The organism is Kribbella sp. CA-294648, assembly GCF_050943845.1.
Taxonomy (GTDB): domain Bacteria; phylum Actinomycetota; class Actinomycetes; order Propionibacteriales; family Kribbellaceae; genus Kribbella.
This window is the reverse complement of sequence record NZ_CP191981.1, coordinates 6,453,218-6,510,888: the sequence shown is the minus strand read 5'-3', so window position 1 is coordinate 6,510,888 and position 57,671 is coordinate 6,453,218. Positions and strand designations below refer to the sequence as shown.

Here is a 57,671-nt window from a genome sequence, read left to right as displayed (position 1 = left end):
CGGCGAGGACTTCGGCGACGCACCCACGTCGTACGGCGCCGCCTGGTCGCTGCTCAGCGATCTCCGGCTGGGCGACGACATCACCGAGGACAACGCGACGGTTGCCAACGGCACCACGGGTCCGGTGACGCAGGACCGCGCGGACGACGCGGTCGCCTTCAAGCCACTCGCGACCACAGCCAAGAGCTACTCGACGACCGTCGCGCTGACCGGTGCGAGTAAATCCGGTCGCGTCTGCGGCTGGATCGACCTGGACAAGAGCGGGACCTTCCAGCCGGGGGAGCGCGTGTGCACCACGTTCTCCGCCGGCCAGAGTGCCGCGACGCTGACCTGGCCGACCCTGCCGAAACTGACCGCCGGTACGACGTACGCGCGGCTGCGGGCCGGGTACACGATCGCCCAGGTGGAGAAGGCCACTGGTGCCGCGGACGGTGGTGAGGTCGAGGACCACCCGATCGTGATCGCCCCGCCGCCTCCGCCGGTCGCGGTCGACGACACCGCGACCACGCCGTACAACACCGGCCTGACGACCGATGTGCTGGGCAACGACAAGCCCGGCGATCCGGCCAGTCCGCTGCGACCGGGTTCGCTGTGCTTGCTCTCCGGCGAGCGGTGCGTGGAGATGGTCAACGTGGTGGCCGAGGGCAAGTACGTCGCGAAGTCGGATGGCAAGGTCGACTTCGAGCCGGTGCCCGGGTTCGTCGGCCAGGGCAAACCGGTCAGCTACCGCATCGCCGACACCAACGGCACGACCGCGACCGCGAAGCTGACGATCATCGTCGCGCTGCCCGCCAAGCCGGTCGCCTCCGCCGACACGGCGATCACCCAGCAGAACGTGAGCATCGCACTCACCCCACTCGCCAACGACCGCGCGGCACCCGGCGTGACCTTGGTCGCGGATTCCGTCGTACTGCGTGACCCGGCGGACGCCGGCAAGAACGGCGCGGCCTTCAAGAAGAAGGTGGTCGTCCCGGGCGAGGGAACGTATGCGGTGAAGCCCAACGGCACGGTCGACTTCATGCCGCTGCCGCAGTTCACCGGCGTCGCGACCTCGCTGGGATACCGCGTCACCGACAGCACCCGCCAGGTCGCCGAGTCGACTCTCGCGGTCACCGTCACGCCGGTCACGCCCATGGCGGCGGGCGACTCGGTCACCACACCGTTCGACACCAACGTCCTGATCCCGGTCCTGGACAACGACCTGCCCGGTACGCCGGAAGCCCCGTTGAACCCACTGACCCTCAAGCTGGTCGATCCGGTCAGCGGCAAGCTGGTCGACGAGGTGACGGTGGCGCGACAAGGCACCTATGTCGTTGCTGACGGCAAGGTGACCTTCCAGCCGGCCCACGGCTTCCAGGGCGTCACCACTCCGCTGACCTATCAGGTGCTCGACAAGAACGGCACCCCGGCGCGGGCCCAGCTGACCGTGTCGGTCGACGCGCCCGGTCCGCCGGTGGCCAACCCGGACCAGGCGACCCTGCTGCAAGGTGGCTCGCTGTTCATCCCGGTGCTCGACAACGACCAGCCCGGACCGACGGGCTCGGCGATCGTCCCGGGCACGCTCCGGCTGATCCCACCGACCTCGGCCGGCGGCAAACCCTCGAACAGTGTGGTCGTTGCCGGGCAAGGCAAGTACACGGTGAAGCCCGACGGCCGCGTGCTGTTCGAGGCGGTCCCGGCCTTCAGCGGCAAGGCGACCGCGATCGGCTATCAAGTGGCCGACGGCAACGGCGCGCTCGGCCAGTCGACCCTGACCCTCGAGATCGCCAAGGTGCAGCCGGACGCGACGGACGACACCGCCAGGACGGCGTACGACCAGAACGTGACCGTGGACGTGCTCGCCAACGACAGTGCGGGCAACCCCGCGGTGCCGCTGGTGCCGAGCAGCGTCAAGCTGATCGACCCGAAGACGCACCAGCCGATGACGAAGGTCACGGTGGACGGGGAGGCGACCTTCACGGTGGTGGCGGACGGCGAGGTGCAGGTCGACCCGCTGCCGACGTACACCGGAGTCGTGACACCACTGGCCTACACCGTCTCGGACGTGAACGGCACGATCGCGACCGCCACCCTGACCGTCACGATCGCCAAACCGCCGCCGCCGAGCGCGAAGCCGGACACCGCGACCACCAAGCAGGATGAGCCACTCACCCTCGATCCGCTGGTCAACGACGAGTCCGGGCGGGGCACCGGGCTCGACCCGGTGAGCGTCGTCCTGATCGATCCCGCGGACGGTTCGCTGAAGAAGGCCGTCACGATCACCGGCCAGGGCACCTACCACGTGAACCCGGACGGCACGATCAGCTTCGATCCGCTGCCGGCCTTCACCGGGCCGGCGACCAGGCTGACCTATCGCGTCTCCGACTGGTTCGACCAGGACACCCGCTCGACCATCACGATCACCGTGACACCGATCGTGCCCAAGGCCGAGGACGACACCGCCACCTCGCCGTACGGCGTGACCGCGACGGTCAAGGTGCTCGCCAACGACAAGCCAGGCGATCTGAGCGCACCGCTCGTCATCGACAGCCTGCTACTCAAGGACCCGGCCGACGGGCTGTACAAGCCCGCGGGCACCATCAAGGACGAGGGCGTCTACACCGCACGGACCGGCGTTGTCGTGTTCGCCCCGGTGACCGGTTTCAGCGGGCCGGGGACGGCGCTGACCTATCAGGTTGCCGACGACAACGGAACGACCACGACCGCCACGGTGTGGATCACCGTCGGGTTGCCGCCGGTCGCGCAGGCCGACAACGCCTCGACGCTGCAGAACGTCACAGTCACCGTGAACGTGCTGTCCAACGACAGCCCTGGCACCGGCGCGAAGCTCGACCCGGCGTCGGTGGTCATCGCGGCCCAGGACGTACCCGCGACCAAGGCCTTCGGGAAGACGGTGACGGTCGCCGGGCAAGGTACCTACACCGTGCAGAAGAGCGGCGCGATCGAGTTCGACCCCTTGCCTGCTTTCCACGGCCGCGGCAAGGCGATCCAGTACAAGGTGACCGACTCGCAGCACAACACCGCCTCGTCGACGCTCGGCATCGAGGTCACCGGGGTGCAGCCGTTCACCGTCGACGACTCGGCGATCACACCGTTCAACCAGCCGATCACGCTGAACGTGCTGACCAACGACAAACCCGGCGATCCGAGTGCCCCGCTCGTGCCGGCGAGTCTGCTGCTGCAGGATCCGGCGCATCCGGCGAAGTACCTGACGACGGTCACCCAGCCGGGCGAAGGCACCTACACGGCCAAGCCGGACGGCTCGGTCACGTTCGTGCCGGTGAAGGACTACCAGGGCATGACCACGCCGGCGACGTACCGGATCAGCGACACCAACGGGACGCCGGCCGACGGCCTGCTCTTCCTGACGGTCGGCAAGGGACCGCAAGCCAAGCCCGACACCAGTACGACGAAACAGAACGTCAACGCGGTGGTGGAGCCGCTCGTCAACGATGAGCCCGGCACACACGCGGAACTGGAGAAGACGTCGGTCAAGCTCTACGACGGCAAGGCCTGGGTGAAGACAGCGACCGTCACGGGGCAGGGCACCTACAAGGTCGATGGGGTGACGGGCAAGGTCACCTTCGACCCGGTACCGACCTTCAGCGGGCCGACTTCGATCGCGTACCAGGTGACGGACACGGCCAGGAACACGGCGACCTCGACCGTCACCGTGACGGTGAACCCGATCGTGCCGGACGCGGCGAACGACACGGCATCGACCGCCTTCGACACCCCGATCACTGTGCCGGTGCTGATCAACGACAAGCCTGGCGATGCGACGGCACCGCTCGACCCGGCCAGTGTCCGGCTGGTCGACTTCGCGACCGGCGACCCGGTGATGAGCCTGCGGGTCGAAGGGCAAGGCACCTACACCGTCCAGCCCGACGGCGGGATCCGGCTGCTGCCGTGGGGCGGCTGGACGGGCCGAACGACGCCGGTGGCCTACCAGGTCAGTGATGCCAACGGAAGCACCGGTACTGCGAAGCTCGTGGTGACCGTCGGCACCAAGCCGGTGGCGCTTCCCGATCTGGCCGAGACCAAGCAGCACGTCGCGGTCACCTTTGATCCGCTCGCCAACGACAAGCCCGGCGCCGGCGCGAAACTCGACCCGGACACGCTGCTCCTGGTGGATGCCGCGGGCAACTTGGTCGACCGGGTGGCAGTCGGGGCCCAGGGCCACTATGCGGTTGCTGGGGGCAAGATCACCTTCACGCCGGTGACCGGGTTCGTGGGCAGCACGCGACCGACGGCGTACGAGGTGAAAGACAGCAATCGGAACGCGGCCCGCTCGACCGTGTCGGTGACCGTGCTGCCGGTCCGGCCCGTTGCGGCGGACGACAGCGCGAGTACGCAGTACGGGAAGGCCGTGACCGTTGCGGTGCTCGGCAACGACAAGCCCGGCGACCCGTCCGCGCCGCTGGTCCCGACGTCGGTCGTGCTGCGCGACCCGGCGGACGGGACCGACAAGACCACGGTGACCATCCCGGCCGAGGGCAGCTTTGCCGCCCGGCCGGACGGCACCGTCGAATACGCCCCGGTGAAGGGCTTCATCGGTACCACCAGATCGCTCACCTACCGGGTGACCGATGCGAACGGGACGTCGGACACGGCTCGCCTGGAGATCACCGTCGGTGCTCCCAGCGGGGCGAAGGCCATCCCCGACAGCGGTACCGGCAGCCTGGGCAACCCGGTGGTCATCAACCCACTCCTGAACGACGCCGCAACCCGGGGCGCGGCCTGGGACCCGGGCAGTCTCTGCCTGGTCACCGGGCCGGCCACTTGTGGGAAGCGGGTGGTCGTACCGGCCGTCGGTGTCTGGACGGCCGGTGCCGACGGGACGATCCGGCTCGTTCCGGAGCGGGGCTTCACCGGTACGGCGAAACAGCCGTACCGGGTCGCTGACACGAACGGCGTGACAGTGGACTCGCAGGTGAAGGTGACCATCGGGGCCCAGCCGGCGTCCCGGACAATTGCCCGTGGGACCGCGCTACCTGATACCGGAGGACCACCTGCCATGCTTCTCACCCTGGCCGGACTGCTGGTTGCCCTGGGCATCACGCTGTTGCGGGTAGCCCGCCGAAGCCGCAAGCCTTAGAGGTCCGTCACCAGCATGAGCTCGTCGCGATAGTCGTCAGCGGCGACCCGTACTGCGCGCGGATGGCGGCCGACCACCCGATAGCCGAGCTTGCCGTAGAACTCCTCCAGGCTGTTCCCGTCGCGGACGGTGAGCTGCAACTGCTCCAGCCCGAGCTCGACCGCTGACTGGCGCAGTCCGTCCATCAGCAACCGACCGGCGCCGCCACCCTGGTACTTCGGATGCACCATCACGCGCAGCACCGTGCGCCAGTGGATGTTCAGAGCGCTGCCCCGATCGACCAGCAGCCCCATGCCGACGTACCGCTCGCCGTTGTGCAGGACGCCGAGCAGGTCCTTGCCGGCGGCAACTCGGTCGAGGGCGAGATCGAGGGTCTCGGCAACCAGTTGCACCGGGGCGGGCGGGGTGAAGCCGACACTGCCGCCCGCGTCGGTGGCGGCGACCCAGGTGTCCAGTAGGTCGGCCCGCAATCCGGGATCCGAGACAGCGTCGGGCTCGATGACGACGTACTCCACGGCGACCTCCCAGATGCGACTGATTTGCAGATAGCAGTCTACGGCCGTTAGCTCCGGAGCCGTTCGGGTACGTCGATGAGGTCTGCAGAAAGGAGTCGCGATGCCGACCGTCGCCCACCGGACCGTCGAGGTCGACGGAGTGAAGATCTTCTACCGCGAGGCGGGGCCGCCGGATGCCCCGGTGCTGTTGCTGCCGCACGGCTACCCGTCATCGTCCTTCCAGTACCGCGGCCTGATGCCCGCGCTGGCCGACCAGTGGCGGCTGATCGCGCCGGACTTCCCGGGCTTCGGTTACAGCGAAGCGCCGGCGGATTTCGAGTACAGCTTCGGTGGCTATGCGGAGTTGCTCGACAAGTTTCTCAACGTCCTTGGAGTGCGGCGGTTCGTCCTTTACCTGTTCGACTACGGGTCGCAGGTCGGGTTCCAGTTGGCGATGAAGGATCCGTCGCGGATCGCCGGCCTGGTGATCCAGAACGGCGATGCTTATGAGGAGACGCTCGGGCCGAAGTACGGGCCGTTGCGGGAGTACTGGGAGTCGCCGACACCGGAGCGCCGGGTCGAGCTGGCCAAGGCGGTGAGCGCGGAGGGGTTGCGCGAGGAGGTTCTCGGCGAGGTGCCGCCGCAGACCGCCGAGAAGATCAGCCCGGATCTGTGGCAGCTGTCCTGGCCGTTGATGGAGCCGAACCGGGACATCATGGTCGGCTTCTTCCTGGAGATTCTGTCGAGCGTGCGGCTGTACCCGCAGTACCAGGCCTATCTGCGAGAGCACCAGCCGCCGACGCTGATCGTGTGGGGTCCGCAGGACGGCTACATGCCGGCGGAATCGGCGCGGGCTTATCTGAAGGACCTGCCGAAGGCCGAGCTGCATCTGCTCGAGGATGGCGGGCACTGGTTGCTGGAGAGCCACCTGGATGAGGTGGTCGAGTTGATCCGGCCGTTCCTCAGTCGGGTGGCTTGAGCGGGACGGCTGGCAGAATCGGCGCGGTGGCTACTCAGGTGATCGTGCTCAACGGCGGTTCGAGTTCCGGCAAGACGGGGATCGCGCGCTGTCTGAAGGCGGTGCTTCCGCAACCGTGGATCAGTCTCGGCGTGGACGACCTCGTCGACGCGCTGCCGCCGGGCCTGCTGGACCAGGAGTCCGGGATCGCGTTCGGCGAGCACGGTGAGGTCGAGGTCGGCGCGGGCTTCCGCGAGATCGAGGCCGCCTGGATGGCCGGTGTCGCGGCGATGGCGCGGGCCGGGGCGCGGATCATCTTCGACGACGTCTTCCTGAGTGGCGCCGGTTCGCAGGAGCGGACGCGGGCGCAGTTGGCCGGGCTCGAGGTGCTGTGGGTGGGCGTGCGTTGTGCACCGGAGATCGCGGCCGGGCGGGAGATCGCCCGTGGCGACCGGGTCGGTGGGATGGCGGCGTCGCAGGCGACGGCCGTGCACGAAGGCGTCGCCTACGACCTCGAGGTCGACACCGCCACCACCGAGTCCATCGACTGCGCCCGCACGATCGCCGCCCACGTCACCTGAAACGCGCAGTTTGTGCACCAGCTGAGTAGATCTCGCCAGCCAGAACGCTCAGGTGGTGCACAAGGTCTCGGCACCTGCGGTGCCCCGGACGTTCTGGGGTGGACTGTCAGAGTTGGCTGAGGCGGGGGATCTTGGTGAGTTTGTCGGGGTTGCGGACGACGTAGATCTGGTGGATCCGGCCGGTGTCGTCGAGTTCCATGAAGCCGACGCTGTCGACCTCGTCGCCGGCGTAGAAGACGACGGCGCTCTCGCCGTTGAGTTCGGTCAGCCTGACCTCGAAGTTGTACGCCTCCTGGCCCGGAGCAACCAGCGCCAGCAACCAGCGGGCAACCTTGTCGGCCCCCAGCAACGGCCTGAGCGCGGCCTTCTTCTTGCCGCCACCGTCACTGACCAGCTCGACGTCCGGCGCCAGCAGCGAGACCACCTGCGTGAGGTCGCCCGACCACGCGGCCGTGAGGAACTGGCTGGTCACCTCACTGTGCCGCGCCTTGTCGACGCTGTGCCTCGGCTGCCGGGCGTGTACGTGCTCGCGGGCGCGGTGAGCCAACTGCCGCACGGCGGCCTCCGACCGACCGAGAGTCGTCGCAATCTCCGCGAACGGCAGGTCGAACACCTCCCGCAGTACGAAGGCAGCGCGTTCCAGCGGCGACAGAGTCTCCAGTACGACGAGCATCGCCATCGATACCGAGTCGGCCATCTCGGCCACGGCAGCTGGGTCGTCCTCGGTCCGAGTGGAGAGGATCGGCTCGGGCAGCCACGGTCCGACGTACTGCTCGCGTCTGGCCTTCTGCTGCCGCAACCGGTTGAGCGCGAGCCGCGTGGTGATCCGGACCAGGTACGCCCGGACGTCGCGGACCTCCTCGCGATCAGCGGCCGACCACCGCAACCACGTCTCCTGGACGACGTCCTCCGCGTCGACCACACTGCCGACCACCCGGTACGCCGCCCCGACCAGTACTGCGCGATGCTCGGCGAACTCGGCAGCCAGCTCATCCTCAGACGTCACGCTGTGATTCTCCCAGTAGCCGATCCGTGCCATCGCGAGCCTCCTTCGTGTCACCCCTCCGGACACGCGGCGCCCCCTGCTTTGTGACGTGACGCCGGTCACGACGATTGCAGGTAGTAGACGCCGAAGAGCAGCAGGAGCGTCAGCGCGGTGGCCCCGAAGAAGGCGAGGAGGCCGGTGGATATGCCCCGACTGTCCTTGCTGGCCGCTCGGGCGACGGCGATTCCGCCGACGACGAGTTGCCCGGCCACGAGCGGCGCGACGACCAGGTATCCCCAGCCGACCGCGAAGTCCCAGTCGCTCCAGCAGTAGTCGTCGCACCCGGCCGGCTCCTGCCTCGACCGCGTCAGCAGCACCACGAAGTACGCGACCACCTCGATCGCCACGCAGCTGATCAACGTCACCGCACTGCGTGACCTCACAGCTGCGTCACCGCCAGCAACCCGAGGACCAGTGCGGTCAGGGCGAAGGTGATGAAGAAAGCGGTTCTGCCGGCGGCGAATGGCGTCATCCGGCGGCGGTGGTAGACCCTGGTCAGCAGGAGACCGACGATCAGCTGACCCACCAGCGCCGCGAGGCCGAACATCATGCCGAGCAGGATCAGCAGCTCCCGGTCGCTGAAGCAGAGCCCGCTGCAGTTCGGGCGAGTTTCGTCGGACGCCGCGAAGACCAGCGCCGCGTAGATGACCAGCTCGGCGCCGATCCAGGCGAGAAACACCAGGAAACCGCGCGAGGACCGGCGGACTTCGGCATGCTGGAGGTCGTGCCCGCTGGCCGGCCGGTAGGTGTCCATGGTCCGATCATGGAGGGTTGCCGGGTCCGCCGCCTGAGTGGATCTACTGATCTTCCGGGTTGGATATTCATGCGTTGTCTGACATACTCATTCACATGAGTTTGAAGGTCGCGGTGGCTGGAGCCAGTGGATATGCCGGGGGAGAGCTGCTTCGGCTGCTGTCGATGCATCCGGAAGTCGAGATCGGAGCGCTCACGGCGGGCGGCAGCGCCGGTACGACGCTGGGCGTCCACCATCCACACCTCCTGCCTCTGGCCGGGCGCACGTTGCTCGAGACCTCCGCCGAGACGCTGGCGGGTCACGACGTCGTGTTCCTGGCCCTGCCGCACGGGCAGTCCGCCGGAATCGCCGAGCAACTCGGCGAGGACGTCACCGTGATCGACTGCGGCGCGGACTTCCGGCTGGCCGAGGCGGAGGCGTGGGTGGAGTTCTACGGCGGCAAGCACGCCGGTCAGTGGCCCTACGGGCTGCCCGAGCTGCCCGGTCAACGGGAGAAGCTGCGCGGCACCAACCGGGTCGCAGTACCGGGGTGTTATCCGACTGTGTCGACCCTTGCCCTGCTCCCCGCAGTACAGGCTGGTCTTGTCGACCCGGGCCAGCTGGTGGTGGTCGCGGTGAGCGGGACGTCGGGAGCGGGCAAGGGGCCCAAGACGCATCTGATGGGTGCTGAGGTGATGGGCTCGGCAACGGCGTACGGGGTCGGTGGCGTGCATCGGCACACTCCGGAGATCGAGCAGAACCTCTCCGCGGTGACCGACCTGGGCGTTTCGGTGTCGTTCACGCCGGTGCTGGCGCCGATGGCGCGCGGCATCCTGGCAACGTGCAGTGCGCCCGTGACTGAGGGCACCACGGCTGACCAGCTGCGGGAGGCCTACGCAGCGGCGTACCAGGACGAGCCGTTCGTGCACCTGCTGCCGGAAGGGCAGTGGCCGCAGACGCAGGCGACGCTCGGTGCCAACACCGTCCAGCTGCAGGTCACGCTGGACCAGCGGATCGGCCGCGCTGTGATCGTGGCCGCGATGGACAACCTCACCAAAGGCACTGCCGGCGCCGCCGTGCAGTGCATGAACCTGGCCGCCGGTCTCGACGAGACGCTGGCCCTTCCCCTGGTAGGAGTAGCACCGTGACCGTCGCTGTCACCCCGCACCCCCAAGTCGATCGGAGCGCCGGAGTCACCGCGCCGGCCGGCTTCCGTGCGGCCGGGGTGATCGCCGGGATCAAACCGGCCGGCAAACCGGACCTCACTGTGGTCGTCAACGACGGCCCGTACCACCTCGCGGCGGGCGTCTTCACCACGAACAAGGTGAAGGCCGCTCCCGTGCTCTGGTCGCAGCAGGTGCTGACCACGGGCAAGCTGAAGGCGGTCGTCCTCAACTCGGGCGGCGCCAACGCGTGCACCGGACCTGAAGGCTTTCAGGACACCCACAAGACCGCGGAAGAGCTGGCCGCGATTCTCGGCGTCGGTGCGATCGAGGTTGGAGTCTGCTCGACCGGCCTGATCGGTGAGCGGCTGCCGATGGACAAGCTCCTGCCGGGGCTCAAGGCCGCGGTCGATGCTCTCGGCAACGCCGCTGAGCACGGCCTCGCCGCCGCGACCGCGGTGATGACGACGGACAACGTGCCGAAGCAGGCGGTCTTCAAGCACCCCGACGGTTGGAGCATCGGCGGCTTCGCCAAGGGCTCCGGCATGTGCGCGCCGAACATGGCGACGATGCTCTCCGTCATCACCACCGACGCGATCGTCGACCAGCCACACCTCGACCATGTACTACGGAACGCGGTCGGCAAGACCTTCAACCGGCTCGACGTCGATGGCGGTACGTCGACCAACGACACCGTGTTGCTGCTCAGCTCGGGCGCATCGGGTGTCGCAGTACCGGTTGACGAGTTCGAGGCCGCGCTCACCGCGCTGGCCGCGGATCTGGTCAAGCAGCTTCAGGCGGATGCCGAAGGCGTCACCAAGCACGTGAGCATCACGGTCCAGGGTGCGGCCACCGAGGCCGAGGCGGTCGCGGCCGCGAAGGTCGTTGCCGAGGACAACCTCTGCAAAACCGCCTTCTTCGCCTCCGACCCGAACTGGGGCCGGATCGCGATGGCGGTGGGCAACGCCCCGACCGCGTTCGACCCTTCGCTACTCGACATCACCCTCAACGGCGCCGCGATCTGCGTTGCCGGCGGCAAGGGCGTCGACCGCTCCGAGGCCGATCTGAGCGGTCTCGAGATCGACGTCGTCATCGACCTGCACGCCGGGTCCGCGTCGGCGACCGTGCTGACCACCGATCTGTCGCACGCCTACGTCGAAGAGAACTCGGCTTACTCCTCATGACCATTACGACGCAGGCCAGTGCGGTCGAGAAGGCCGCTGTGCTGACCGAGGCGCTGCCTTGGCTGAAGGAGTTCCACGGGAAGACGATCGTCGTCAAGTACGGCGGTAACGCGATGGTGGACGACGAGCTGAAGCAGGCCTTCGCCTCCGACATCGTGTTCTTGCGGCATTGTGGCGTCCGGGTCGTGGTCGTGCACGGTGGCGGGCCGCAGATCAGCGACATGTTGCAGCGGCTCGGGATCGACAGCGAGTTCCGCGGCGGTCTGCGGGTGACGACGCCCGAGGCGATGGACGTGGTCGGCATGGTCCTGGTGGGCAAGGTCGGTCGCGAACTCGTCGGACTGCTGAACGCGCACGGTCCGTTCGCCGTCGGCATGTCCGGTGAGGACGCCGGGCTGTTCACCGCGGAACGCCGCGGCGCGATGATCGACGGCGAGTCGGTCGACATCGGGCTGGTCGGTGACGTCGTCGACGTCCGGCCGGAAGCCGTCATCGACCTGATCGACGCCGGCCGGATCCCGGTCGTCTCGACGATCGCCCCGGACGAGGACGGGCAGGCGCACAACGTGAACGCCGACACCGCCGCGTCCGCGCTGGCGGTCGCCCTCGGCGCGGAGAAGCTCGTCGTCCTGACCGACGTCGCCGGGCTGTACCGCAACTGGCCGGACAGCGAGGAGATCATCACCCAGATCGACGCCGCCGAACTGGCCGAGCTGCTCCCGTCGCTCGCCTCCGGCATGGTGCCGAAGATGGAAGCCTGCCTCCGCGCAGTCCAGTCCGGCGTCTCCCGCGCAACCGTCATCGACGGCCGCGTCCCGCACTCACTGCTGCTAGAAATCTTCACTGACGCCGGAAGCGGAACCCAGGTGATCCCCTCATGACCGAATTGCTGACCGTCGATGGCACGCAGAGCGCGCTCGTCGAGCGGTACTCGCAGTCGTTGATGAACACCTTCGGGGCGCCCAAGCGGGTGCTGGTTCGGGGCGAGGGCGCTTACCTCTGGGATGCCGACGGCAAGAAGTATCTCGACCTGCTCGGTGGCCTCGCGGTGAACTGTCTCGGGCACGCGCATCCATTCGTGGTGTCGGCCGTCACCAGCCAGCTTGCGACGCTGGGGCACGTCTCGAACTTCTTCGCCTCCGCGCCGCAGATCGCGCTGGCCGAGAAGCTGCTGTCCCTCTTCGATGCTCCTGGCAAGGTCTTCTTCACGAACTCGGGGACCGAGGCCAACGAGGCCGCGTTCAAGATCACCCGCAAGACCGGCCGGACCAAGATCGTCTCCACCGTCGGCGCCTTCCACGGCCGCTCGATGGGCGCGCTCGCGATCACCTGGAAACCGGCGTACCGGGAGCAGTTCGCGCCGCTGCCCGGCGATGTCACCTTCGTCCCGTACGGCGATGCGCCCGCGCTGGCCGCCGCGGTCGACGACGAGACGGCGGCTGTGGTGCTCGAACCGATCCAGGGCGAGAACGGCGTCGTCGTACCGCCGGACGGCTACCTCGCAGAGGCTCGCCGGATCACCTCGGAGCATGGCGCGCTGCTGTGGATCGACGAGATCCAGACCGGCGTCGGGCGGACGGGCGACTGGTTCGCCTTCCAGGCCGCGGGGATCCAGCCCGACCTGGTCACCTTGGCCAAGGGCCTCGGCGCGGGCATCCCGATCGGCGCCTGCCTCGGCTTCGGCCCGGCAGCCGACCTGCTGCAGCCGGGCAACCACGGTACGACGTTCGGCGGCAACCCGGTCGCGGCGATCGCGGGTCTGGCCGTGCTGACCGTGATCGAGCGGGACGGCCTGCTCGCGAATGTGGATGCCATCGGCAACCACCTCGCCGCGAGCATCGAGGCGCTCGGCCACCCGTTGATCGCGGGCGTCCGTGGTCGCGGCCTGCTGCTCGCGATCCAGCTCACCCAGCCGGTGTCGGACCAGGTCGCCGCGCTGGCACTGGAAGCGGGCTTCATCGTCAACAACCCGCTCCCCGACGCGTTGCGACTGGCGCCGCCGTACATCCTCAGCAAAGCTGACGCCGACAGCTTCGTCGCCGCACTACCCGCGCTGCTAGACCAGGTGGAGGCCGCCCCGTGACCCGACACTTCCTGCGCGACGACGACCTGAGCCCGGTAGAGCAGGACGAGGTGCTGACGCTGGCTCAGCAGTTGACCATCGATCGGTACGGGCACAAGCCGCTGAGTGGCCCGCAGACCGTGGCGGTGCTCTTCGACAAGGCTTCGACGCGGACGCGGATCTCGTTCGCTGTCGGGATCGCCGAGCTCGGCGGGGTTCCGTTGATCATCGACGCGCAGAGCTCGCAGCTCGGCCGGGGTGAACCGATCGCCGACACCGCTCGGGTGCTCGACCGTCAGGTCGGCGCGATCGTCTGGCGGACGTCGGGCCAGACGCGGATCGAGGAGATGGCCGCCGCGTCGCGCGTGCCGGTGATCAACGCGCTGACCGACGAGTTCCACCCGTGCCAGATCCTCGCGGACCTGCTCACCGTCCGGCAGCACAAGGGCCGCACGGCAGGGCTCAAACTCGTCTACCTGGGCGACGGCGCCAACAACATGGCGAACTCGTACCTGCTCGGTGGCGTGACAGCCGGCATGCATGTGGTCATCGCGTCACCGGCGGAGTACCAGCCTGATGCCGCAGTACTGGCCAAGGCCGTGGAGATTGCCGCGGCCACGGGTGGTTCGGCAGCGTGGACCGCTGATCCGCTGGAGGCTGTCACGGGTGCCGATGTGCTGGCCACCGACACCTGGGTTTCGATGGGGCAGGAGGCCGAGGCCGCGCTGCGGGAGGCGCCTTTCGTACCCTATGCCGTGACCGAGCAGCTGGTGGCGAAGGCGAACGGCGACGCGATCGTGCTGCACTGCTTGCCGGCGTACCGGGGCAAGGAGATCGAGGCCGCCGTGCTCGACGGTCCGCAGTCGGTCGTCTGGGACGAGGCCGAGAACCGGCTGCACGCGCAGAAGGCATTGCTGTCGTGGCTATTGGCGAGGAACTTCAGCTCATGAGCGAGCGGAGCGAGCTCATCATCAAATACAGCGTGTGTCGTGTCTCATCCGCGCCCGGAGCGAAGCGAGGACGTGGATGAGCACTGCGGTACCGACTACCAAGACGGCGCGCCAGCAGCGCATCGTCGACCTGCTCGGGCGTCAGCCGGTCCGCTCCCAGACCGAGCTGGCCGATCTGCTCGCCGACGCCGGGCTCGTCGTCGGCCAGGCCACCTTGTCGCGTGACCTGGTGGAGATCGGCGCGGTCAAGGTCCGCGACTCGTCCGGCCAGCTGGTGTACGCGGTACCGGGTGAAGGCGGTGACCGTACGCCGCGGGCCGGTGAGGCGGCCGCCTTCGAGGCGCGACTCGGCCGGGTCGCGTCGGAGTTGCTCGTCTCGGCGGAGGGCAGCGCCAACCTGGTGATCCTGCGAACCCCGCCGGGTGCGGCCCAGTACTTCGCGTCGGCGATCGACCACGTGGGACTGGACGACGTACTCGGCACCATCGCCGGCGACGACACCGTCATGGTCGTCTCCCGGGACCCCTCCGGCGGCGAGGCCCTGGCCACCCGCTTCCTCAACCTGGCCGCCCGCAGCGAGGCCAAGTAGTTCTTACTGCTGAACTAAAGCTTTTTGAAAGGACTTGTTGTGAGCTCTGGTGAAAGCGCTGCCCTGTGGGGGAGCCGGTTTGCGGGTGGGCCGGCCGATGCGCTGGCGGCGTTGAGCAAGTCGACACATTTCGACTGGCGACTGGCGCCGTACGACATCGCCGGGTCGAAGGCGCACGCGAAGGTGCTGCACCGCGCGGGGCTGCTGACCGACGACGACCTCACCAAGATGCTCGCCGGGCTCGACGAGCTGCTGGCGGACGTGCTCTCCGGTGCGTTTGTGGCCGCTGAGAGCGACGAGGACGTGCACACGGCTCTCGAGCACGGGCTGGTGCAGCGGCTTGGTGCCGAGCTGGGTGGACGGCTGCGGGCCGGGCGGTCGCGGAACGACCAGATCGCCACGCTGTTCAAGAGCTTCCTGCGCGACCACGGCCGGATCATCAGCGCGCTGGTGCTCGACCAGGTGAACACCATCGCCGAGCAGGCCGAGAAGCATCTCGGCGTCGCGATGCCGGGCCGGACGCATCTGCAGCACGCGCAGCCGGTGTTGTTGTCGCATCACCTGATGGCGCACGCGTGGCCGCTGATCCGCGATCTCGATCGGCTGGCCGAGTGGGACGCGCGCGTCGCGGCCGATTCGCCGTACGGGTCGGGGGCGCTGGCCGGCTCCTCGCTCGGGCTGGATCCGCAGTTCGTGGCGGTCGAGCTGGGCTTCACGAACTCGTCGGCGAACTCGATCGACGGGACCGCCGCGCGGGACTTCGTGGCGGAGTTCGCCTTCATCACCGCGCAGATCGGCGTCGACCTGTCCCGGCAGGCCGAAGAGGTGATCATCTGGGCGACGAAGGAGTTCGGCTTCGTCCAGCTCGACGACGGGTACTCGACCGGGTCGAGCATCATGCCGCAGAAGAAGAATCCGGACATCGCCGAGCTCGCCCGCGGCAAGGCCGGCCGGCTGATCGGCAACCTGACCGGGCTGCTCGCCACGCTGAAGGCGCAGCCGCTCGCCTACAACCGGGACCTGCAGGAGGACAAGGAGCCGGTCTTCGACTCCGTGGACACCCTTGAGGTGCTGCTGCCCGCGTTCACCGGGATGATCCGCACCCTGGTCTTCAACACCGAGCGGCTGGAGGAGCTGGCACCGCAGGGCTTCTCGCTGGCGACTGACGTCGCCGAGTGGCTGGTGCGCCAGAAGGTGCCCTTCCGGGTGGCGCACGAGGTGGCCGGCGCGTGCGTGCAGGAGTGCGAGAAGCGCGGCATCGAGCTGTGGGACCTGTCTGACGAGGACCTCGCCGCGATCTCGCCATCCCTGACGCCTGAGGTCCGGACGGTGCTGAGCGTCGAAGGCTCAGTAGCCTCCCGCAACGGTCGCGGCGGTACCGCAGGCGAACGTGTGGCCGAGCAGTTGGCCGAGTTGCGCGGTCGTGCCGCTGCCCACGCGGAGCGCCTCGCCTAGATGCCCGTACGACGTACGCTGCTGGCCGGGCCGGTGCTGGAAGTGGCGCCCAAGTTGCTGGGGATGGTGTTGCGGCGGTCGACGCCGGAAGGGGTGGTTGCCGTACGTCTCACGGAAGTCGAGGCGTACGACGGGCCGAACGATCCGGGGTCGCACGCCTACCGGGGGCAGACTCCGCGCAATGCGGTGATGTTCGGCCCGCCCGGGCATCTCTACGTGTACTTCACCTACGGCATGCACTTCTGCATGAACATCAGCGCCGGCCCGGCCGGCCAACCGTCGGCCATCCTGCTGCGCGCCGGCGAGATCATCGAGGGCGTGGAACTGGCCCGCTCACGTCGCGCCAATGCTGTTGCCGATCGCGATCTTGCCCGTGGGCCCGCGCGGATGTGTGTTGCGCTCGGCATCGGACGGGAAGACGACGGGGTTGATCTGCTGGCGGCCGGGTCTCCCATTCAGCTGCTGTCCGGATCACGCTTCGACGGCGAACCCGCGACGGGTCCGCGCGTCGGCCTGCGGGAGGCGGCTGAGTGGGACTGGCGGTTCTGGATTCCGGGCGACCCGACGGTTTCGCCGTACCGGCCGCATGTGCCCAAGAAGCGTCGCTAGCCCGCACGGGGAGTGCGGGCCGGCGACGCAACGCAGTACGGGCTAGGGGAGCGGGCGTAGTACCGGCTAGCGGTTGGCCAGTTCGAGGACGTAGTCGAGCTGGGGGAGGCCGTGCTCGACCTCGGGGTCCGGGAACAGGCCGATGTGGTGTGCACCGGCTGCCTCCAGTGCCTCGATGTGGGCCGCGGCGTCGTCGAGCGTGCCGATCGGACCGATCTCCTGCCACCAGTCCTGCGGCATCTCGACGAGGCCCTCTGCGCCCTTGTCGGCGTGCAGCTTGACCAGGTCGTCGTAGAACGGCATCGGGCGCAGACCTGGGTGCTGCTGCTCGATCCGCTCCGCCAGCCACGGCGCTGTCCACTCGTACGCCGTCTTGCGGTCGCCCCGCACGCAGAACGCACTGAAGACAGCGACGACGAACCCCTCCGGTGAACCAGCCTGCTCGATCGACGCCCGGACATAAGACGGGCTGGCCGGCTCCGCGAGCACAACGCCACCCCCGACCCTCCCGGCAAGCGCCATCGACTTCGGCCCCTGGACACCGAGCAGGATCGGCGGCGGCTCGACCGGCGGCGCATCCAGCTGCACCTCGTCCAGTACGACGTAGTCGCCCTTCATCGTCACCTTCTCGCCGGCCAGCAGGCGGGTGACGGCTGTGGTCACCTCCTCGAGCGCAGTGAGCGGCGACTTCGGCCGGACACCCATCTGGCCCATCCACGCTTGGACACCGTGCCCGATGCCCGGCAGGAACCGGCCCGGTGCCAGCGCGTCGAGAGTGGCGAACTCCATCGCGGTCATGGCCGCAGTACGGGCGACAGCGGGCGCGATGCCGAGCCCGCAGGTGAGCCGCTCGGTGACGGCCAAGGCAGCCGACACCAGGGACGGGCCTGCGGTGTAGAAGCAGTCTTCGATCAGCCAGAGCTCGTCGGCGCCACCTGCGTCGAGCCGGCGGGCCACGTCTGTCACCAGGGCGGCGGGGAAGGTCCGGGGGAAGCACATTCCGAGGGCTGCGGAGGTCCGAGTCATATCGAGACTGTAAAGGTCGCCGGGGACAGTCCTCCCGGTGCGAGTACAGGCCCTGTGGACGGGTAGGTTTCCGACATGGCCCGTCCGCACTACTCCTCCCGGCTGGAGGACTGGTTCAACGTCGGTGTCGGGGTTCTCCTGCGTCGCCGCGGCTGGCGGGAACGGATCATCCCGCACGTCGGCTACGGCACCCGGGAGTTCACCCGGGTGCTGGCTCGCGTCGTACTGAGCCGCGACCCCCGCAACCAGCCCCGATACGACGAAGACCAGGTGGTGCGTGGCTGGCGGGTGTTTGTCACCGCGCCCGCGACCGGGGTGAAGGTGGCCGTCACTGTCTCCGGCGAGACCTTCGAGGCGACTACTGACCGCGGCGGCTTCGTGGACCTGACCGTGCCGGTGGCGCTGCCTCCTGGGTGGCACGAGATCAGCCTGGGTGTGCACGGCGAGCGGCAGGCGCGCGGGAAGGTGTACGTACCCGACCCGGACGCAGGCTTCGGTCTGGTCAGCGACATCGACGACACGGTGATGCTGACGATGCTGCCGCGACCACTGATCGCCGCCTGGAACACCTTCGTCCGTGACGAGCAAGCCCGCAGGGTCGTGCCGGGCATGGCGGAGATGTACGCCGAACTGCTGGCCGACCACCCGGGTGCGCCGATCTTCTACCTGTCGACCGGCGCCTGGAACACGGCACCCACGCTGACCAGGTTCCTGGCGCGGCACGGCTACCCGGCCGGCCCGATGCTGATGACGGACTGGGGGCCGACCAACACGGGCTGGTTCCGCAGCGGACGCGAGCACAAGAGCACTGCGCTGCGGCGGCTGGCAGTGGAGTTCCCAGAGGTCAAGTGGGTGCTGGTGGGGGACGACGGCCAGCACGACCCGCAGCTGTACGGCGACTTCGCCCAGACGCACCCGGATCACGTGCGAGCGATCGCCATCCGCCAGCTGACCCCTGCCGAGCAGGTGCTGTCCCACGGTCTGCCAGTGCCGAACCAGGACCCAGGGGCTCACGATCCGCATCGCCCGACGGCCGCAACCGTGCACGGGCCAGACGGACACGCGCTGGTCGCGCAACTGCGCGCAGTACTGTCGCGGCCTGAAGCCGGCTGACCCGGCGCCCGCGAGCCGGGGCTGGTACAGGACACTTGTCGTGATCTGACGTGACTCGAGGAGAGACCAAGTGACCGACAGCGGGACCGCAAGCCGCACCCAGGTGCTCGACGACCTGGAGAGCCGTGGCCTGATCGCGCACTCCACCGACCCGGACGCGCTCCGTGCGTCGATGGCCGCCGGACCGATCACCTCGTACGTCGGGTTCGACCCGACCGCCCCGAGTCTGCACATGGGCAACCTGTTGCAGCTGCTGACGTTGCGGCGGCTCCAGCTGGCCGGCCACAACCCGATCGGCCTGGTCGGCGGCGCCACCGGCTTGATCGGTGACCCCAAGGAGTCGGCCGAGCGGGTGCTGAACCCCAAGGACGTCGTCGAGCAGTGGGTCGAGAGGGTCCGCGGCCAGGTGGAGCGGTTCGTCGACTTCGACGCGTCGCTGCCGAACCCGGCGCGGATCGTCAACAACTACGACTGGACCAAGGACCTCAACACGCTCGACTTCCTCCGGGACATCGGCAAGCACTTCCCGGTGAACCGCATGCTCGGCCGGGAAGTGGTGAAGGCCCGCCTGGAGCAGGGGATCAGCTACACGGAGTTCAGCTACGTGCTGCTGCAGTCGCTGGACTACCTGGAGCTGTACCGGCGCCACGGGTGCACCTTGCAGACCGGCGGTAGCGACCAGTGGGGGAACCTGACCGCTGGAGTCGAGCTGATCCGCCGCTCGGACGCTGGGAAGGCCCATGCGCTGGCGACGCCGCTGGTCACGAAGGCGGACGGGACCAAGTTCGGCAAGACCGAGTCGGGGACCGTGTGGCTGGACCGGGAGCTGACTTCGCCGTACGCGTTCTACCAGTTCTGGTTCAACACCGATGACCGCGACGTGATGCAGCTGGTGCGGTTCTACACGTTCCGGACGGCTGAGGAGATCGCTGCGCTCGAGGAGGCGACCGCTGAGCGGCCGCACGCCCGGGAGGCGCAGCGACTGCTGGCGGAGGACGTGACCACGCTGGTGCACGGCGCCGAGGAGACCGAGCAGGTGAAGCTCGCGGCCAAGGCGCTGTTCGGCCAGTCGGAGCTTCAGGCCTTGCAGGGAACAACTTTGGTGGCCGCGCTGCGGGAGGCGCCGCACTACGAGCTCAAGCCGGACGAGCAGATGCCGACCATCACGGACCTGCTGGTGCTCTCGGAGCTGGTGGCGAGCAAGTCCGCTGCCCGGCGCACGATCGCCGAAGGTGGCGCCTACCTGAACAACGAGAAGGTGAGCGACCCGGAGTACGTCCCGAGCAGCGAGGACCTGCTGCCCGGAGGAGCGCTGGTACTGCGGCGCGGGAAGCGTTCGTTCGCAGGGGTTCTCGTCACGCCGGCCGGTGGTTGAGTCGTCCCACCCGCCGCCTGAGCCCTCGCACAGAGCCGGCGCCGGAGGCAAATTACAGGGCTGTGACTCTGGCCTCCGGCAATGGATTTGACGGTCACCTGCAGGCCACGTAATGTTCTTCTTGTTGGAGCGAGGCGCGGGACGCGAAAGCGGCCGGTCGCTCCGAACCCCCTGAAGCTAGCTGAGCCGCACCGTGTCGTCTGATCCGGGTCGGTAGCTCAAGCGAGGGGCGCGGATCAAGAAAATCCGGGGTTGACTCGGTGGATCTGGTCCGGTAAAGTAACGCAGGTTGCCCCGGAGTCCTGGCTGAAGAGCCACAGACGCGGTGTGCGCCCGATTCTTGAGAACTCAACAGCGTGCCGAAAGTCAATGCCGAAATTTAGCATTAACCCCGTATACGGGATCGGATGTTTCATCTGATGTCGTATCGGATTCCTTTGTAATTTTTCTGGATTCAAGTCAGTTTGATTTGTTTCTGATTGCAATGGATCGTTTTTCGTTTCATGTCTGTTATCCACCTTCGGGGTGGTTGACATATTGAATTCAACGGAGAGTTTGATCCTGGCTCAGGACGAACGCTGGCGGCGTGCTTAACACATGCAAGTCGAGCGGTAAGGCCCCTTCGGGGGTACACGAGCGGCGAACGGGTGAGTAACACGTGAGCAACCTACCCTCAACTTCGGGATAAGCCTCGGAAACGGGGTCTAATACCGGATATCACCTCGGGCTTCATGGTTTGGGGTTGAAAGTTCTGGCGGTTGGGGATGGGCTCGCGGCCTATCAGCTTGTTGGTGGGGTAATGGCCTACCAAGGCGTCGACGGGTAGCCGGCCTGAGAGGGCGACCGGCCACACTGGGACTGAGACACGGCCCAGACTCCTACGGGAGGCAGCAGTGGGGAATATTGCGCAATGGACGAAAGTCTGACGCAGCAACGCCGCGTGAGGGATGACGGCCTTCGGGTTGTAAACCTCTTTCAGCAGGGACGAAGCGAGAGTGACGGTACCTGCAGAAGAAGGACCGGCCAACTACGTGCCAGCAGCCGCGGTAATACGTAGGGTCCGAGCGTTGTCCGGAATTATTGGGCGTAAAGGGCTCGTAGGCGGTTCGTCACGTCGGGAGTGAAAACTCGGAGCTCAACTCCGAGCCTGCTTCCGATACGGGCAGACTAGAGGTAGGCAGGGGAGAGCGGAACTCCTGGTGTAGCGGTGGAATGCGCAGATATCAGGAAGAACACCGGTGGCGAAGGCGGCTCTCTGGGCCTTACCTGACGCTGAGGAGCGAAAGCGTGGGTAGCGAACAGGATTAGATACCCTGGTAGTCCACGCCGTAAACGTTGGGCGCTAGGTGTGGGGGACATTCCACGTCCTCCGTGCCGCAGCTAACGCATTAAGCGCCCCGCCTGGGGAGTACGGCCGCAAGGCTAAAACTCAAAGGAATTGACGGGGGCCCGCACAAGCGGCGGAGCATGCGGATTAATTCGATGCAACGCGAAGAACCTTACCTGGGTTTGACATATAGGGAAATCCTCCAGAGATGGGGGGTCCGTAAGGGTCCTATACAGGTGGTGCATGGCTGTCGTCAGCTCGTGTCGTGAGATGTTGGGTTAAGTCCCGCAACGAGCGCAACCCTCGTCCTATGTTGCCAGCACGTTATGGTGGGGACTCATAGGAGACTGCCGGGGTCAACTCGGAGGAAGGTGGGGATGACGTCAAGTCATCATGCCCCTTATGTCCAGGGCTTCACGCATGCTACAATGGCCGGTACAAAGGGCTGCGAAACCGCAAGGTGGAGCGAATCCCAAAAAGCCGGTCTCAGTTCGGATTGGGGTCTGCAACTCGACCCCATGAAGTCGGAGTCGCTAGTAATCGCAGATCAGCAACGCTGCGGTGAATACGTTCCCGGGCCTTGTACACACCGCCCGTCACGTCATGAAAGTCGGCAACACCCGAAGCCGGTGGCCTAACCCTTGTGGAGGGAGCCGTCGAAGGTGGGGCTGGCGATTAGGACGAAGTCGTAACAAGGTAGCCGTACCGGAAGGTGCGGCTGGATCACCTCCTTTCTAAGGAGCATTGGCAGCTGCAACCCGTAAGGGTGTAGTTGCCTACAGGTCGTTTCCAGGACGAATGTTTCTGGGCGGCCATGCTTCGGAATGTGGAACATTGACCATTAGATGAGTAAACGGAACCGAGTGGGTAAGTACTGCTGATTCTCTTCGGAGAGGACGCGTGGAACACACATAGAGTCGAGTGGATCATCGAGGCGCGCTGTTGGGTCCTGAGGAATCGGGCCATGGATCTTCGGATCCTTGGATCGGTTTTTCTGGGTCACTACTACATCAACTGCTGGATCTTTGCGGATCACAGGGTTGGTGTGGCTGTGTGGCTGGGGCCGGCTCTCACCAAACTCCTGGTGATGGGTTTTTCGAGGGTGTGTTTTCCCTTCGTTGGATCTGTCCGAGGGTAGTGGTGGACAAGGGCTGGTGTTCCTGCCCGTATTTTGAGAACTGTATAGTGGACGCGAGCATCTTCAGTATTTTGTTGTTTTTGTGACAAGCTACTAAGGGCAATCGGTGGATGTCTAGGCACCAAGAGCCGATGAAGGACGTAGGAGCCTGCGATAAGCCCCGGGGAGTTGGCAACCAAGCTGTGATCCGGGGGTGTCCGAATGGGGAAACCCAGCTGGCATTCTAAAGCCAGTTACCAGTGCCTGAACACATAGGGTTCTGGAGGGAACGCGGGGAAGTGAAACATCTCAGTACCCGCAGGAAGAGAAAACAATAGTGATTCCGTGAGTAGTGGCGAGCGAAAGCGGATGAGGCTAAACCATGTGCGTGTGATAGCCGGCGTGCGTTGCGTATATGGGGTTGTGGGAGCATTCAGATCCTAATGCCGTGGGGTCAGGGAGTTATAAATCACTGTTGAAGTCGAATTTTCTGGAAAGTTGAGCCGTAGTGGGTAAGAGCCCCGTAGGCGTAAGACAGTGACTTCCGAGTGTTTTCCCAAGTAGCACGGGACTCTTGAAATCCCGTGTGAATCTGGCGGGACCACCCGCTAAGCCTAAATACTTCTTGGTGACCGATAGCGGACTAGTACCGTGAGGGAAAGATGAAAAGTACCCCGGGAGGGGAGTGAAATAGTACCTGAAACCGGTTGCCTACAATCCGTCGGAGCGCTCACCTTGTGTGGGTGTGACGGCGTGCCTTTTGAAGAATGAGCCTGCGAGTTAGTGGTATGTGGCGAGGTTAACCCGTGTGGGGTAGCCGTAGCGAAAGCGAGTCTGAATAGGGCGACCAGAGTCGCATGCTCTAGACCCGAAGCGGAGTGATCTATCCATGGGCAGGTTGAAGCGCGGGTAAGACCGCGTGGAGGACCGAACCCACCAGGGTTGAAAACCTGGGGGATGACCTGTGGATAGGGGTGAAAGGCCAATCAAACTCCGTGATAGCTGGTTCTCCCCGAAATGCATATAGGTGCAGCGTCGCGTGTTTCTTACCGGAGGTAGAGCACTGGATGGTCTAGGGGGCTTACCGGCTTACCGAAATCAGCCAAACTCCGAATGCCGGTAAGTGAGAGCGCGGCAGTGAGACTGCGGGGGATAAGCTCCGTAGTCGAGAGGGAAACAGCCCAGATCACCAGCTAAGGCCCCTAAGCGATTGCTAAGTGGAAAAGGATGTGGAGTTGCCCAGACAACCAGGAGGTTGGCTTAGAAGCAGCCACCCTTGAAAGAGTGCGTAATAGCTCACTGGTCAAGTGATTCCGCGCCGACAATGTAGCGGGGCTCAAGCAATCCGCCGAAGCTGTGGCATTCACACTCGTACCCGGCCCACTTTGTGGGTCCAGGTGTGTGGATGGGTAGGGGAGCGTCGTGCAGCGTGTGAAGCAGCAGAGTGATCTAGTTGTGGATGCTGCACGAGTGAGAATGCAGGCATGAGTAGCGAATGACGGGTGAGAAACCCGTCCGCCGAATGATCAAGGGTTCCAGGGTCAAGCTAATCTGCCCTGGGTAAGTCGGGACCTAAGGCGAGGCCGACAGGCGTAGTCGATGGACAACGGGTTGATATTCCCGTACCGGCATTAACACGACCCGACCGAACCCGGTGATGCTAAGAACGTGAAGCTTTGAGGCCTTCGGGCTGATGAGTGGATCTTTCGACCCGAACTGGTATTAGGTGCACTAAGGAGTGACGCAGGAGGGCAGTCCATCCGCGGCGATGGTAGGCGCAAGCTGATCCGCGGGCAAGGTGGTAGGGCGAGGCATAGGCAAATCCGTGTCTCACAGAGCCTGAGAACCGAGGCGGACCCGTTCAGGGGAAGTGGATGATCCCATGCTGCCGAGAAAAACTTCGTAGTGAGTGTTAGAGCCGCCCGTACCCCAAACCGACACAGGTGATCAGGTAGAGAATACCAAGGCGATCGAGTGAACCATGGTTAAGGAACTCGGCAAAATGCCCCCGTAACTTCGGGAGAAGGGGGGCCTGATTCGTGACGAGACTTGCTCTCGGAAGCGTTGATGGCCGCAGAGACCAGGCCCAAGCGACTGTTTACTAAAAACACAGGTCCGTGCGAAGAAGTAATTCGATGTATACGGACTGACGCCTGCCCGGTGCTGGAACGTTAAGGGGACAGGTTAGCTGGCTTTGGCCGGCGAAGCTTTGAACTTAAGCGCCAGTAAACGGCGGTGGTAACTATAACCATCCTAAGGTAGCGAAATTCCTTGTCGGGTAAGTTCCGACCTGCACGAATGGCGTAACGACTTGGGCGCTGTCTCAACCATGGACTCGGCGAAATTGCATTACGAGTAAAGATGCTCGTTACGCGCAGCAGGACGGAAAGACCCCGGGACCTTTACTACAACTTGGTATTGGTGGTCGGTACAACTTGTGTAGGATAGGTGGGAGACTGTGAAACCTGGACGCCAGTTCGGGTGGAGTCATCGTTGAAATACCACTCTGGTTGTTCTGGCTGTCTAACTTCGGTCCATTATCTGGATCAGGGACAGTGCCTGGTGGGTAGTTTGACTGGGGCGGTCGCCTCCTAAAAGGTAACGGAGGCGCTCAAAGGTTCCCTCAGCCTGGTTGGCAATCAGGTGTCGAGTGTAAGTGCACAAGGGAGCTTGACTGTGAGACAGACATGTCGAGCAGGGACGAAAGTCGGAACTAGTGATCCGGCGGTGGCATGTGGGAGCACCGTCGCTCAACGGATAAAAGGTACCCCGGGGATAACAGGCTGATCTTCCCCAAGAGTCCATATCGACGGGATGGTTTGGCACCTCGATGTCGGCTCGTCGCATCCTGGGGCTGGAGTAGGTCCCAAGGGTTGGGCTGTTCGCCCATTAAAGCGGCACGCGAGCTGGGTTTAGAACGTCGTGAGACAGTTCGGTCCCTATCCGCTGCGCGCGCAGGAGACTTGAGAAGGGCTGCCCCTAGTACGAGAGGACCGGGGTGGACGAACCTCTGGTGTGCCAGTTGTTCCGCCAGGAGCACGGCTGGTTGGCTACGTTCGGGAGTGATAACCGCTGAAAGCATCTAAGCGGGAAGCACGCTTCAAGATGAGGTCTCCCACCGAGTTAATCGGGTAAGGCCCCCAGTAGACCACTGGGTTGATAGGCCAGAAGTGGAAGCGCCGCAAGGTGTGGAGCTGACTGGTACTAATAGGCCGAGGGCTTGTCTCAACACCAACACAGTTGGGGCAACAAAACTGCTGCAAGACATAATCGCGTCCACTATACGGTTCCCGAAATACGGTCAACCCCAGCTCGAACCCACACAACGTGTGTGGGGACGGTGACTTGCAGGGTGGTTGGTTGATATTTCTATAGAGTTACGGTGACCATAGCGTCGGGGAAACACCCAGTCTCCATTCCGAACCTGGAAGTTAAGCCCTTCAGCGCCGATGGTACTGCGACCGGGAGGTCGTGGGAGAGTAGGACGTCGCCGGACATTCACACTGTTAAGGGCCACCCACACCGGGTGGCCCTTAATGTTTGTGCCTGTATTTTTGTCTGAGCGCCGTTCTTCACCTCGTACGACCGATAGGAGTCACCGTGGCTACGCCACCTCGCAACCCCCGCTCTGGCCCGGGCGATCGCTCTGGCCGTGGTTCGTCCGGCGGTTCGGGTCGTGCCGGCGGCGGTGGACGCTCCGGGAACGCCGGCGGCTCCCGCTCCGGCGGTCCGAGCTCCGGCGCGCCCCGTGGCGGCAGCTCGTCCGGTGGTCCTCGCGGAGGGAGTTCCTCTGGTGCGCCTCGCGGAGGTAGTTCTTCCGGCGCTCCTCGTGGCGGGTCTTCTGGTGGTCCGCGGGGAGGTAGCTCCTCGGGTGGTCCGCGTGGCGGCTCTGGTGGTTCCTCGGGTGGTTCTTGGAGCTCATCGGGTGGCGGCCGTGGTGGCGCTCCGCGTACCGGTGGTGCTGGCGGCGGCCCTCGCACGGGTGGCAGTGGTCCTCGCGCGGGTGGTGGCGCCGGGAAGTCGGGTTACTCGCGGGACGATCGCTCGGCTCCGCGTCGTGACGACCGGTCCGCACCGCGGCGGGACGACAAGCCGCCGGCCAAGCGGAACACGCGCTGGGACGACAAGAGCGAGCCTGGCCGCGACCCGTTCCGCGGTCAGCTGCCGAGCCGTGGCGACGACCGCGGCCCGCGTCGCGACGACCGCAGCGCTCCCCGTCGGGATGATCGTGGGGGATACAACCGCGATGAGCGTGGTGGTTACAACCGCGATGACCGTTCTTCTCTAGGCTCCGACGGCCGCTCCGCACCTCGCGGCGACGACCGCAGCGCTCCGCGCCGTGACGACCGTGGCGGGTACAACCGCGATGACCGCAGTGCGCCCCGCCGCGATGACCGTGGCGGATACAGCCGTGACGAGCGGAGTGCTCCGCGTCGCGATGACCGTGCGCCGCAGCGGGATGACCGTGGTGGTTACAGCCGGGATGAGCGCAGTGCTCCGCGTCGTGATGATCGTGGTGGGTACGACCGGGGTGCGCCGCAGCGGGATGACCGCGGTGGGTACAACCGTGATGAGCGCAGCGCGCCTCGGCGTGACGATCGGGGTGCTGCGCCGCGTCGTGATGACCGTGGGGCTGCGCCTCGGCGGGATGATCGTGGGGCTCCTCGGACTGGGTATCAGGGTGGGGCTCGGACTGGGCCGCCTCGGGATGGTCGGCCTACCGGGTTCAAGGGTGGCGAGCGGACTGGGCCGCGGAGTGATGACCGGACCGGGTCTGCGCCGCGACGGGATGATCGGACCGGGTACCAGGGGCCGGCTCCTCGAGGTGACGACCGTGGACCGCGTCGCGATGACCGGTCCGGGCCCCGTCGCGAGGAGCGCGGTGGCCGGCGGGACGACCGCGAGCGCGGTGGTCGCGGGAGCGGGCGTCAGGACGAGGAGAGGGTCGGTCCGCGCAAGGACGATCCGGTCATTCCGGCCGGCATCACCGGTGCGGAGCTCGACCGTGGGGTGAAGGCCGAGCTGCGGTCGTTGCCGCGCACGCTGGCCGACCTGGTCGCGCAGCACCTGGTCGCGTCCGGGCAACTGCTGGACTCCGACCCCGAGCTCGCCTACCAGCACGCCAAGACGGCGCGACGCCTCGCGGCGCGGCTGGGCGGAGTACGGGAGGCTGTGGCTGTCACGGCTTATCTGTCGGAGCACTATGACGAGGCGTTGACGGAATTCCGTGCGGTACGGCGGATGACCGGCAACCACGAGGTGTTGCCGGCGATGGCCGACTGCGAGCGTGCGCTCGGACGGCCGGAGAAGGCGTTGGCGCTGTCGCGGGAGAAGCAGGTCGTCGGGCTCGAAGAGGGTTCGCAGATCGAGATGCTGATCGTGGCGGCCGGCGCCCGGCGCGACATGGGCCAGACGGCGGCGGCGATCCAGACGCTCGAGGTCCCGGAGCTGACCAAGCGGACTCGCGCCGAGTGGTTGCCGCGGCTGCGCTACGCGTACGCCGACGCGCTGGCCGAGGCGGGCCGGATCGAGGAAGCGCTGATCTGGTTCCACCGCGCCGCCGGCGCCGACGCGGACGGCTCGACCGGAGCCGCCGAACGCGCCGCCGAACTCGAAGGCCTCCAGTTCACCGACCTGGACGACGAGGAAGAAGAGCTGATCACCTTCGACGAAGCAGACCTCAACCTCGACCCCGAGGACGACGAGGCTGAAGACGACGAGGCCGAGGACACGGCCGACATCGAGCCCGACGCCAAGGCGGACGACAACGGCGACGTCGCGGACGACGAGGACGCTGCGGACGACGGCGACGAGGACGAAGACACCGCTGACGTCGAGGTCGGTGACGAGGTTGCTCCTGCGGACGACGACGAGGCTGACGATGTCGAAGCTGAGGACGGTAAGGCGAAGGACTGAGCTGGCTGGGCGCAGGATGCTGCGGTAGGTGAGCGTAGGGAATGAGTGGCCCGGGTGGCTGGTGGAGAGATCCGCCGGCTGCCCGGGCCGTTTGTCGTTCCGGGGCTGTGATTCAGCTGAGCATGCGGAAGAGGAGGCCTACTCGGGGTTTGGGGCCGAAGGAGGTGGCTTTTTGGGGGAGTACTACGCCGCGGACGGCTGAGCGGAGTACCTGGTCCATGCGGGGGGCTACAAGCTCTACGGCGGCCTGCTGAGGGCTGGCTAGGGCTACTGCGTCCGCTAGGGCGTGGTGGAAGGTGATCTCGTCTGCGGGGACTCCCCAGGCTGGGAGCAGCTCTCTGTGCAGCAGGGCGACGGTGGGAGTCACCTGACCCTCTGTGGACTGCAGTGTCACCCAGGAGGTGCCGTCAGTGATGGCGATGCGGTCAGGCACGCCCTCTACTCGTCCGGGGAGCACCTGCCAGCCAGGCGGCGTACGGGACAGGACTACGTCGAGCGTGAGGCCTGGGACGACGCGGTGGATCGGGTCGAGGGTCAGTGGGTGGCGGTCGTTGTCGACCAGCATCGCCAGGCCGACTTCGGTGCCGTCGCGGTCGGGTTCGCGCCGATTGCGTTCCAGGTACGCCGCGTACCGGTGGTGGCCGTCGGCGATCAGCGCCTCGTGGGTGGCGAGCTCATCGGCGATCTTGGTCAGCACGACCGGGTCGTCGATCCGCCAGATCTGGTGGTGGGCGCCGTTCTCGGTGTCGGCGACCAGCCACGGTTCGCCCGAACGGGCCTCGTCCACGGCATCGCTGACGAAGTTGCTCTCCCGGCTCCCGCCGGCGTACGCGAGCAGGATCGGCTCCAGGTCGGCGTCCGTGGCCTCCATCAGTTCCAGCCGGTCGTCGACCCAGTGCGGCATCACGTCCTCGTGCGGCAACACCACTTTGCGGGCCGGATCGAGCACCAGCGAACCGACCAGGCCGCACAGTACGGCGCCCTGCAACCGCTGCTCGTACACGTAGAGCGCAGGCTCGCGGTCCTGGATCACCACCCCGTCGCGTTGCCAGGTGGACAGCCTGTGCGCGGGCTCGTCGTACCGGCCGGGACCCAGCTCGGGATCGCGTGGAAGGATGAGCCTCACCATGTTGTGGAGATCAGAGTCAGTCAGCCGCCGGACGATGGCGGGTTCCAGTACGTCGTACGGCGGCGACGTCACCGCGCCGAGCGTTCGCACCTTGCCCGCGACGAACCGCCAGGCCCGCAGCGGCTCGAGCCGTAGCACGCTTGCGGACGCTTCTGACATGGGCGGCATCGTACGGGGGGAAGCATGACCAGGACACCGGAATCGCCCGCTCCACTGTCCGCTTGTGACGAACCGCTCGCCGGCCGGTACGACGTGGCGCTGCTCGATCTGGACGGCGTCGTGTACGTCGGCCCGGATCCGGTGCCGGACGCGCCGGAGAATCTGCGCAAGGCGGCCAAGGAGGGTCTGCGGATCGGGTACATCACCAACAACGCGAGCCGGCCGGCCTCGGTGGTCGCCGAGCACCTGGCGTCGTTCGGGCTGGACGTGATCGGCGAGGACGTCGTCACTTCCGCGCAGGCGGCGGCAAAGCTGATCGCGAAGGAGTTCCCGAAGGGTTCGCCGGTGCTCGTGGTCGGTGGCGAAGGGCTGATCGCGGCGCTCGAGGAGTACGAGCTGCGGCCGGTGCGATCCAGCGACGCGAACCCGGTGGCCGTCGTCCAGGGCTTCCACCCGGACGTGAACTGGGTGATGCTCGCGGACGGCGCGCACGCGATCAACGAGGGCGCCAAGTGGTACGCGACGAACCTCGACCTGACCATCCCGACCGCGGGCGGCAAGGCACCGGGGAACGGGACGCTGGTGCAGGCGATTCGCGCGGCGGTCGAGGTGGATCCGGTGGTGGCCGGCAAGCCTGAGCCGCCGCTGCTGGAGACGAGTATCGAGCGGCTGAAGGCCGAGCGGCCGTTGATGATCGGGGACCGGCTGGACTCCGACATCGCCGGCGCGCACGCGGTCGGGATCGCCAGCCTCTGGGTGGCGACCGGTGTGCACGATGCCCATGACTTGGCGGCTGCGCCGAAGAACGAGCGGCCGACGTACATCGGAGCCGGGCTGGGCGCGTTGCGGGAGAAGCACCCGGGCGTGACGGTCGACGGGGCGAAGCACAGCTGCAAAGGCTGGACGGCGTCGGTCGTCGACGGCGCGGTGGCCGTGACTGGCGAAGGCGAGCCGTACGACGGGCTGCGGGCGATCCTGTCGGCGACCTGGGCAGCGGTGGACTCGCCGCCCAAGCCGGTGGCGAAGAGCACGGCCAAGAGCGCTTCGCGGGGGCGGCGGCCGTTGCCGAAGCCCGCGCCGGAGCCCGGGTCGATCAAGATCGACGAGGCGCTGCACCGGGTCGGGCTGAGCAAATAGCCCGGCCGGGGAAAGCATGGGTGGACTGGTAATAAGGGCACAGCGCGATACCGTGGCTGCAACCGGGCCTGACCGCTGCGGTGGGCGGGACAGAATCGAGCACGGAGGTTTGTCATGGTGATGGATGCACTGCGTGGCTACGTACAGCTGGCGAACGGGCTGACCGAGGTGACCAAGCAGCGGGCCCAGCAGGCCGCGAAGGCGTTGCTGCAGCAGACCGGCGCCGACGCGCTGACGTCCGGGGTGACCACCAAGGTGAGCGACCTGGCCGAGGAGATCGTTGCCACCAGCAAGAGCAACCGCCAGCTGCTGCAGGCGATCGTGGCGAACGAGGTCGAGGGCGCGGTGGCGCGGCTCGGTTTCGTCCGGTCCGAGGAGGTCGGCGCGCTGAGCCGGCGCGTGGACGGGCTCGAGCGCGAGCTGGCCGACGCCCGTGACGCCCTGGCGGCTGCGACCGCGGCTGCTGCCAACGCGGCGACGGCTGCGGGCTCCGCGCCGGTGGCGGCCACGGCACCGATCGGGGATGCGCCGGCGGGCGACGCGCTGCTGGAAGGTGCGCCGGGCAAGCAGGCGGCGAAGAAGGCCGTGAAGACGCCGCCGGTCAAGAAGACGGCCGCGAAGAAGACGGTTGCGCCGAAGAGCACGGCGCAGAAGTCCGTGGCGAAGAAGACGGCCAAGAAGGCCCCGGCGAAGAAGGCGTGACGTGACCGACTACCCCGGCGAGCAGTTCCCCCCGGCAGTCGACCCCGACGTCGAGCCGGGCTACGAGCCCGAACCCGACGAACAGTCCCAGCCCGACTACGACTCCGAGCCCGAACCGGAGTCGCAGTACCGCCCGAGCAACTGGGTCAACCCGACGCTGCAAGGCCGCCCGCACACGGACCCGCTACTCGCGGGCTTCACCGTCTACGGCGACCCGACCCCGGAACCCGCCGAAGACACAGAACAAGCCTTCGAAGCATCCCTGGAAACCCACTCCTACGTAGACGACGGCCCAGAAGACTGGCCCACCGACGAGCCTGCTGCGGAGGAGCCCGCGGAACCTGTTGATGAGCCTGCGGCGGCCGAAGAGGTAGCTGCGCCTTCGGTGCCTGCTGCGGTGCCTACGCCGGGGCAGGCGTTTGGGCGGGCCGTGCCGAGGCCTGGGCAGGGGTTTGCGCGGCCGGGCGGGGAGCAGATGTCTGCGCCTGCTGTTACTGCAGCTGCTGATCCGGCGGTTGCGGCTGCTCCGCGTCCGGCTGCTGCGGCGGCTGCGCCTCAGGACGCTGCGGCTGCGGCTGTGCCGGAAGCTGGTGAAGATGGGGTGCATCCGTTGGTTGAGGAGACTATGGGGCGGTTGGAAGGGTTGCGGGAGCGGCCGGTGGGGGAGCATGCGGAGGTTTTTGCGGAGCTGCATGAGCGGTTGCAGAGTGCTTTGGTGGAGGCGGACGCCGAGCATGGCGACCGGGGTTGAATGACCGCGGGGGACCATGGCTAAAGGGGTGAAGCGGTCCCGGCTGGATGCTGAGCTGGTCCGCCGGGGGCTGGCGCGGTCGCGGGATCATGCCAGTGAGCTGGTGATGGCCGGCAAGGTGAAGGTTTCCGGGACGGTGGCGACGAAACCGGCGACGGGGGTCGGTGCGGATGCGCCGATCCTGGTCGACACGTCCGAGACGGACGATCCGGGGTACGCGTCGCGCGGTGCGCACAAGCTCATCGGTGCGCTCGAGGCGTTCACCGAAGTACAGGTGAAAGGTCGGCGGTGTCTTGACGCGGGTGCGTCCACCGGCGGCTTCACCGACGTGCTGCTCAGGAACGGTGCGGAGAGCGTGATTGCCGTCGACGTCGGCTACGGCCAGCTCGTCTGGGCGCTGCAGACCGACGACCGGGTGACCGTGATGGACCGGACCAACGTCCGCACGCTCACTCTCGACGCGATCGGCGGCGAGCCCGTCGACCTGGTTGTCAGCGACCTGAGCTTCATCTCGCTGACCCTGGTGATGCCCGCGCTGCTCGGTGTGGTGAAGCCCGACGGCGAGCTGATGCTGATGGTGAAGCCGCAGTTCGAGGTCGGCAAGGAACGGCTCGGCAAGGGTGGCGTCGTCCGCGACCCGGTACTGCGCGCCGACGCCGTCCGTGGCGTGGCCCGGAAAGCGGCCGAGCTGGGCTGGGGAGTGGCGGGGGTGGCGGCCAGTCCGCTGCCGGGTCCGTCAGGAAATGTCGAATACTTCCTGTGGATACGGCGTACTGCGCCTCCGCTCGATGAGACGATGCTCCGGACCGCCATCGAGAGCGGCCCGCAGTGAGCGGTACCGATCAGTGCTGTACCGATGTAGGAAGGGCAGGTCCCTGTGGTTGACCCGGCGTCCGAGCCCCGGCGCGTGCTGCTGGTGACGCACACCGGCCGTGACCTGGCCGTCGAGGTGGCCCGCGAGGCACACCGGCTGCTGGCCGACGCCGGACTGGTGATCCGGCTGCTCGCCATCGAGGCCGAGGCGATGAAACTCGACCCGGTCGAGATCGTCGACGACCCGGACAAGGCCGCCCAGGACGTCGAGCTGATCATCGTGCTCGGCGGCGACGGGTCGATCCTGCGCGGCGCCGAGCTGGCCCGCCCGCACGGTACGCCGGTGCTGGGAGTGAACCTCGGCCACGTCGGGTTCCTCGCCGAGGCCGAGCGGGACGACCTGGAGCGGATCGTCGATGTCGTGGTCGAGCGCAGCTACACGGTCGAGGAGCGGATGACGCTCGCGGTCGACGTGTGGCACGAGGACGAGCTGATCTTCGACACCTGGGCGCTGAACGAGGCCAGTGTGGAGAAGGCGGCCCGGGAGAAGATGCTCGAGGTGATGGTCGAGGTCGACGGCCGGCCGCTGTCGCGCTGGGGCTGTGACGGGGTGGTGGTCGCGACGCCCACCGGCAGTACGGCGTACGCGTTCTCGGCCGGTGGACCGATCGTCTGGCCGGAGGTCGAGGCGATCCTGATGGTCCCGCTCAGTGCGCACGCGTTGTTCTCCCGGCCGATCGTGGTGGCGCCGACGTCGCAGTTGTCGATCGAGCTGATCGCCGCCTGGCACGGCCGCGGGGTGCTGTGGTGTGACGGCCGGCGGATGGTCGAGGTGCCGCCGGGCGCGCGGATCCAGGTCCGGCGCGGCAAGAGGCCGGTCCGGCTGGCGAGGGCGCACGAGGCGTCCTTCACCGACCGGCTGGTGGCGAAGTTCGACCTGCCGGTCCTCGGCTGGCGCGGCCGCGCCGAACGAGACCGCAACCCAGACGCAGAGCGTGACAGCAGTTCACCAGAGGAGATGTAAAGTGCTCTCGGAGATCCGCATCACCGGACTGGGCGTGATCGAGGACGCCACGCTGGAGCTCGATCCGGGCTTCACCGCGGTCACCGGCGAGACCGGGGCCGGTAAGACGATGGTTGTGACCGGCGTGAACATGCTGCTCGGCGGTCGCGCCGACAGCGGCTTGGTCCGGCACGGTGTTCGGCGGGCCCGGGTCGAGGGGCGGGCGAGCGGAGTACCGCGGTCGATCGTGCAGCAGGCCGAGGATCGTGGCGGCGAGCTGGACGACGACGAGTTGCTGATCGCGCGAGAGTTGTCGTCGGAGGGCCGGTCGCGGGCCTTCCTGGGTGGCGCTTCGGTACCGGTGTCCGTGCTGGCCGAGGTGTCCGGCGACCTGGTCGCGATTCACGGCCAGGCCGATCAGTGGCGGTTGCTGCAGCCGGCCAGGCAGCGCGAGACGCTCGACACCTTTGCGGGCAAGCCGGTTCTGGTTCCGCTGGGCGAGTACGCGACGGCGTACAAGCGGCATCGGGAGATCGAGGCCGAGCTGACCGAGCTGACCACCCGCGAGCGCGACCGGCTCGCCGAGGCGGATCTGTTGCGGTTCGGGCTGCAGGAGATCGCCAAGGCGGAGCCTTTGCCTGGTGAGGACGTGGAGCTCGCTGCCGAGGAGGAGCGGCTCGCATACGCGGACGGCCTCCGTACTGCGGCCACCACCGCCGCCGACGCGCTCGCCTCGGAAGACCTGGAGTCGACCCGGCCTAGCGACGTGCTGGGTCTGCTCTCACTGGCCAAGCAGGCGCTGGATGCGGAGCGTGAGCACGACGCGAAGCTGGCCGAGCTGGCCGATCGCGCGAGCGAGCTCGGTTATCTCGCGGCTGACCTGGCCGGCGAGCTTTCGTCGTACGCCGCGGATGTGGACACCGATCCGGCCCGGCTGGCCGTCGTGAGCGAGCGGCGTGCGCTGCTGACCGCGCTGGTCCGCAAGCACGGTGCAGAGGAGGGTACGGTCGACGAAGTACTGGAGTGGGCGAAGCGATCCGCGGCCCGGCTGGCCGAGCTGGAAGGCAGCGACGAGCGCGTCGAGCAGCTCAACGCCGAGCTGGCGGAACTGCGCGCCCAGCTGAAGGATCTCGGAGACCAGGTCAGTACTGCGCGCCGCGAGGCGGCGGCCCGGTTGGGCGTGGCCGTGTCGGAGGAGCTGAGCGGGCTGGCGATGCCGCACGCGACGCTGACCGTGGAGGTCCACGAGACCTCGCCGGGGCCGTTCGGGGCGGACGAGATCGAGTTCTGCTTCGCGGCGAACCCGGGCAGTCCGGCGCGGCCGTTGCAGAAGGCCGCTTCGGGCGGTGAACTCTCGCGGGTGATGCTGGCGCTCGAGGTGATCCTGTCCGACACGCATCCGGTGCCGACGCTGGTGTTCGACGAGATCGACGCGGGCATCGGTGGACGGGCCGCGGTCGAGGTCGGCAAGCGGCTGGCCCGGCTGGCGGAGAAGGCGCAGGTGATCGTGGTGACGCACCTGCCGCAGGTGGCCGCGTTCGCGGACCGTCACGCGGTGGTGCTGAAGAGTGATGACGGTTCGGTCACCACCAGCGGACTGGTCGCGCTGGACGACGACGCCCGGCTGAAGGAACTGTCCCGGATGATGGCCGGGCTGGAGAACTCCGATGCCGCGCAGGCCCACGCGGAAGAACTTCTCGCTCTCGCTGCCCAGCGTCATGTGAAGACAAAGAAGAAGAAAAGCAGTGAGCTGAGTCCTGGTTCAAAAGGATGATTTGACCCGCTGTCACCGGGGCGACCGCCGAAAAGGCGGGTGGAAGGCTCTTGACATGGCAGGATGAGTAAGCGATGAAACTGCCCAGCCTGCGGAGAGCACGCCCAACTGAACTGCCCGGGATCGCCGGGGTGGTCCGGCTCGACCGGCGTACCAAGAATCTCACCAAACGGCTCAAGCCGGGGGAGATCGCGGTCATCGACCACGTCGACCTGGACCGGGTCAGCGCCGAGGCGCTGGTGGACTGCCGGATCGCCGCGGTCGTCAACGTGGCCGACTCGATCAGCGGCCGTTACCCGAACCTCGGCCCCGAGATCCTGGTCGAGGCGGGCATCCCGCTGGTCGACGGGGTCGGCCGCGAGGTCTTCTCGGTCCTGCACGAGGGCGAGCGGGTCCGCCTGCACGACGGCGTCCTGTACCGCGGTGAGGAAGTCGTCGCCAAGGGGCTCGTCCAGGACAGCCAGACCGTCGCGCAGTTGATGGACGACGCCCGTGCGGGCCTGTCGACCCAGCTCGAGGCGTTCACCGCGAACACGTTGGAGTACCTGCGCCAGGAGCGCGACCTGCTGCTGGACGGCGTCGGCGTACCGGCTGTGCACACGGCGATGGACGGCAAGCACGTGCTGATCGTCGTGCGCGGCTACGACTACCGCGAGGACCTGGTGGCCCTGCGGCCGTACATCCGCGAGTACCGGCCGGTCCTGATCGGGGTCGACGGTGGTGCGGATGCCCTGGTGGAGAACGGTTACGTGCCCGACCTGATCGTCGGCGACATGGACTCGGTCAAGGACGAGACGCTCAAGTGCGGGGCCGAAGTGGTCGTGCACGCCTACCGCAACGGTCACGCGCCAGGGTCCGAGCGGCTGGAGCGGCTCGGCGTCGACTCGATCGAGTTCCCGGCCACCGGCACCAGCGAGGACGTCGCGATGCTGCTCGCCGACTCCAAGGGTGCCTCGCTGATCGTCGCGGTCGGCACCCACAACTCGCTGGTGGAGTTCCTCGACAAGGGGCGCTCCGGGATGGCCAGCACCTTCATCACCCGGCTCCGCGTGGGGGCGAAGCTGGTGGACGCCAAGGGCGTCGGCCGGCTGTACCGCAGCCGGGTGTCGTCCTTCCAGGTGGCCGCGTTGATCGCGGCCGGCCTGTTCGCGCTCGGGGTGGCGATGGTCGCCATCGGCGCCGACGACGTGCTCTGGTCGATCCTGCGGGCGCGCTGGAACGACTTCGTCTACTGGATCCGGGAGCTGTTCACGTGATCGACTTTCGCTACCACATCGTCTCCATCGTGGCGATCTTCTTCGCCCTCGGCGCCGGTGTGGTGCTGGGTGCCGGGCCGCTGAAGGGCACCGCCAGCGACGTGGTCCAGGCGCAGGCCAACAAGGACCGGGACACCGTCGAGCAACAGCGTGAGCAGTTGCTGCAGGCCAAGGCGCTGGACAAGTACCGCGACGACTTCTTCGCCAAGGTGACCGCCGGCCTGACCGACGGCAAGCTGACCAACAAGCGGATCGCGCTGGTGATGATGCCGGGTGCGGCCGGGGACATGGCGGACTCCATCCAGGAGTCGATCGAGCGGGCCGGCGGCCAGGTCACCACCCGGGTCGCGCTGGACAGCAAGCTGTTCGATCCCGGACAGCGCCAGTTGGTCGAGCCGCTGGTGAACGACCTCGTCACCAGCGACATCAGCTTCCCCGCCGACAGCAACACCTACCAGCGGGCCGGGATGATCCTGGCCCGCGGTGTCGCGGCGCGTGAGGAGGCCAAGCCGTTCGACGCGGACTCGTCCAAGATCGTCAGCGGGCTGGCCAGCGCCAAGCTGATCTCGCTGAAGAACCCGAAGGACCGGGCCAGCCTGGTCGTCGTGGTCGCGGCCAAGCCGCCGGCGCCGGCCCCGGACAACGCGTCGTACAACGACGCGGTGGACTTCACCGAAGGCCTCGATGCGGGCAGCGCCGGTGTGGTGGTCGCCGGGATGCCGGAATCGGCGCAGAACGGCGGCCTGCTGAAGGCGCTGCGCGGTGACTCCGACGCGACCAAGGCGCTGTCCTCGGTCGATGTCGCGAACATCCCGAGCGGTCAGATGACGGTGGTGTTCGCGCTGGTCGAGCAGGCGGGCGGCAAGGCCGGCCAGTACGGCGGAGTGGATGCGAAGAACGGCGTCGCGCCGTCGGCCGACATGGTGAAGGGCAACAACTGAGATGGGTTTGCTGGGTGCGGTGATCGGCGCTGCCGCGACGGCTGGTCTGGGGCGCGCGGCTTCGAAGCTGCCGAAGGAGCAGCGCGAGCCGTTCGAGCGGACCAATCATCGGGGCGAGACGGTCACGTTGCTGGAAGGTCCGGTTGCGGTGCTCGGTGCGTTGGCTGGGGTTGCGGCTGGTCGCGCGGACGGACGGGTCAAGGCTGCTGCTCTTTTGGCGGGCTCGGTGTCGGGCGCTGTCGGCGCCTATGACGATCTGGCCGGAGCGACCGAAACCAAGGGATTCCGCGGTCATCTGACTGCGTTGCGTCGTGGTGAGGTGACGAGCGGGTCGGTGAAGATCCTCGGCGTCGGTGCTGCCGGTCTGGCGGCGGCTGCTTTGTTGCCTCGTCGCTCCAAGGGTTTTGGTGCCGTTGTCGAGATTGTTGCCGATGGCGCCTTGATCGCCGGTACTGCGAACCTCGCCAATTTGCTGGATCTTCGGCCTGGTCGGGCGTTGAAAGGCATCACCGCGGTGAGCGCTCCGGTTGCGTTGGTTGCCGGTGGCCCGGCGGCCGCTGTGGTCGGCGCTGCTGCCGCTGCTGCGCCGTCGGATCTGGGTGAGCGGTCGATGCTTGGTGACTGCGGAGCCAACGGACTCGGCGCGATCACCGGTACTGCGCTGGCGTCCTCGCTGCCGCGCCCGTTGAAGGTGCTGGCCCTGGGTGCCGTGCTGGCGCTCAACCTGGCCAGCGAGAAGGTCAGCTTCACCAAGGTGATCGCCAACACCCCGGTCCTGGACAAGATCGACCAGTGGGGCCGACGACCCCGGTGAGCACAGGCGGGCGGATTGCTCGGGCCGCCTTGTTGGTTGCCGGCGTTACCGTGCTGGCGCGGGTGGTTGGGTTTGGGCGGTGGTTGGTCTTTTCGAAGACTGTTGGTGCCGGGTGTCTGGCTGATGCGTATGCGACGGCCAACCAACTGCCGAACGTTGTCTTCGAGATTGTTGTCGGCGGGGCGTTGGCCGGTGCGGTCATTCCGGTGCTGGCCGGGCCGGTGGCTCGTGGTGATCGTGCCGCACAAGGCCGGATCATCGGCGCGCTGCTCACCTGGTCGCTGGTGCTGCTGACGCCGTTCGCCTTGCTGGCTTGGCTTTTCGCCTCGCAGTACACATCGGCGATGCTGGATGCCGGACCAGAGTGTGCTGGCTCCGGCAGCACAGCGACTCGCATGCTGCTGATCTTCGTGCCGCAGGTCTTCGGCTACGCGATCACCGTGGTGGCGACGGCAGTGCTGCAGTCGCACAAGCGCTTTGCCGCCGGTGCTGTTGCCCCGCTGATCTCCAGCCTGGTTGTCGTCGCGACCTACTTCCTCTTCGCCGCTGCAGCTCCTACTGCCGACCAGGCGTCGCAGGGAGCGGCCGATCTGCTCGCCTGGGGCACTACTGCCGGGGTCTTCGCCCTAGCTCTCACCGTCCTCGTCCCCATGCTCCTGCTGCGCCTGCCGATCAAGCCGACCCTCCGTCTCGACCCCGGTGTAGGCCCAGTACTACGGAAGCTCGCTGCCGCAGGCCTCGTAGTACTGGTAGCGCAGCAGCTCGCCTTCGTCGTCACCACCTACTTGGCCAACCACCGTGGCGCAGCAGGCAGCATTGCCGTCTACATGTGGGCCAACGCGATCTACTTGCTCCCGTACGCAGTACTGGCCGTGCCGATCACCACTGCGGTGTTCCCTCGACTGGCCGCGGCCTTCGAGGCTCGTGACCTGGCAGGGTTCGACCTGTTCGCTGCAACCTCGACCCGCGCGGTGATGCTGGCCGGCGGTGCCGGTGCCGCGCTGCTGGTGGGTACTGCGATTCCGGTGGCCCGCATCTTCGCCTACAACGACGGCGCGGTGCAGGAGACGCAGGCCTCGTCGCTGGCGGCAGGACTCGTTGCCTTCGCCCCGGCGATCATCGCGTTCGGACTGTTGATGCATGTCGGGCGAGTGCTCTACGCCCGTCATGCCGGACGGCAGGTCGCTCTGGTGACGGGCGGAGCTTGGCTGGTCGTTGCAGTGGCCGGAGTACTGCTGACTCTCCGCTGGGACGGTGTGGACGCAGTAGGCGCTCTGGCGGCAGCCATGTCGGTTGGCATGGTGCTGGGCACAGTTGCGCTGCTTGTGGTCTTGCGACGAGTGGCGGGTCCTGGTGTGCTCAGTGGGCTGCGCCGCGCAACGCTGGCCGCACTTGCGGGCGCAGTACTGGCTGGAGCTGCTGGGTGGCTGGTTGCTCTGCCGGCTGAGGGCGGTGGCTGGCCGACTGCGCTGCTGTTCTCGGTACTGTCCGGCCTGGCCGTCGTGATCGTGTACGCCGGGGTCGCGGTCGCGCTGGACCGTCCGGACGCCCGTGCGCTGCTGCGCCGGGGTGTCCCAACTGCTGTGGAGGAGACGTCATGAAGATCGGCCTGCTGCTGGCGGAGTCCCGGGGAGGGATCGGGCAGCACGTCGCTTCACTGGTGCCCCGCTACCTGGCAGCCGGCCATGAGGTCGTCGTCTGCGCTCCACCCGGTACTGCGGAACACTTCGACTTCGGCGACGCCACTGTCGTCGTACAAGCGGCTGCACTGCGTGGCTGCGACGTGATCCACGCGCACGGCTACCGAGCCGGTACTGCGGCCCTGCGCGACCGGTCGCGTCTACGGCCGCTCGTGGTCACGTGGCACAACGCAGTACTGACCACTGGGCCGCGGGGAGTCGTCATGCGGCTTGGCCAGCGGCTGGTGGCTCGCGGGGCAGACCTGACTCTAGGAGCGTCTAGCGACCTGGTGGAGCTCGCCCGCTCGCTGGGCGCACGGAAGGCTCAGCTAGCGCCAGTAGCGGCTCCGGCGCTCCCAGAGGTCCGTACGCCGGCTGCTGCGGTCCGGGCCGAGCTAGGGCTGGGGGACAAGCCTCTGGTGCTCTCAGTGGGCCGCCTGGCTCCGCAGAAGGACTACCCGACGCTGCTGTCGGTGGCGGCAGCCGTCTCTGCGCAGGACCCGGATGTGGTCTTCGCCGTCGTCGGAGACGGGCCGCTGCGGGACAACCTGCAGGCCCGGATCGACGCTGAGTCACTCCCGGTGCGGTTGCTGGGTCACCGGAGTGACGTGGCCGACCTGCTGGGTGCAGCTGACGTGTTCCTGCTGACCTCGCACTGGGAGGCGCGCGCTCTGGTGCTGCAGGAGGCGCTCCAGTCCGGCGTACCGGTCGTGGCGACGGCGGTGGGCGGCGTACCGGAGTTGGTGGGCGATAGCGCAGTACTGGCTGCTCCTGGCGACGCGCCCGGGCTTGCGGCCGGAGTACAGGAAATTCTTTCTGATCCGGACAAAGCGGCCGCTATGCGGACGGAAGGCCTGAAGTTGGCCTCAGGATGGCCGGACGAGGACGAGGTGGCGAAGAATCTGCTCGACATCTACGCGGGTCTCGTCGCGACCACTGCTTGACAAGAGGTAGGCTAAAAGCCCGTGGACAGAGCTTCGTTCGGGCAGCAGACCAAGCACGTATTCGTCACCGGTGGCGTGGCCTCCAGTCTCGGCAAGGGGCTGACGGCGTCAAGCCTCGGCAGTCTGCTGACGGCGCGGGGCATCCGGGTCACCATGCAGAAGCTGGATCCGTACCTCAACGTGGATCCCGGCACCATGAACCCGTTCCAGCACGGCGAGGTGTTCGTCACCAACGACGGCGCCGAGACCGACCTGGACATCGGGCACTACGAGCGGTTCCTCGACCGGGACCTCTCCCAGGTCGCCAACGTCACCACCGGCCAGGTCTACTCGTCGGTGATCGCGAAGGAACGCCGCGGTGAGTACCTGGGCGACACCGTCCAGGTGATCCCGCACATCACCAACGAGATCAAGGAACGGATGCTGGCGATGGCCGGCGCCGACGTGGACGTGGTGCTGCACGAGATCGGCGGCACCGTCGGCGACATCGAGTCGCTGCCGTTCCTCGAGGCCGCCCGCCAGGTCCGGCACGACGTCGGCCGCGACAACGTGTTCTTCCTGCACATCTCGCTGGTGCCCTACATGGGTCCGAGCGGTGAGCTGAAGACCAAGCCGACCCAGCACTCGGTCGCGGCCCTGCGCTCGATCGGTATCCAGCCCGACGCGATCGTGTGCCGCGCCGACCGGCCGATCCCGGACGGGGTGAAGCGCAAGATCTCGCTGATGTGCGACGTCGACGTCGAGGCCGTGGTGGCCGCGCCGGACGCGCCTTCGATCTATGACATTCCGAAGGTGCTGCACGGCGAAGGGCTGGACGCGTTCGTCGTACGGCGGCTGAACCTGCCGTTCCGCGACGTCGACTGGACCCGCTGGGACGAGCTTCTCCGGGTCGTGCACCAGCCGGCGGACGAGGTCACGGTGGCCCTGGTCGGCAAGTACATCGACCTGCCGGACGCGTACCTGTCGGTCGCCGAGGCGTTGCGCGCGGGCGGGTTCGACAACGACGCGAAGGTCAACCTGCGCTGGATCGCCTCCGACGAGTGCGCCACGCCCGAGGCGGCCGCGCGGCTGCTCGGTGACGTCGACGCGGTCTGCATCCCCGGCGGTTTCGGGGTCCGCGGCATCGAAGGCAAGATCGGCGCTATCCGGTACGCCCGCGAGACCGGCATCCCGATCCTCGGACTGTGCCTCGGCCTGCAGTGCATGGTGATCGAGGTCGCCCGCGACCTGGCCGGGCTGGTGGAGGCGAACTCCAGCGAGTTCGACGTGGACGCGGAACAGCCGGTGGTCGCGACGATGGAGGAGCAGAAGCACATCGTCGACGGCACCGGCGACCTCGGCGGCACGATGCGGCTCGGCCTGTACCCGGCGAACCTGGCCGAAGGCTCGATCGTCCGCAGCCTGTACGGCACGCCGTCGATCCAGGAGCGGCACCGGCACCGCTACGAGGTCAACAACGCCTACCGCGACAAGCTGGAAGCGGCCGGCCTGGTGTTCAGCGGCACGTCGCCGGACAACGAGCTGGTCGAGTTCATCGAGCTGGACCGCGAACTGCACCCGTACTTCGTCGCCACCCAGGCACACCCGGAGCTCCGCTCGCGGCCGACCAAGCCGCACCCGCTGTTCTCCGGACTGATCTCGGCCGCCCTGGTCCGCCAGCGCGAGTCCCGGCTGCCCGTCGAGGACGTCCCGGTTGCCACCGGTGCTGCTGGTGCTAGTGCTGGTGGTGCTGCCCCTGCTGCTGGCGCCAAGCCGGCTGCCGCCAAGCCTGCGGCCAAGGGGAAGGCTGCCGAGTCCAAGGCCACCGGGTCCGGGGCCGCCGAGTCTGGGGCCACCGCGGCCGAGACGGCGAAGGCGCGATGAGCGACCACCCGGTACTCCGCTTCGGCGCCGGGCTGGCCGACTCCCCGGAGTCGTGGGAGGTCTCGTCGTCGGAGGTCGTGCACTCGACCGGCCGGGTGATCTCGGTCCGCCGCGACCAGGTGGTGCCGCCCAACGGTGGCGACACCTTCGTACGGGACGTGGTGGTGCATCCGGGTGCTGTCGGGGTCGTGGCGCTCGACTCGGACAACCGGATGCTGCTGGTGCGCCAGTACCGCCACCCGATCGGCCACCGGTTGTTGGAGCCGCCTGCTGGTCTGCTGGATGTGGCGGGGGAGGAGTACCGGCTCGGGGCTGAGCGAGAGCTCTGGGAGGAGGCGGCGACCAAGGCAGCCGACTGGCGAGTGCTGGTGGACGCCTTCACGTCGCCGGGGCTGACCAACGAGGCCGTGCGGATCTTCCTGGCACGGGACTTGTCGGAGGCGTCTGAGACCTATGACCGTCTCCACGAGGAAGCCGACATGGAGACCGTCTGGGCGCCTCTGGTCGACGTCGTGGGCGCAGTACTGGCCGGCGACCTCCACAACCCGATCCTGGTGATGGGAGCCCTAGCAGCCTGGGCAGCCCTCAACGGCCCCGGCTTCGAAAACCTCCGCCCAGCCGACTCCCCTTGGCCGGCCAAAGACTGACCCCACGCAGCCTCCGACGCCCGCTCCTGCATCGCGGGCACGCTCCCACCCACCCCGGTGTTTGGCGCTCCTTCGTCGCGCGATGGCGAAGGCGATACGTTCCAGCCACGCCAGGGGAGCTGAAGCCCATTGGTGTCCAGGGCCGGCGTTCGGAAGGGCGACGAGATCGCCTGGTTGACAGGTCTGTGCGAGTCACAGCGTGACCGGGGTAAGCGGGCTGTGGCCGGATGGGGTAGGGCGCCGTCACGCTTGCCACTGTGCGCGGGTGATCCTGTAGAGCACGTGTCGACGCAGTGGGTGCCCGATGGGCAGCCGCGGGTCGTCGAAGTCGTCGGTCTCGTTGTGCGTCATGCCGATCCGCTCCATGACTCGCTGGGACGGCTTGTTCGTCGTCGTGGTGAACGACATCACCTCGTCCAGTCCGGCGGACCCGAACGCGTAGGCCAGCGAGGCCTGCGCCGCCTCGGTCGCGTAGCCGTGGCCCCAGGCCTGTTTCGCCAGCCGCCATCCGATCTCGACGCCGGGGCGGAACGGTGCCTCGGGGCTCGGCACCGACAGTCCGGTGAAGCCAATGAACCGGCCGGTCTGCACTATTTCGACTGCCCAGAATCCGAAGCCCCGACGGTCGATCGCGGATCTGAGCCGGTCGACGATCTCGTCGCTGGCTGCCCGAGTCAGCAACGCCGGAAAGTGCTCCATGACAGCTGGGTCGGCGTTCATTGCCGCGAACGGTTCGTAGTCAGCGTCCTGCCACTGCCTGATCAGTAGGCGTTCGGTGGTCAGCTCGGTCATCCGGTCTCCGATCGAGTTGAGAACCGCTTCGCGGTGCGGTGCCTCGACACCCCTCGAGGCGGGCCGCGGAGCTAGAGCTTGCTGCGGGTGGTTGGCGTTGGGGCGAAGGCTGGGGTGGGGCTGAGCACCTTGGCGAGCTCGGCGGTCTGCTCCACTGGCGGGAGGTCGCCGCTCTTGCCCGAGCCGATGATGACGCCGCCGTCGTCGAGCTTGACCATCTGCCGGTCCAAGCCACCTGGCAAGGCTTGCGCCCTGCCCTCGGAGAGGTAGTTCAGGTACCCGATGTCCGGCCCCGGCTTCCCGGCAGGTTGCAGGCCGCCCAGAGCGTCCCTGAGAGACCTTGAGGTCACATTGCCCCAGTCGGGATCCCAAGCCGTGACGACCTGGCGCAGGATCGGGTCCGCGAGATCCTCGGCCCCGGCCCACCGCAGCACGAACGAGTTGTGCGCGCCTGGGGATTCGGAGTATCGCCCCACGCCCATGCTGATCCGGAACTTGTGGACCCGCTGCCCACTCCCGTCGTACGCCTGATTGATCCCGAGCTGCGGAGCATCGGTGTTCGCCCGGAACGCGTCGGAAATCACCTGCCGGGCATGTCCCGGCTCGGCGAGCGGCTGCCCCGAAGACTCGGGAGACGACCACCGAACACTCTCCCCGACCACTTCGTCCAGCCCGGCGAGAAACGCGAGCAACCTGTCGGCGACCTGATCCGGCGTCTCCCGCCGCGGCCCCCAGAATCCCCGTGCGATGAGCGGCTCGTCCACGGGATCAACCTATCGCGCGGGACGACATCGCCTTCGTCCACTCACAACTGGAGGCGGATGTTCAGTTCGACCTCCCACTTGGTTTTGCGGGGGTTCGGTTCGGGGGTCTGTGCGGAAGGCTTCGTAGCGGCAGGTGAAGTGGTGAAGTGGTCGCCTTCGGGGACGTTGTGGCGGTCGAAGGTGAGGTTTTGGGTGGCGGACCAGTCGATCTGAGGTCTCCGGTCAGGTGGTTTGGAAGGTACGGCGGTACGTGTCGGGTGGGACGCCTACGACTCGCTTGAACTGGCGGCGGAGTGTGGTGGCTGTGCCCATGCCGGTGGCGATGGCTACTGACTCGATGCTCTGAGGTGTGGACTCCAGCAGTTCCTGGGCGCGGCGTACGCGCTGGGTGAGGAGCCATTGGAGTGGCGTCTGACCGGTGACGGCGCGGAACTGGCGGCCGAGGTTGCGGGTGCTCATGTTGGCCTGCTTGGCCAGGTCGGTGACGGTCAGCGGCTCGTCGAGGCGCTCCTGGGTCCAGGCGAGCAGGCCGGCCAGCAGGTGGTCGCCGGAGGGCTGCATGGGAGTGGCCACGAACTGGGCCTGGCCGCCAGGCCGGTGGGGAGGCATGACGAGGCGGCGGGCGACGGTGTTAGCGATGATGGCGCCGTGGTCCAGGTGGATCAGGTGGATGCAGAGGTCGACCGCTGCCGCCTTGCCGGCTGCAGTGAGCACACTGCCGTTGTCCGTGTAGAGCACGTCCGGGTCGATGAGCGCCTTGGGAAAGCGGCTGCTGAGGTCTTCCGTGTGAGCCCAGTGAGTGGTGGCGCGGCGGCCGTCCAGCAGCCCGGCGGCGCCGAGTGCGAACGCTCCCGTGCAGAGGGACGCGATGCGAGCACCCGCCTCGTGAGCCGCGCGGAGGGCTTCGACGAGTTCGGCCGGTGGCGGTACGCCGACGTCGGCGCAGGCCGGGACGAGCACGGTGTCAGCGGTGAGCAGGCGTTCCAGCCCGTACTCCGGCTCGAGCGTGAAAGGCCCGATCTCCAGCGGTTCGGGGCCGCACAGCAGTACGTCGTACCAGTCGGCGCGGGGGAGTTCGTCCGGGGGCGTGCGGAAGATCTCGTAGGCCACGGCCAGCTCGAAATGCAGGAGATGGCCGGCCGTGGCCAGTGCGATCGTGTGCATGTCCGAAAGTGTACGCATGATGGCGTTCCGGACACTCACTGACGGTGGCCGATGTCGGCGAGAGTTGAGGCATGCAAACAGCGAAGACAGTCGTGGTCTACGGAGCGACCGGGCACACCGGGCGCTTCATCGTCGCCGAGCTCATCGAGCGGGGTTACGCGCCGATCCTCTCCGGTCGGGATGCGGCGCGGCTCGAAGGACTGGCCAAGGAATGGGACGGCCTGTCCGTGCGAGCTGCCACGGCGGACGACCCGGAGTCGTTGGACCGGGCGCTTGCCGGTGCCGATGCGGTCATCAACAGTGCGGGGCCGTTCGCTGTCACCGCGGGGCCGTTGGTGGAGGCCGCTTTGCGTGCGGGCATCCCGTACCTCGACGTCGCGGCGGAGATCGAGGCGAATGCCGGGACGTTCGCCGACTATGCGGAGGCGGCTCGGGAGGCGGGCGTTCCCGTAGTACCGGCGATGGCTTTCTTCGGTGGGCTGGGCGACTTGCTCGTCACGGCGGCTATGGGCGACTGGACCAGTGCTGACGAGGCGCACATCGCTTACGGGCTGACCAGTTGGCACCCGACACAGGGCACGCGTACTGCGGGGGCCGTGTCCCACCAGCGCCGTGCTGGCCAGCGGGTGCGCTTCCGGGATGGCGAGCTGCAGTACCACGAAGACAAGCCCGTGCAGCAGGACTGGGAGTTCCCGGAGCCACTGGGGAAGCGTGCTGTGGTCGCGGAGTTCACCATGGCCGACGTGGTCACCGTGCCAAGCCACCTGGCGATTCCTGAGGTTCGCAACTACATGGCGGTCGAAGCTGCCCGGGACCTGGCCGGGGAAGACACCCCGGCGCCGGTAGCCGTCGATGACCAGGGCCGCTCAGACCAGACCTTCGTGGTTGACGTAGTAGTCCGCGCAGGCGACGCCGAACGCCGCATCACCGCCCGCGGCCAGGACATCTACGCCATCACCGCTCCGCTGGTCGTAGAAGCCACCCACCGCATCCTGACCAACCAGACCCACGTCACCGGCGTCACCTCAGCCGGCAAGATCTTCGACGCCAAGGACTTCCTCAAGTCCTTGTCCCCGGTCTTGCTGACCGCCTGAAACGGCAGTGGCCGCAGGGATTGCCCCCGCGGCCACCAGTTTTGGAGCTACTCAGTGGCCCAGGGCGCGGGCTACCAGGATGTCGGTCTTGCGGACGGGAGCGCCGTCTACCGGGGCCGGGTCTTCGGCGGTGGGCTTGACGCCGGCCGCGGCGATCTTGTCGAGGGCCTTGAGGCCGAGGCGGTCGACTGTGCCGAACACGGTGTAGTTCGGGCGCAGGCGGGAGTCGGCGAAGACCAGGAAGAACTGGCTGCCGTTGGTGTTCGGGCCGGCGTTCGCCATCGCCAGGGTGCCGCGGGCGTAGACCTTGCGCTCGCCGGTCGGGTCGCCCGGCCAGGTCGGCAGGTCGGTGGGGAGCTCGTCCTTGTACGAGTAGCCCGGGCCGCGCTCACCGGTACCGGACGGGTCGCCGCACTGGAGCACCTTGAGGGTGTCGTAGAGGGTCAGCCGGTGGCAGGTGGTGAAGTCGTAGAAGCGGCTCTTGGCCAGGTGCAGGAAGCTCTGCACCGTGCAGGGCGCCTTCGCCCGGTCCAGGGTCAGGAACATCGGGCCCTGGTTGGTGGCCAGCACCACCTTCACGACGCCCTTGCTCGGTGTGGGCTGCGGGTCCGGCGGCAACGACACCGGCCGCGGTGACGGGTCCTCGGGCGTCGCGGTGTAGCCGCACGGGCCGCTGGTGGTCGGCGGAGTGGCCTGGTCAGCGGCCGGCTGCGCCAGCGCCGTACCGGTGGTGGACAGCAGTCCTGCGACGGTCAGCGCCGCACAGGCGATGACACTGGTGGCTCTCATCGATGGTTCTCCTCTAAGGCGTTCGGGATCAGCCGGTGGCCAGCACCGAAGCCCCACAGGTCGCGCAGCACTTCGGCAGCGTCACGCTAACCGCTACTCCGCGCGTCGGGAAGCACAACAGCGCGTTGCAGGAAGGAGCGGCCTGCTGCGAGGTGCGGAGATACGGCCGGTGCCACCGCCATGAAGTAGCCCGCTGGGTCAGCCGTTTCTAGACCGCTCTCCCGAGTGGGGTGCCTGAGGTTTCGGCTAGGGCAGCGGCGACTGTGCGGGCGTTGGCGAGGAACTCCTCGTCCGGGACCCGCGGCAGGAGGTCGTTCCAGGTGGCGAGCATCGGGCCGCGTAGTTGCATCATGCCGAGTGGTCTGGCCAGGAACCAGACGTGGAAGTGCTCACTTCCGTCGCCCCAGCGGCTGAAGTGTGTCCTGCCGACTGCTGGGATCCGGCGGATCGCGCCCGCGGTCCGCTGGATCATGGGGCCGAGTGTGGCGGTGAGGTCTGGTGGCAGCTCATCCAGGCGGAGGTGCTCTCGCGGGACCAGCAGTGCGACCAGCGGCAAGCCGGTGGCCTCGAAACCTGCCTTCAGCAGCCACTGATCGTCGCCCCAGATCGCATCTTGCTCCGGGTCGGCACAGGTCGGGCACGGTGCGCCGCCGGGCTCGCCTGCGCGCGGCGGCTCAGGTAGCACCGGCTCTGCCAGCGGGACCACCTGCAGGTCGCCGTCGAAGGGGAAGAACGGCCCGCCCAGTAGTGGGTCGGGCGGCAGGCGGCCGCCGTACGGGAGCCGGCGGTGGTAGTCGCTGGGCAGTTCCACATCGCTCATGCCCGAACTCTGCCCACCCGGTGCCGGAGATGTCACGGCGATTACCGTTTGTGGCATGGCGACAGACGGGCAGCCGGAGCTGGCAGAGGTGTTGGGGTTGGAGCGGCACCCGGAGGGTGGGTGGTTCCGGGAGACCTGGCGGTCGGACGTGTCCTTCCAGCCGGACGGGTACGACGGGCAGCGCGCCAGTGCGACCGCCATCTACTTCCTGCTGGCCCCGGGGGAGGAGTCGCGGTGGCACCGGGTGCGGTCAGCGGAGATCTGGCTGTGGCACTCGGGTGGGCCGCTGACACTCGAACTCGGCGGCACCGGCGACGACCCGGCCGAGCCCGACGCGATCACGCTCGGACCGGACGTTAAAGCCGGCCAGCACCCGCAGGCCGTAGTACCGGCGGGTGCTTGGCAGGCTGCGCGTCCAGCGGGAGATCAGCCGGTACTGGTCTCCTGCATCGTCTCGCCCGGCTTCGACTTCGCGGACTTCACCCTGCGCTAGAGCAGCACTGTTGCAAGCGCCTCGTAGCCCGGCAGCAGGTCAGGACCTTCCTTACCGAGTTGCTGTACGACGACCTGGTCGGCGCCGGCGTCCAGGTGCGCCTGCAGGCCCTCGGCGATCTCCACTGCCGTCCCATGCAGCACCAGTGCGTCGACCAGTTCGTCACTGCCGCCGTTGGCGATGTCCTCGTCGGTGTAGCCGAGTCGCTTCAGGTTGCTCGTGTAGTTGCTCAGTTTGAGGTACGACGCGAGGTAGTCGCGGGCGACCGCCCGGGCGATCTCGTCATCGGTCTCGAGCAGCACCTTCTGCTCCGGTACCAGCAGCGCGCGGGCACCCAGCGTCTCGCGGGCCCGCCGGGTGTGCTCGGGAGTGGTCAGGTAGGGGAGGGCGCCGGCCGTCCGCTCGGCCGACAGCTTCAGCACCCGTGGCCCGAGCGCGGCCAGCATCCGCCGATCCGCCGGGACCTTCCCGTCGTCGAGCGCGTCCAGGTAGTCGACGATCGACTCGTACGGCGACTTGTACTCCCGGTCGCGTTCCGGATGCCCGATGCCGACGCCCAGCACGAACCGCCCAGGGTGCTCCTCCTCCAGCCGGTGGTAGGACTCGGCCACTGGGGCCGCGTCGTCCTTCCACAGGTTCACGATGCTCGTCCCGACCACCACCGAGCTGGTCGAGGCCAGCAGCACCTCGGCATCGCGCAGGTCGGCCGCGGGCGAGGCGCCGATCCAGAGAGCCCCGTACCCCGCCTGCTCCACCCCCGCGGCGAGCTCGGGACCCCATTTGTCCGCCTGGTGCCAGACTCCGAACCGTCCCAGATCGACCGCCACGTCCTGCTCCTCTCGTCGACACCCTCGAAAACGACACACAGTTCTACAACGGCAACAGCGGGCGGAGCTGTCACCATTCCAGCCTGGATCGCCTCACCTGGCAACGATGACAGGTGCAAGCATCCCTGACCCGCGGCCCGCACTCAACGATGGTTGCGCAAGCAACGAGTAGGCCGCCGCCGCGGATCTCCTGTCCAGCAGGCGATTTCGTTGGCCGTTCAACCTCCGCGGGGGTTTCCGGGCGGGTACCGGAAAGTAGCTGAACGGGTTAAGAAAACCCTTGTGTGAAAGAGCGCGGTAAAGATTTAACCTGACCGACGCAGGTCGCCCCCGCGCGTCGGTCAGAACAAGACCAACCGGTCAGGTGGTATGAACCCGGCGGGCTTACACTCGGCAGCGACCTGGCGTTCCCAACCCCTCGAAACGCCCGGGCCGCGGACCACAACGACGTGAGCCGCCGGCGACTCGGATGGCAGTTGCTCCGAGGCGTCACCTGGATACGGAAGAAGGGCAAGTTGTGAAGGTCGGAGTTCCGAAGGAAGTCAAGAACCACGAGTACCGGGTGGCGATCACCCCGGCCGGTGTGCACGAGTTCGTGCGGTACGGCCACGAGGTTCTGATCCAGCAGGGGGCCGGTACCGGCTCGCTGCTCCCCGATGAAGAGTTCGTCGCGGCGGGCGCCCGGATCGTCCCCACCGCCGACGAGGTCTGGGCCGAGGCCGAACTGGTACTGAAGGTCAAGGAGCCGGTGGCCGAGGAGTACCACCGGATGCGCAGGGGGCAGGTGCTGTTCACCTACCTGCACCTGGCGGCGAGCCGCGAAACCACGGCCGCGCTGCTGGAGTCCGGCATCACCTCGATCGCGTACGAGACGGTCCAGCTTCCGGACGGTTCGCTGCCGCTGCTCGCCCCGATGAGCGAGGTGGCCGGCCGGCTGGCGCCGCAGGCGGGCTCCTACCACTTGATGGCCAACGGTGGCGGCCGCGGCATCCTGATGGGCGGCGTCTCCGGCGTGCACTCGGCCAAGGTGGTCATCATCGGCGCCGGCGTGGCCGGGATGAACGCGGCCGCGATCGCGCTCGGCATGCAGGCCGAGGTGCTGCTGTTCGACCGCAACATCGCCCGGCTGCGGGACGCCGACCGGACCTACCAGGGCCACCTGCGCACGATCGCGTCGAACGCCTTCGAGATCGAGCGGTCGGTGCTCGACGCCGACCTGGTCATCGGTGCCGTCCTCGTCACCGGAGCCAAGGCGCCGAAGCTGATCAGCAACGACCTGGTCGCCCAGATGAAGCCGGGCAGCGTGCTCGTCGATATCGCGATCGACCAGGGCGGTTGCTTCGAGGACTCGCGTCCGACCACCCACGCCGACCCGGTCTACCGGGTGCACAACTCGCTGTTCTACTGCGTCGCCAACATGCCGGGCGCCGTACCGAACACCTCGACGTACGCGCTCACCAACGTGACGCTGCCGTACGCCGTCGAGCTGGCGAACCTGGGCTGGCGGGAGGCCCTGAAGCAGGACCACAGCCTCGCGCTCGGCCTGAACACCTACGACGGCCACATCACCTACGGCCCGGTCGCGGACGCGCACGACCTGGACCAGCTGAAGCTCGACGAGGTGCTCGTCTGAGCCGGGAGATCACCCGGGCGGTCAGCTCGTACCTCGACCACCTGACGGTCGAGCGCGGGCTGGCCCCCAACACCTTGGCGTCGTACCGCCGCGACCTGCGCCGGTACGACGCCTACCTGGCGAGCGTGGACATCGACAGCCTCGGCAGGATCTCCGAGGCCGTCATCGGCGACTTCCTGATGCGCCTGCGCGAGGGGGACATCGACCACCCGCCACTGACCGCGTCCAGTGCGGGCCGGACCGTTGTAGCGGTCCGTGGGTTCCACAAGTTCCTCCTGCGGGAGGGGCTGACTACTGTCGACCCGGCGACGGCAGTGAAGCCGCCTACCCCGCCGAAGCGGTTACCCAAGGCCCTGTCGGTTGACGAGGTGACCCGGGTCCTCGCTGCTGCGGCCGGGGCCGAGGCGGAGCCCGCAGTACTGGCTACTCGGGATGCTGCGCTGCTGGAGTTCCTGTACGGGACGGGTGCGCGCATCTCGGAGGCTGTCGGGCTGGACGTGGACGACATCGACCTGGAGACCGGTGCGGTGCTCCTGCGCGGCAAGGGAAGCAAAGAGCGCGTCGTACCGGTCGGCTCCTACGCCCGCGACGCGCTGTCGGCGTACCTGGTGCGTGGCCGGCCGGATCTCGTGCAGAGAGGCCGTGGGACGCACGCCCTCTTCCTCAACGCCCGCGGCGGCCGCCTGTCCCGCCAAAGCGCCTGGACCGTACTACGCCGCGCAGCGACCCGAGCAGGCATCAACAAGGAGATCTCCCCGCACACCCTGCGCCACTCCTTCGCCACCCACCTCCTGGACGGCGGAGCCGACGTCCGCGTAGTCCAGGAACTCCTGGGCCACGCCTCCGTCACCACCACTCAGATCTACACCCTGGTCACCGTCGACAAACTCCGCGAGGTCTACGCCACCTCCCACCCCCGAGCCTTGTCCTCCTGAGATGTACTTCGAGGACCGCGGGCAGGGTGACGTTGTGCTGCTACTGCCCGGGTGGGGCGGCAGCATCACGGATCTCGACCGTCTCCGCCAAGAACTTGGTGAAGGGTTCCGAGTAGTTGCCGCTGACCTGCCTGGGTGTGGGCGGTCGGAGCCGCGGAGCTACACGGCTGACTTCTACACCGAGGACGCGGCAGCGTTTCTGGGGCTACTTGATCGGCTGGGCGTTGGCGCTGCTCATCTGGTCGGTTTCAGTGACGGCGGTGAGGTCGCGCTGCTGATGGCTGCTCTAGCACCGAGCCGTGCGCTGTCGGTAGTCGCTTGGGGAGCCGCCGGGCAGGTTGTGGAGCCGGCAGAGGGTTTCGTCCCGCTGATGAACTTGCTGGATGAGCCAAGCCAGGGGTTGCTGCCATTGGCGGCGTACCTGGCTGAGGCGTATGGGCCTGAGCGGGCACGGGCGATGGCTGCCGGGTGGGGTGGAGCTCTGCGGGACATCGTTGCGGCTGGTGGGGACATCAGCTTGTCGCGGGCTGCTGGGATCACCTGTCCGGTACTACTGGTTGTCGGGTCGGATGATCCGTACTGCCCGGCCGCTGTGGTTCAGGAGTTGGCGGAGGCGATTCCGCGGAGCCGGTTCGTGGAGCTGGAGAACGTGGGGCATGACGTCCACCTGGTCGCACCCGAGTTGCTCACCGGGGTGGTACTCGACTGGCTCGGTGGACACTGACCGCGAAGGGGACCCGGCGGAGCGTAGTACGGAGCGGTGTGCGATCATTCCGTCACGGTCGGTCACTCTGGCGGGGTGATCGACTCTGCCTGGAAGGTCGGCCGACCCCGCTGCGGAGTGGCTGGTTGAGAGTGCTTGAATGCACGCTTACAGTCGCTGGGATCGCCCGTATCGGTTGAAAGGTTTGACGAGTCATGAACGAGTCGACATTCCCGGGCACCCAGCACCTGTCGTCGTCGACGGAACCGATGTCGTCGACTCCTGACCCGGCGCCCGCCACGCCCGCTTCACCCGTCGAGACACCAGTCGAGGCACCGGCCGTGACAGCGGCCGAGACACCAGCACCGACGACCCCGGTTCCGCCCCGGACCGTCACCCCACCCGGTAACTATGCGGAGATGCCCAGGCCGACGGCCAAGCTCACCGCGGAGGACTTGCACCCTGTGAATGAGCCGAACGGCGCGATCGGCAAGATCGGCCCGACAGGACGGCCGTTGCCCGTCCTGCCGGACGTGTTGCCGCCGACCCGGCGCGGACCCGCGCAGGTGATCGCCATGTGCAACCAGAAAGGTGGCGTCGGCAAGACCACGACGACCATCAACCTCGGTGCCGCGATCGCCGAGACCGGGCGCAAGGTGCTGCTGATCGACTTCGACCCGCAGGGCTCGGCCTCGATCGGTCTCGGCGTGCAGCCGCACGACCTGGAGATCTCGGTCTACAACCTGCTGATGCAGCGCGACATCACCCCCGACGAGGTGATCCGGCCGACCAAGGTGGAGAACCTCGACCTGCTGCCGGCCAACATCGACCTGTCCGCGGCCGAGGTCCAGCTGGTCCAGGAGGTCGCCCGCGAGTACACCCTGTCGCGCGTGCTCGAGCCGATCATCCCGCTGTACGACGTGATCCTGATCGACTGCGCGCCGTCGCTGGGCCTGCTCACCGTGAACGCGCTGACCGCGTCGAACGGCATCGTCGTACCGCTGGAGTGCGAGTTCTTCGCGCTCCGCGGACTGGCGATGCTGACCGACACGATCGGCAAGGTGCAGGACCGGCTGAACCCGAAGCTGGAGATCGTCGGCATCCTCGGCACCATGTTCGACGGGCGCACCACGCACGCCCGGGAGGTGCTCGACCGGGTCGTCCAGGCCTTCGACGAGCGGGTCTTCCACACCGTCATCCGGCGTACCGTCAAGTTCCCCGAGACCACGGTCGTCGGCGAACCGATCACGACGTACGCGCCGTCCTCATCTGCGGCTACCCAGTACCGCGACCTTGCCAAGGAGGTGCTCGCGCGTTGTCCCGCCGGGTGAGCCTGCCAGGTGCCAGCGAGCTGTTCGGGGGTGCGGCACCGAAGCAGACCAGACCCGAGAAGCGCACCACCACCACTGACGGATCGTCGTTGTCCGACGACCGCCCCGGTTCCAACGGACGGGCCCGTACGGCCGTCGTCGAGGACCGCAAGTCCAGTGGACGGATCCGGCACGACACGAAGATCACCGTGTACGTGACGGAGGAAGAGCTGCTCGGACTCGAACAGACTCGGCTCGCGTTGCGGGCCGAGCACGGCCTGACGGCCGACCGCGGCCGGATCGTCCGGGAGGCGATCGACGTGCTGCTGGCCGACTTCGTCGACCACGGACCGGACTCCGTGCTGGTGCAGCGCCTCCGGGCCGCGGCTCCGGAGTGACCGGGCGATGAGTGATGCCCAGGCTCCCGGAGCCTCCGCGGCCGACGCGGAGACTTCGGAGCCGCCGATCGACCTGCCCGGGGTACCGGACGCGGAGTCGCCGGTGGTGACCGAGCCCAAGGGCTTCAGCGTTCACCTGGTCAACTTCGAGGGACCGTTCGACCTGCTGCTGCAGTTGATCAGCAAGCACAAGCTGGACATCACCGAGATCGCGCTGTCGGTGATCACCGACGAGTTCATCGCGCACATCAAGGCGCTCGGGTCGGAGTGGGATCTGGACCAGACGTCGGAGTTCCTGCTGATCGCGGCGACCTTGCTGGATCTGAAGGCGGCCCGGTTGCTGCCGCAGGGTGACGTCGAGGACGCGGAGGACCTGGCGCTGCTGGAGGCGCGGGACCTGTTGTTCGCGCGCTTGCTGCAGTACCGCGCGTTCAAGCAGATCGCGGCGCTGATGCAGGTGCGGATGGCCGAAGAGGCCAAGCGTTTCCCGCGGGCGGTCGGGATGGAGCCGCGGTTCGCGGACCTGCTGCCCGAGGTGTTGCTCGGGGTTGATCCCGAGGGGCTTGCCAAGCTGGCTGCGCGGGCGTTGGCGCCGAAGAAGGACGTGGTGCCGGAGGGTGTGTCGCTGGCGCACCTGCACGCGCCGGCTGTCACCGTGCGCGAGCAGGCTGCCGTGATCATCGATCGGTTGCGGCGGCAGCGCAGTACGACGTTCCGGATGCTGGTGTCGGACTCGCCGGACACGGTGACGACGGTGTGCCGGTTCCTGGCGTTGCTGGAGTTGTTCCGGGAGGCGGCGGTCACGTTCGACCAGGAGACGCCGCTGGGGGAGCTGACGATCCGCTGGACCGGCAGTGATGAGGGCGAGATCGCGGTCGGCGACGAGTTCGACGAGGTACCGGCGCCGGCGGACGAGGACGGCGAGGCCCCGGTCGTCACCGACGAGCCCGACTTCCTGGAGCCCGGCGAGGAACTGACCGAGCCGGATCCGGAACCCGAGCCCGAGTCCGATCCAGAGCCTCAGCCTGAGCCCGGTCCCGAGTCCGATCCAGAGCCTCAGCCTGAGTCCCAGCCTGACGGAGAGCCGCAGCCCGGAGCCGAGCCCGGAACCGGGCCGGAGGAGCACGAGACGGTGGAGCAGTGACCGACAACCAAACCCCAACCGACCCGGCCGTCGACGGACTCACCGCCTCGGATGGGCTCACTGCCTCGGAGGAGGGTTCGCCCACTGCTCGACCAGCAGCTGAACCCCACGGAGAAGGGTCAGCCCCACAGCCGCCGCCCACCCTCGACGCCGACGTACCGGCCGAGGACGAGTTGCCCACCGAGCCATCGCCTACCGGGTTGGGGAGCATCTTGCCCGCGACCGGGGAGGAAGATGTCCGGATCCGGGAGCAGGATCCTCCCCAAACCACGGACGCGCCCGTCGAGGACGAGCTCACCGGAGCGGCCGGCGGTGGGTCGGGTTCCGGCGGTGGGGTGGCTGGCGACGGGTCGGGTGACGCGGGAGCGGGCGGCGTACCGGTTGAGGGGGATGTTGCG

The 57,671-nt window shown here is 67.5% G+C and carries 49 protein-coding genes and 3 rRNA genes (2 of these 52 running past the window's edge); 40 read left to right on the top strand and 12 right to left on the bottom strand.

Annotated features, from left to right (window positions below; all coding sequences use genetic code 11):
• Window positions 1–5,098, top strand: partial view of an Ig-like domain-containing protein gene (locus tag ACQPYM_RS30700; RefSeq protein WP_433007488.1) — the 3' portion only. It extends 692 nt beyond the left edge of the window; only the last 5,098 of its 5,790 coding nucleotides appear in the window; the start codon falls outside the window, past its left edge; its stop codon occupies window positions 5,096–5,098.
• Here ACQPYM_RS30700 and ACQPYM_RS30695 read toward each other — a convergent pair.
• Entirely contained in the window at window positions 5,095–5,613 is a 519-nt protein-coding gene (locus ACQPYM_RS30695) for a GNAT family N-acetyltransferase (RefSeq protein WP_433007486.1), read from the bottom strand. The genes ACQPYM_RS30700 and ACQPYM_RS30695 overlap by 4 nt on opposite strands.
• A 100-nt stretch (window positions 5,614–5,713) precedes the next feature.
• Between ACQPYM_RS30695 and ACQPYM_RS30690 the strand changes: the two genes are divergently transcribed.
• Together ACQPYM_RS30690 and cpt are read left to right on the top strand one after the other, a co-directional pair.
• Window positions 5,714–6,571: an alpha/beta fold hydrolase gene (locus ACQPYM_RS30690; RefSeq protein ID WP_433007484.1), complete on the top strand. Its 858-nt coding sequence runs from the start codon at window positions 5,714–5,716 to the stop codon at window positions 6,569–6,571.
• 26 nt (window positions 6,572–6,597) lie between these two features.
• Window positions 6,598–7,131 (top strand): chloramphenicol phosphotransferase CPT, encoded by a 534-nt coding sequence (gene cpt, locus ACQPYM_RS30685; RefSeq protein WP_433007482.1) that lies wholly within the window; start codon window positions 6,598–6,600, stop codon window positions 7,129–7,131.
• 106 nt (window positions 7,132–7,237) lie between these two features.
• On the opposite strand, the gene ACQPYM_RS30680 is transcribed toward cpt, so the two are convergent.
• The 3 genes from ACQPYM_RS30680 to ACQPYM_RS30670 all read right to left on the bottom strand — a co-directional run bounded on the left by ACQPYM_RS30680 (window position 7,238) and on the right by ACQPYM_RS30670 (window position 8,930).
• On the bottom strand, window positions 7,238–8,137 hold the full coding sequence (locus ACQPYM_RS30680) for an RNA polymerase sigma-70 factor (protein WP_433007480.1): 900 nt from the start codon (window positions 8,135–8,137) through the stop codon (window positions 7,238–7,240).
• Between the two features lie 98 nt (window positions 8,138–8,235).
• The gene (locus tag ACQPYM_RS30675) at window positions 8,236–8,541 is read right to left on the bottom strand and encodes a hypothetical protein (RefSeq protein ID WP_433007479.1); all 306 of its coding nucleotides are present in this window, start codon (window positions 8,539–8,541) and stop codon (window positions 8,236–8,238) included.
• Between the two features lie 14 nt (window positions 8,542–8,555).
• Window positions 8,556–8,930, bottom strand: coding sequence for a hypothetical protein (locus ACQPYM_RS30670; protein ID WP_433007477.1), 375 nt, complete (start codon window positions 8,928–8,930; stop codon window positions 8,556–8,558).
• A gap of 95 nt (window positions 8,931–9,025) precedes the next feature.
• Between ACQPYM_RS30670 and argC the strand changes: the two genes are divergently transcribed.
• The 8 genes from argC (at window position 9,026) to ACQPYM_RS30630 (ending at window position 16,921) form a co-directional block, all read left to right on the top strand.
• The gene (gene argC, locus ACQPYM_RS30665; RefSeq protein ID WP_433007475.1) at window positions 9,026–10,057 is read left to right on the top strand and encodes an N-acetyl-gamma-glutamyl-phosphate reductase; all 1,032 of its coding nucleotides are present in this window, start codon (window positions 9,026–9,028) and stop codon (window positions 10,055–10,057) included.
• Window positions 10,054–11,256 carry a bifunctional glutamate N-acetyltransferase/amino-acid acetyltransferase ArgJ gene (argJ, locus tag ACQPYM_RS30660; RefSeq protein WP_433007473.1) on the top strand — a complete coding sequence of 401 codons (1,203 nt, stop codon included), beginning with the start codon at window positions 10,054–10,056 and terminating at the stop codon, window positions 11,254–11,256. The genes argC and argJ overlap by 4 nt, the downstream gene beginning before the upstream one ends.
• The gene (argB, locus tag ACQPYM_RS30655) at window positions 11,253–12,137 is read left to right on the top strand and encodes an acetylglutamate kinase (protein ID WP_433007471.1); all 885 of its coding nucleotides are present in this window, start codon (window positions 11,253–11,255) and stop codon (window positions 12,135–12,137) included. The genes argJ and argB overlap by 4 nt, the downstream gene beginning before the upstream one ends.
• Entirely contained in the window at window positions 12,134–13,339 is a 1,206-nt protein-coding gene (locus ACQPYM_RS30650; RefSeq protein ID WP_433007469.1) for an acetylornithine transaminase, read from the top strand. The genes argB and ACQPYM_RS30650 overlap by 4 nt, the downstream gene beginning before the upstream one ends.
• Window positions 13,336–14,268 carry an ornithine carbamoyltransferase gene (gene argF, locus ACQPYM_RS30645; protein ID WP_433007467.1) on the top strand — a complete coding sequence of 311 codons (933 nt, stop codon included), beginning with the start codon at window positions 13,336–13,338 and terminating at the stop codon, window positions 14,266–14,268. Before ACQPYM_RS30650 ends, argF begins: the two co-directional genes overlap by 4 nt.
• A 76-nt stretch (window positions 14,269–14,344) precedes the next feature.
• Window positions 14,345–14,857: an arginine repressor gene (locus ACQPYM_RS30640; protein WP_433007465.1), complete on the top strand. Its 513-nt coding sequence runs from the start codon at window positions 14,345–14,347 to the stop codon at window positions 14,855–14,857.
• 39 nt (window positions 14,858–14,896) lie between these two features.
• Complete coding sequence (gene argH, locus ACQPYM_RS30635) at window positions 14,897–16,312, top strand: argininosuccinate lyase (protein ID WP_433007463.1); 1,416 nt, start codon at window positions 14,897–14,899, stop codon at window positions 16,310–16,312.
• Window positions 16,313–16,921: a DNA-3-methyladenine glycosylase gene (locus tag ACQPYM_RS30630; RefSeq protein ID WP_433007461.1), complete on the top strand. Its 609-nt coding sequence runs from the start codon at window positions 16,313–16,315 to the stop codon at window positions 16,919–16,921. It begins immediately after the preceding gene.
• Between the two features lie 66 nt (window positions 16,922–16,987).
• Here the strand turns inward: ACQPYM_RS30630 and ACQPYM_RS30625 are convergent, their stop codons facing one another.
• Entirely contained in the window at window positions 16,988–17,947 is a 960-nt protein-coding gene (locus tag ACQPYM_RS30625) for an LLM class flavin-dependent oxidoreductase (protein WP_433007460.1), read from the bottom strand.
• Window positions 17,948–18,022: 75 nt separating this feature from the next.
• Between ACQPYM_RS30625 and ACQPYM_RS30620 the strand changes: the two genes are divergently transcribed.
• From ACQPYM_RS30620 to ACQPYM_RS30590, 7 genes are all read left to right on the top strand, one after another.
• Window positions 18,023–19,060, top strand: a complete 1,038-nt coding sequence (locus tag ACQPYM_RS30620; RefSeq protein WP_433007458.1) for an App1 family protein — start codon at window positions 18,023–18,025, stop codon at window positions 19,058–19,060.
• 70 nt (window positions 19,061–19,130) lie between these two features.
• Window positions 19,131–20,435 carry a tyrosine--tRNA ligase gene (gene tyrS, locus ACQPYM_RS30615; protein WP_433007456.1) on the top strand — a complete coding sequence of 435 codons (1,305 nt, stop codon included), beginning with the start codon at window positions 19,131–19,133 and terminating at the stop codon, window positions 20,433–20,435.
• 543 nt (window positions 20,436–20,978) lie between these two features.
• Window positions 20,979–22,496: ribosomal RNA gene (locus ACQPYM_RS30610) — 16S ribosomal RNA — on the top strand.
• Between the two features lie 487 nt (window positions 22,497–22,983).
• Window positions 22,984–26,107, top strand: a 23S ribosomal RNA gene (locus tag ACQPYM_RS30605).
• 150 nt (window positions 26,108–26,257) lie between these two features.
• Window positions 26,258–26,375: ribosomal RNA gene (gene rrf, locus ACQPYM_RS30600) — 5S ribosomal RNA — on the top strand.
• Together the 16S, 23S and 5S rRNA genes form the textbook arrangement of a ribosomal RNA operon.
• A gap of 870 nt (window positions 26,376–27,245) precedes the next feature.
• Window positions 27,246–27,893, top strand: coding sequence for a hypothetical protein (locus ACQPYM_RS30595; protein ID WP_433007454.1), 648 nt, complete (start codon window positions 27,246–27,248; stop codon window positions 27,891–27,893).
• Window positions 27,890–28,795 carry a hypothetical protein gene (locus tag ACQPYM_RS30590; protein WP_433007452.1) on the top strand — a complete coding sequence of 302 codons (906 nt, stop codon included), beginning with the start codon at window positions 27,890–27,892 and terminating at the stop codon, window positions 28,793–28,795. The genes ACQPYM_RS30595 and ACQPYM_RS30590 overlap by 4 nt, the downstream gene beginning before the upstream one ends.
• 112 nt (window positions 28,796–28,907) lie before the next feature.
• On the opposite strand, the gene ACQPYM_RS30585 is transcribed toward ACQPYM_RS30590, so the two are convergent.
• Window positions 28,908–30,083 (bottom strand): DUF1015 domain-containing protein, encoded by a 1,176-nt coding sequence (locus ACQPYM_RS30585; RefSeq protein ID WP_433007450.1) that lies wholly within the window; start codon window positions 30,081–30,083, stop codon window positions 28,908–28,910.
• Between the two features lie 24 nt (window positions 30,084–30,107).
• Between ACQPYM_RS30585 and ACQPYM_RS30580 the strand changes: the two genes are divergently transcribed.
• From ACQPYM_RS30580 to ACQPYM_RS30520, 13 genes are all read left to right on the top strand, one after another.
• Window positions 30,108–31,220: an HAD-IIA family hydrolase gene (locus ACQPYM_RS30580; protein ID WP_433007448.1), complete on the top strand. Its 1,113-nt coding sequence runs from the start codon at window positions 30,108–30,110 to the stop codon at window positions 31,218–31,220.
• 114 nt (window positions 31,221–31,334) lie between these two features.
• The gene (locus tag ACQPYM_RS30575) at window positions 31,335–31,922 is read left to right on the top strand and encodes a phasin family protein (protein WP_433007446.1); all 588 of its coding nucleotides are present in this window, start codon (window positions 31,335–31,337) and stop codon (window positions 31,920–31,922) included.
• Window position 31,923: 1 nt separating this feature from the next.
• Window positions 31,924–32,673 carry a hypothetical protein gene (locus tag ACQPYM_RS30570; RefSeq protein WP_433007444.1) on the top strand — a complete coding sequence of 250 codons (750 nt, stop codon included), beginning with the start codon at window positions 31,924–31,926 and terminating at the stop codon, window positions 32,671–32,673.
• A gap of 16 nt (window positions 32,674–32,689) precedes the next feature.
• Window positions 32,690–33,505 carry a TlyA family RNA methyltransferase gene (locus tag ACQPYM_RS30565; RefSeq protein ID WP_433007442.1) on the top strand — a complete coding sequence of 272 codons (816 nt, stop codon included), beginning with the start codon at window positions 32,690–32,692 and terminating at the stop codon, window positions 33,503–33,505.
• 45 nt (window positions 33,506–33,550) lie between these two features.
• On the top strand, window positions 33,551–34,510 hold the full coding sequence (locus tag ACQPYM_RS30560; RefSeq protein ID WP_433007440.1) for an NAD kinase: 960 nt from the start codon (window positions 33,551–33,553) through the stop codon (window positions 34,508–34,510).
• 1 nt (window position 34,511) lies between these two features.
• A complete protein-coding gene (gene recN / locus ACQPYM_RS30555; RefSeq protein ID WP_433007438.1) occupies window positions 34,512–36,263 on the top strand; it encodes a DNA repair protein RecN in 1,752 nt (583 codons plus the stop codon).
• Window positions 36,264–36,337: 74 nt separating this feature from the next.
• The gene (steA, locus tag ACQPYM_RS30550) at window positions 36,338–37,519 is read left to right on the top strand and encodes a putative cytokinetic ring protein SteA (protein WP_360286496.1); all 1,182 of its coding nucleotides are present in this window, start codon (window positions 36,338–36,340) and stop codon (window positions 37,517–37,519) included.
• On the top strand, window positions 37,516–38,460 hold the full coding sequence (locus ACQPYM_RS30545) for a copper transporter (protein WP_433007436.1): 945 nt from the start codon (window positions 37,516–37,518) through the stop codon (window positions 38,458–38,460). Before steA ends, ACQPYM_RS30545 begins: the two co-directional genes overlap by 4 nt.
• Window position 38,461: 1 nt before the next feature.
• Window positions 38,462–39,274 carry a hypothetical protein gene (locus ACQPYM_RS30540; protein WP_433007434.1) on the top strand — a complete coding sequence of 271 codons (813 nt, stop codon included), beginning with the start codon at window positions 38,462–38,464 and terminating at the stop codon, window positions 39,272–39,274.
• Between the two features lie 83 nt (window positions 39,275–39,357).
• The gene (murJ, locus tag ACQPYM_RS30535; RefSeq protein WP_433007433.1) at window positions 39,358–40,875 is read left to right on the top strand and encodes a murein biosynthesis integral membrane protein MurJ; all 1,518 of its coding nucleotides are present in this window, start codon (window positions 39,358–39,360) and stop codon (window positions 40,873–40,875) included.
• Window positions 40,872–41,897 carry a glycosyltransferase family 4 protein gene (locus ACQPYM_RS30530; protein WP_433007431.1) on the top strand — a complete coding sequence of 342 codons (1,026 nt, stop codon included), beginning with the start codon at window positions 40,872–40,874 and terminating at the stop codon, window positions 41,895–41,897. Before murJ ends, ACQPYM_RS30530 begins: the two co-directional genes overlap by 4 nt.
• Window positions 41,898–41,918: 21 nt before the next feature.
• Window positions 41,919–43,760: a CTP synthase gene (locus ACQPYM_RS30525; RefSeq protein WP_433007429.1), complete on the top strand. Its 1,842-nt coding sequence runs from the start codon at window positions 41,919–41,921 to the stop codon at window positions 43,758–43,760.
• Window positions 43,757–44,407: an NUDIX domain-containing protein gene (locus ACQPYM_RS30520; RefSeq protein ID WP_433007427.1), complete on the top strand. Its 651-nt coding sequence runs from the start codon at window positions 43,757–43,759 to the stop codon at window positions 44,405–44,407. Before ACQPYM_RS30525 ends, ACQPYM_RS30520 begins: the two co-directional genes overlap by 4 nt.
• 243 nt (window positions 44,408–44,650) lie before the next feature.
• Here ACQPYM_RS30520 and ACQPYM_RS30515 read toward each other — a convergent pair whose 3' ends face one another.
• From ACQPYM_RS30515 to ACQPYM_RS30505, 3 genes are all read right to left on the bottom strand, one after another.
• Window positions 44,651–45,199 carry a GNAT family N-acetyltransferase gene (locus tag ACQPYM_RS30515; protein ID WP_433007425.1) on the bottom strand — a complete coding sequence of 183 codons (549 nt, stop codon included), beginning with the start codon at window positions 45,197–45,199 and terminating at the stop codon, window positions 44,651–44,653.
• Between the two features lie 71 nt (window positions 45,200–45,270).
• The gene (locus ACQPYM_RS30510) at window positions 45,271–45,963 is read right to left on the bottom strand and encodes a hypothetical protein (protein ID WP_433007423.1); all 693 of its coding nucleotides are present in this window, start codon (window positions 45,961–45,963) and stop codon (window positions 45,271–45,273) included.
• 222 nt (window positions 45,964–46,185) lie between these two features.
• The gene (locus ACQPYM_RS30505) at window positions 46,186–47,127 is read right to left on the bottom strand and encodes a helix-turn-helix domain-containing protein (protein WP_433007421.1); all 942 of its coding nucleotides are present in this window, start codon (window positions 47,125–47,127) and stop codon (window positions 46,186–46,188) included.
• A 71-nt stretch (window positions 47,128–47,198) separates the two neighbouring features.
• Between ACQPYM_RS30505 and ACQPYM_RS30500 the strand changes: the two genes are divergently transcribed.
• Window positions 47,199–48,221 (top strand): saccharopine dehydrogenase family protein, encoded by a 1,023-nt coding sequence (locus ACQPYM_RS30500; RefSeq protein WP_433007419.1) that lies wholly within the window; start codon window positions 47,199–47,201, stop codon window positions 48,219–48,221.
• A 51-nt stretch (window positions 48,222–48,272) separates the two neighbouring features.
• On the opposite strand, the gene ACQPYM_RS30495 is transcribed toward ACQPYM_RS30500, so the two are convergent.
• A complete protein-coding gene (locus tag ACQPYM_RS30495; RefSeq protein WP_433007417.1) occupies window positions 48,273–49,010 on the bottom strand; it encodes a peptidylprolyl isomerase in 738 nt (245 codons plus the stop codon).
• A 208-nt stretch (window positions 49,011–49,218) separates the two neighbouring features.
• Window positions 49,219–49,830 carry a hypothetical protein gene (locus ACQPYM_RS30490; protein ID WP_433007415.1) on the bottom strand — a complete coding sequence of 204 codons (612 nt, stop codon included), beginning with the start codon at window positions 49,828–49,830 and terminating at the stop codon, window positions 49,219–49,221.
• Window positions 49,831–49,885: 55 nt separating this feature from the next.
• Between ACQPYM_RS30490 and ACQPYM_RS30485 the strand changes: the two genes are divergently transcribed.
• Window positions 49,886–50,323 (top strand): cupin domain-containing protein, encoded by a 438-nt coding sequence (locus ACQPYM_RS30485; RefSeq protein WP_433007413.1) that lies wholly within the window; start codon window positions 49,886–49,888, stop codon window positions 50,321–50,323.
• On the opposite strand, the gene ACQPYM_RS30480 is transcribed toward ACQPYM_RS30485, so the two are convergent.
• Window positions 50,320–51,150, bottom strand: coding sequence for an LLM class F420-dependent oxidoreductase (locus tag ACQPYM_RS30480; RefSeq protein ID WP_433007411.1), 831 nt, complete (start codon window positions 51,148–51,150; stop codon window positions 50,320–50,322). The genes ACQPYM_RS30485 and ACQPYM_RS30480 overlap by 4 nt on opposite strands.
• Before the next feature lie 517 nt (window positions 51,151–51,667).
• Here ACQPYM_RS30480 and ald point away from each other — a divergent pair.
• The 7 genes from ald to scpB form a co-directional block, all read left to right on the top strand.
• Window positions 51,668–52,783 carry an alanine dehydrogenase gene (gene ald, locus ACQPYM_RS30475; protein ID WP_433007409.1) on the top strand — a complete coding sequence of 372 codons (1,116 nt, stop codon included), beginning with the start codon at window positions 51,668–51,670 and terminating at the stop codon, window positions 52,781–52,783.
• Entirely contained in the window at window positions 52,780–53,718 is a 939-nt protein-coding gene (gene xerD / locus ACQPYM_RS30470; RefSeq protein ID WP_433023421.1) for a site-specific tyrosine recombinase XerD, read from the top strand. The genes ald and xerD overlap by 4 nt, the downstream gene beginning before the upstream one ends.
• Before the next feature lies 1 nt (window position 53,719).
• Window positions 53,720–54,442 carry an alpha/beta fold hydrolase gene (locus tag ACQPYM_RS30465; RefSeq protein ID WP_433007407.1) on the top strand — a complete coding sequence of 241 codons (723 nt, stop codon included), beginning with the start codon at window positions 53,720–53,722 and terminating at the stop codon, window positions 54,440–54,442.
• A 194-nt stretch (window positions 54,443–54,636) separates the two neighbouring features.
• Window positions 54,637–55,752: an AAA family ATPase gene (locus ACQPYM_RS30460; RefSeq protein WP_433007405.1), complete on the top strand. Its 1,116-nt coding sequence runs from the start codon at window positions 54,637–54,639 to the stop codon at window positions 55,750–55,752.
• Window positions 55,737–56,129, top strand: coding sequence for a hypothetical protein (locus tag ACQPYM_RS30455; RefSeq protein WP_433007403.1), 393 nt, complete (start codon window positions 55,737–55,739; stop codon window positions 56,127–56,129). The genes ACQPYM_RS30460 and ACQPYM_RS30455 overlap by 16 nt, the downstream gene beginning before the upstream one ends.
• A gap of 7 nt (window positions 56,130–56,136) precedes the next feature.
• Window positions 56,137–57,273, top strand: coding sequence for a segregation and condensation protein A (locus tag ACQPYM_RS30450; protein WP_433007401.1), 1,137 nt, complete (start codon window positions 56,137–56,139; stop codon window positions 57,271–57,273).
• A protein-coding gene (scpB, locus tag ACQPYM_RS30445; RefSeq protein ID WP_433007399.1) for an SMC-Scp complex subunit ScpB crosses the window boundary here: on the top strand, window positions 57,270–57,671 show its 5' end (the start). The gene runs 1,008 nt beyond the window's last position; the window shows 402 of its 1,410 coding nt (coding positions 1–402); it begins with the start codon at window positions 57,270–57,272; the stop codon falls past the right edge of the window. Before ACQPYM_RS30450 ends, scpB begins: the two co-directional genes overlap by 4 nt.

Bases quoted from the DNA above. Each gene is read 5' to 3' on its own strand.
- ACQPYM_RS30565 (WP_433007442.1), top strand. From the start codon at position 32,690: ATGGCTAAAGGGGTGAAGCGGTCCCGGCTGGATGCTGAGCTGGTCCGC.
- ACQPYM_RS30460 (WP_433007405.1), top strand. From the start codon at position 54,637: ATGAACGAGTCGACATTCCCGGGCACCCAGCACCTGTCGTCGTCGACG.
- ACQPYM_RS30515 (WP_433007425.1), bottom strand. From the start codon at position 45,199: ATGACCGAGCTGACCACCGAACGCCTACTGATCAGGCAGTGGCAGGAC.
- argC (WP_433007475.1), top strand. From the start codon at position 9,026: ATGAGTTTGAAGGTCGCGGTGGCTGGAGCCAGTGGATATGCCGGGGGA.
- ACQPYM_RS30595 (WP_433007454.1), top strand. From the start codon at position 27,246: ATGACCGCAGTGCGCCCCGCCGCGATGACCGTGGCGGATACAGCCGTG.
- argB (WP_433007471.1), top strand. From the start codon at position 11,253: ATGACCATTACGACGCAGGCCAGTGCGGTCGAGAAGGCCGCTGTGCTG.
- ACQPYM_RS30520 (WP_433007427.1), top strand. From the start codon at position 43,757: ATGAGCGACCACCCGGTACTCCGCTTCGGCGCCGGGCTGGCCGACTCC.
- ACQPYM_RS30585 (WP_433007450.1), bottom strand. From the start codon at position 30,083: ATGTCAGAAGCGTCCGCAAGCGTGCTACGGCTCGAGCCGCTGCGGGCC.
- ACQPYM_RS30620 (WP_433007458.1), top strand. From the start codon at position 18,023: ATGGCCCGTCCGCACTACTCCTCCCGGCTGGAGGACTGGTTCAACGTC.
- ACQPYM_RS30490 (WP_433007415.1), bottom strand. From the start codon at position 49,830: ATGAGCGATGTGGAACTGCCCAGCGACTACCACCGCCGGCTCCCGTAC.
- ACQPYM_RS30690 (WP_433007484.1), top strand. From the start codon at position 5,714: ATGCCGACCGTCGCCCACCGGACCGTCGAGGTCGACGGAGTGAAGATC.
- ACQPYM_RS30505 (WP_433007421.1), bottom strand. From the start codon at position 47,127: ATGCACACGATCGCACTGGCCACGGCCGGCCATCTCCTGCATTTCGAG.
- ACQPYM_RS30625 (WP_433007460.1), bottom strand. From the start codon at position 17,947: ATGACTCGGACCTCCGCAGCCCTCGGAATGTGCTTCCCCCGGACCTTC.
- ACQPYM_RS30495 (WP_433007417.1), bottom strand. From the start codon at position 49,010: ATGAGAGCCACCAGTGTCATCGCCTGTGCGGCGCTGACCGTCGCAGGA.
- ACQPYM_RS30540 (WP_433007434.1), top strand. From the start codon at position 38,462: ATGGGTTTGCTGGGTGCGGTGATCGGCGCTGCCGCGACGGCTGGTCTG.
- ACQPYM_RS30670 (WP_433007477.1), bottom strand. From the start codon at position 8,930: ATGGACACCTACCGGCCGGCCAGCGGGCACGACCTCCAGCATGCCGAA.
- ACQPYM_RS30575 (WP_433007446.1), top strand. From the start codon at position 31,335: ATGGTGATGGATGCACTGCGTGGCTACGTACAGCTGGCGAACGGGCTG.
- ACQPYM_RS30450 (WP_433007401.1), top strand. From the start codon at position 56,137: ATGAGTGATGCCCAGGCTCCCGGAGCCTCCGCGGCCGACGCGGAGACT.
- ACQPYM_RS30580 (WP_433007448.1), top strand. From the start codon at position 30,108: ATGACCAGGACACCGGAATCGCCCGCTCCACTGTCCGCTTGTGACGAA.
- ACQPYM_RS30485 (WP_433007413.1), top strand. From the start codon at position 49,886: ATGGCGACAGACGGGCAGCCGGAGCTGGCAGAGGTGTTGGGGTTGGAG.
- ACQPYM_RS30630 (WP_433007461.1), top strand. From the start codon at position 16,313: ATGCCCGTACGACGTACGCTGCTGGCCGGGCCGGTGCTGGAAGTGGCG.
- ACQPYM_RS30640 (WP_433007465.1), top strand. From the start codon at position 14,345: ATGAGCACTGCGGTACCGACTACCAAGACGGCGCGCCAGCAGCGCATC.
- ACQPYM_RS30465 (WP_433007407.1), top strand. From the start codon at position 53,720: ATGTACTTCGAGGACCGCGGGCAGGGTGACGTTGTGCTGCTACTGCCC.
- ACQPYM_RS30530 (WP_433007431.1), top strand. From the start codon at position 40,872: ATGAAGATCGGCCTGCTGCTGGCGGAGTCCCGGGGAGGGATCGGGCAG.
- ACQPYM_RS30500 (WP_433007419.1), top strand. From the start codon at position 47,199: ATGCAAACAGCGAAGACAGTCGTGGTCTACGGAGCGACCGGGCACACC.
- ACQPYM_RS30650 (WP_433007469.1), top strand. From the start codon at position 12,134: ATGACCGAATTGCTGACCGTCGATGGCACGCAGAGCGCGCTCGTCGAG.
- steA (WP_360286496.1), top strand. From the start codon at position 36,338: ATGAAACTGCCCAGCCTGCGGAGAGCACGCCCAACTGAACTGCCCGGG.